At 62.2% G+C, this 54840-nt stretch carries 50 protein-coding genes and 1 pseudogene; 20 read left to right on the top strand and 31 right to left on the bottom strand.

Annotation, left to right across the window (positions count from 1 at the left end; all coding sequences use genetic code 11):
- Positions 1-142: 142 nt before the first annotated feature.
- From Y708_RS0117925 to Y708_RS0117940, 4 genes are all read left to right on the top strand, one after another.
- A complete protein-coding gene (locus Y708_RS0117925; RefSeq protein WP_081746970.1) occupies positions 143-1084 on the top strand; it encodes an ABC transporter permease subunit in 942 nt (313 codons plus the stop codon).
- A 6-nt stretch (positions 1085-1090) separates the two neighbouring features.
- Positions 1091-2212, top strand: a complete 1122-nt coding sequence (locus tag Y708_RS26135; protein WP_051479143.1) for a glycoside hydrolase family 130 protein — start codon at positions 1091-1093, stop codon at positions 2210-2212.
- Complete coding sequence (locus tag Y708_RS0117935; RefSeq protein WP_253905871.1) at positions 2209-4329, top strand: hypothetical protein; 2121 nt, start codon at positions 2209-2211, stop codon at positions 4327-4329. The genes Y708_RS26135 and Y708_RS0117935 overlap by 4 nt, the downstream gene beginning before the upstream one ends.
- Before the next feature lie 221 nt (positions 4330-4550).
- Positions 4551-5462, top strand: coding sequence for a phosphodiesterase (locus tag Y708_RS0117940; protein ID WP_028280989.1), 912 nt, complete (start codon positions 4551-4553; stop codon positions 5460-5462).
- A 1-nt stretch (position 5463) separates the two neighbouring features.
- Here Y708_RS0117940 and Y708_RS0117945 read toward each other — a convergent pair whose 3' ends face one another.
- Complete coding sequence (locus Y708_RS0117945; RefSeq protein ID WP_343212992.1) at positions 5464-6879, bottom strand: stealth conserved region 3 domain-containing protein; 1416 nt, start codon at positions 6877-6879, stop codon at positions 5464-5466.
- Between the two features lie 319 nt (positions 6880-7198).
- On the opposite strand from Y708_RS0117945, the gene Y708_RS0117950 reads away from it, so the two are divergent.
- Together Y708_RS0117950 and Y708_RS0117955 are read left to right on the top strand one after the other, a co-directional pair.
- Positions 7199-7729 (top strand): ferritin, encoded by a 531-nt coding sequence (locus Y708_RS0117950; protein ID WP_028280991.1) that lies wholly within the window; start codon positions 7199-7201, stop codon positions 7727-7729.
- A gap of 1 nt (position 7730) precedes the next feature.
- Positions 7731-8423 (top strand): PIG-L deacetylase family protein, encoded by a 693-nt coding sequence (locus Y708_RS0117955; RefSeq protein ID WP_216699828.1) that lies wholly within the window; start codon positions 7731-7733, stop codon positions 8421-8423.
- A gap of 9 nt (positions 8424-8432) precedes the next feature.
- Here the strand turns inward: Y708_RS0117955 and Y708_RS30510 are convergent, their stop codons facing one another.
- The 8 genes from Y708_RS30510 to Y708_RS0117990 all read right to left on the bottom strand — a co-directional run bounded on the left by Y708_RS30510 (position 8433) and on the right by Y708_RS0117990 (position 16291).
- Entirely contained in the window at positions 8433-8609 is a 177-nt protein-coding gene (locus Y708_RS30510; protein WP_155853926.1) for a hypothetical protein, read from the bottom strand.
- 129 nt (positions 8610-8738) lie between these two features.
- A complete protein-coding gene (locus Y708_RS0117960; protein WP_028280993.1) occupies positions 8739-10184 on the bottom strand; it encodes a mannitol dehydrogenase family protein in 1446 nt (481 codons plus the stop codon).
- Positions 10174-11052 (bottom strand): sugar phosphate isomerase/epimerase family protein, encoded by an 879-nt coding sequence (locus Y708_RS0117965; RefSeq protein WP_028280994.1) that lies wholly within the window; start codon positions 11050-11052, stop codon positions 10174-10176. The genes Y708_RS0117960 and Y708_RS0117965 overlap by 11 nt, the downstream gene beginning before the upstream one ends.
- A complete protein-coding gene (locus Y708_RS0117970) occupies positions 11049-12218 on the bottom strand; it encodes a Gfo/Idh/MocA family protein (protein ID WP_035776768.1) in 1170 nt (389 codons plus the stop codon). Before Y708_RS0117970 ends, Y708_RS0117965 begins: the two co-directional genes overlap by 4 nt.
- Positions 12215-13051 (bottom strand): sugar phosphate isomerase/epimerase family protein, encoded by an 837-nt coding sequence (locus tag Y708_RS0117975; RefSeq protein ID WP_028280996.1) that lies wholly within the window; start codon positions 13049-13051, stop codon positions 12215-12217. Before Y708_RS0117975 ends, Y708_RS0117970 begins: the two co-directional genes overlap by 4 nt.
- Positions 13051-13983 carry a carbohydrate ABC transporter permease gene (locus Y708_RS0117980; protein ID WP_028280997.1) on the bottom strand — a complete coding sequence of 311 codons (933 nt, stop codon included), beginning with the start codon at positions 13981-13983 and terminating at the stop codon, positions 13051-13053. Before Y708_RS0117980 ends, Y708_RS0117975 begins: the two co-directional genes overlap by 1 nt.
- Positions 13980-14963: a carbohydrate ABC transporter permease gene (locus Y708_RS0117985; protein WP_028280998.1), complete on the bottom strand. Its 984-nt coding sequence runs from the start codon at positions 14961-14963 to the stop codon at positions 13980-13982. The genes Y708_RS0117980 and Y708_RS0117985 overlap by 4 nt, the downstream gene beginning before the upstream one ends.
- Positions 14964-14968: 5 nt before the next feature.
- Positions 14969-16291, bottom strand: a complete 1323-nt coding sequence (locus tag Y708_RS0117990; RefSeq protein WP_028280999.1) for an ABC transporter substrate-binding protein — start codon at positions 16289-16291, stop codon at positions 14969-14971.
- 243 nt (positions 16292-16534) lie between these two features.
- Between Y708_RS0117990 and Y708_RS0117995 the strand changes: the two genes are divergently transcribed.
- Genes Y708_RS0117995 through Y708_RS26140 form a run of 4 tightly spaced genes read left to right on the top strand, consistent with a single transcriptional unit; the run spans position 16535 to position 20825 of the window.
- Positions 16535-17572 (top strand): LacI family DNA-binding transcriptional regulator, encoded by a 1038-nt coding sequence (locus Y708_RS0117995; protein ID WP_028281000.1) that lies wholly within the window; start codon positions 16535-16537, stop codon positions 17570-17572.
- 3 nt (positions 17573-17575) lie between these two features.
- A complete protein-coding gene (uxaC, locus tag Y708_RS0118000; protein ID WP_028281001.1) occupies positions 17576-18988 on the top strand; it encodes a glucuronate isomerase in 1413 nt (470 codons plus the stop codon).
- 59 nt (positions 18989-19047) lie between these two features.
- Complete coding sequence (manD, locus tag Y708_RS0118005; protein WP_028281002.1) at positions 19048-20277, top strand: D-mannonate dehydratase ManD; 1230 nt, start codon at positions 19048-19050, stop codon at positions 20275-20277.
- Positions 20274-20825, top strand: a complete 552-nt coding sequence (locus tag Y708_RS26140; RefSeq protein ID WP_253905872.1) for a gluconokinase — start codon at positions 20274-20276, stop codon at positions 20823-20825. Before manD ends, Y708_RS26140 begins: the two co-directional genes overlap by 4 nt.
- Here the strand turns inward: Y708_RS26140 and Y708_RS0118015 are convergent.
- Entirely contained in the window at positions 20762-21919 is a 1158-nt protein-coding gene (locus Y708_RS0118015) for a glycosyltransferase family 4 protein (RefSeq protein WP_028281003.1), read from the bottom strand. The two genes, Y708_RS26140 and Y708_RS0118015, sit on opposite strands and share 64 nt — an antisense overlap.
- Positions 21920-22091: 172 nt before the next feature.
- Between Y708_RS0118015 and Y708_RS0118020 the strand changes: the two genes are divergently transcribed.
- Both Y708_RS0118020 and Y708_RS26145 read left to right on the top strand, forming a co-directional pair.
- Entirely contained in the window at positions 22092-22454 is a 363-nt protein-coding gene (locus Y708_RS0118020; protein ID WP_028281004.1) for a hypothetical protein, read from the top strand.
- Positions 22455-22788: 334 nt separating this feature from the next.
- Entirely contained in the window at positions 22789-23190 is a 402-nt protein-coding gene (locus Y708_RS26145; RefSeq protein WP_216699829.1) for a DinB family protein, read from the top strand.
- 6 nt (positions 23191-23196) lie between these two features.
- Here Y708_RS26145 and Y708_RS0118030 read toward each other — a convergent pair whose 3' ends face one another.
- A complete protein-coding gene (locus Y708_RS0118030) occupies positions 23197-23826 on the bottom strand; it encodes a DUF1684 domain-containing protein (RefSeq protein WP_028281005.1) in 630 nt (209 codons plus the stop codon).
- 40 nt (positions 23827-23866) lie between these two features.
- Between Y708_RS0118030 and Y708_RS0118035 the strand changes: the two genes are divergently transcribed.
- On the top strand, positions 23867-24619 hold the full coding sequence (locus Y708_RS0118035) for a sulfite exporter TauE/SafE family protein (RefSeq protein ID WP_028281006.1): 753 nt from the start codon (positions 23867-23869) through the stop codon (positions 24617-24619).
- A gap of 151 nt (positions 24620-24770) precedes the next feature.
- Positions 24771-26039 carry a cell division protein PerM gene (locus Y708_RS0118040; protein ID WP_028281007.1) on the top strand — a complete coding sequence of 423 codons (1269 nt, stop codon included), beginning with the start codon at positions 24771-24773 and terminating at the stop codon, positions 26037-26039.
- On the opposite strand, the gene Y708_RS0118045 is transcribed toward Y708_RS0118040, so the two are convergent.
- The 3 genes from Y708_RS0118045 to Y708_RS0118055 are packed head-to-tail and all read right to left on the bottom strand — an operon-like array spanning position 25990 to position 27548.
- Positions 25990-26637 carry a hypothetical protein gene (locus tag Y708_RS0118045; protein ID WP_051479146.1) on the bottom strand — a complete coding sequence of 216 codons (648 nt, stop codon included), beginning with the start codon at positions 26635-26637 and terminating at the stop codon, positions 25990-25992. The two genes, Y708_RS0118040 and Y708_RS0118045, sit on opposite strands and share 50 nt — an antisense overlap.
- Before the next feature lie 21 nt (positions 26638-26658).
- Positions 26659-27096 (bottom strand): SRPBCC family protein, encoded by a 438-nt coding sequence (locus Y708_RS0118050; RefSeq protein WP_028281009.1) that lies wholly within the window; start codon positions 27094-27096, stop codon positions 26659-26661.
- Between the two features lie 44 nt (positions 27097-27140).
- Complete coding sequence (locus Y708_RS0118055; RefSeq protein ID WP_035776769.1) at positions 27141-27548, bottom strand: hypothetical protein; 408 nt, start codon at positions 27546-27548, stop codon at positions 27141-27143.
- 39 nt (positions 27549-27587) lie between these two features.
- Between Y708_RS0118055 and purN the strand changes: the two genes are divergently transcribed.
- Positions 27588-28154 carry a phosphoribosylglycinamide formyltransferase gene (purN, locus tag Y708_RS0118060; RefSeq protein ID WP_028281011.1) on the top strand — a complete coding sequence of 189 codons (567 nt, stop codon included), beginning with the start codon at positions 27588-27590 and terminating at the stop codon, positions 28152-28154.
- Entirely contained in the window at positions 28151-29167 is a 1017-nt protein-coding gene (gene corA, locus Y708_RS0118065; protein ID WP_028281012.1) for a magnesium/cobalt transporter CorA, read from the top strand. Before purN ends, corA begins: the two co-directional genes overlap by 4 nt.
- Positions 29168-29176: 9 nt before the next feature.
- Here corA and Y708_RS0118070 read toward each other — a convergent pair whose 3' ends face one another.
- The 7 genes from Y708_RS0118070 to Y708_RS0118100 form a co-directional block, all read right to left on the bottom strand.
- Entirely contained in the window at positions 29177-31873 is a 2697-nt protein-coding gene (locus Y708_RS0118070; protein WP_035776770.1) for an alpha-amylase family glycosyl hydrolase, read from the bottom strand.
- 66 nt (positions 31874-31939) lie between these two features.
- Positions 31940-32923 carry an N-acetylmuramic acid 6-phosphate etherase gene (gene murQ / locus Y708_RS26150; RefSeq protein ID WP_051479147.1) on the bottom strand — a complete coding sequence of 328 codons (984 nt, stop codon included), beginning with the start codon at positions 32921-32923 and terminating at the stop codon, positions 31940-31942.
- A complete protein-coding gene (locus Y708_RS0118080; protein ID WP_216699830.1) occupies positions 32920-34155 on the bottom strand; it encodes an anhydro-N-acetylmuramic acid kinase in 1236 nt (411 codons plus the stop codon). The genes murQ and Y708_RS0118080 overlap by 4 nt, the downstream gene beginning before the upstream one ends.
- A gap of 13 nt (positions 34156-34168) precedes the next feature.
- A complete protein-coding gene (locus Y708_RS0118085) occupies positions 34169-35638 on the bottom strand; it encodes a glycoside hydrolase family 3 protein (RefSeq protein ID WP_253905873.1) in 1470 nt (489 codons plus the stop codon).
- 11 nt (positions 35639-35649) lie between these two features.
- Positions 35650-36543: a carbohydrate ABC transporter permease gene (locus Y708_RS0118090; RefSeq protein ID WP_081746974.1), complete on the bottom strand. Its 894-nt coding sequence runs from the start codon at positions 36541-36543 to the stop codon at positions 35650-35652.
- Entirely contained in the window at positions 36540-37421 is an 882-nt protein-coding gene (locus Y708_RS0118095) for a carbohydrate ABC transporter permease (RefSeq protein WP_035776794.1), read from the bottom strand. The genes Y708_RS0118090 and Y708_RS0118095 overlap by 4 nt, the downstream gene beginning before the upstream one ends.
- An 85-nt stretch (positions 37422-37506) precedes the next feature.
- Entirely contained in the window at positions 37507-38790 is a 1284-nt protein-coding gene (locus tag Y708_RS0118100; RefSeq protein ID WP_028281018.1) for a sugar ABC transporter substrate-binding protein, read from the bottom strand.
- A gap of 210 nt (positions 38791-39000) precedes the next feature.
- On the opposite strand from Y708_RS0118100, the gene purH reads away from it, so the two are divergent.
- Both purH and Y708_RS0118110 read left to right on the top strand, forming a co-directional pair.
- A complete protein-coding gene (gene purH, locus Y708_RS0118105) occupies positions 39001-40614 on the top strand; it encodes a bifunctional phosphoribosylaminoimidazolecarboxamide formyltransferase/IMP cyclohydrolase (RefSeq protein WP_028281019.1) in 1614 nt (537 codons plus the stop codon).
- A gap of 71 nt (positions 40615-40685) precedes the next feature.
- Entirely contained in the window at positions 40686-42905 is a 2220-nt protein-coding gene (locus Y708_RS0118110) for an NADP-dependent isocitrate dehydrogenase (RefSeq protein ID WP_028281020.1), read from the top strand.
- Positions 42906-42929: 24 nt separating this feature from the next.
- On the opposite strand, the gene Y708_RS0118115 is transcribed toward Y708_RS0118110, so the two are convergent.
- The 8 genes from Y708_RS0118115 to Y708_RS0118150 form a co-directional block, all read right to left on the bottom strand.
- Positions 42930-44003, bottom strand: coding sequence for a Gfo/Idh/MocA family protein (locus tag Y708_RS0118115; protein WP_051479148.1), 1074 nt, complete (start codon positions 44001-44003; stop codon positions 42930-42932).
- A 39-nt stretch (positions 44004-44042) separates the two neighbouring features.
- A complete protein-coding gene (locus Y708_RS26155) occupies positions 44043-45266 on the bottom strand; it encodes an MFS transporter (RefSeq protein ID WP_162150496.1) in 1224 nt (407 codons plus the stop codon).
- A 65-nt stretch (positions 45267-45331) separates the two neighbouring features.
- Positions 45332-45997: a winged helix-turn-helix domain-containing protein gene (locus Y708_RS26160; RefSeq protein ID WP_051479150.1), complete on the bottom strand. Its 666-nt coding sequence runs from the start codon at positions 45995-45997 to the stop codon at positions 45332-45334.
- A 100-nt stretch (positions 45998-46097) separates the two neighbouring features.
- Entirely contained in the window at positions 46098-47180 is a 1083-nt protein-coding gene (locus tag Y708_RS0118130; protein WP_028281022.1) for a substrate-binding domain-containing protein, read from the bottom strand.
- 41 nt (positions 47181-47221) lie between these two features.
- Positions 47222-48493 carry a multiple monosaccharide ABC transporter permease gene (mmsB, locus tag Y708_RS0118135; RefSeq protein WP_028281023.1) on the bottom strand — a complete coding sequence of 424 codons (1272 nt, stop codon included), beginning with the start codon at positions 48491-48493 and terminating at the stop codon, positions 47222-47224.
- A gap of 25 nt (positions 48494-48518) precedes the next feature.
- Complete coding sequence (gene mmsA, locus Y708_RS0118140) at positions 48519-50057, bottom strand: multiple monosaccharide ABC transporter ATP-binding protein (protein WP_028281024.1); 1539 nt, start codon at positions 50055-50057, stop codon at positions 48519-48521.
- A 128-nt stretch (positions 50058-50185) separates the two neighbouring features.
- On the bottom strand, positions 50186-51397 hold the full coding sequence (locus tag Y708_RS0118145; RefSeq protein WP_035776771.1) for an ROK family transcriptional regulator: 1212 nt from the start codon (positions 51395-51397) through the stop codon (positions 50186-50188).
- Positions 51398-51430: 33 nt separating this feature from the next.
- Entirely contained in the window at positions 51431-51952 is a 522-nt protein-coding gene (locus Y708_RS0118150; protein ID WP_028281026.1) for a gamma carbonic anhydrase family protein, read from the bottom strand.
- Between the two features lie 231 nt (positions 51953-52183).
- Between Y708_RS0118150 and Y708_RS0118155 the strand changes: the two genes are divergently transcribed.
- Positions 52184-53164, top strand: a complete 981-nt coding sequence (locus Y708_RS0118155; protein ID WP_051479151.1) for a hypothetical protein — start codon at positions 52184-52186, stop codon at positions 53162-53164.
- Positions 53165-53292: 128 nt separating this feature from the next.
- Here the strand turns inward: Y708_RS0118155 and Y708_RS28665 are convergent, their stop codons facing one another.
- On the bottom strand, positions 53293-53466 hold the full coding sequence (locus tag Y708_RS28665) for a DUF1737 domain-containing protein (RefSeq protein ID WP_081746982.1): 174 nt from the start codon (positions 53464-53466) through the stop codon (positions 53293-53295).
- Between the two features lie 33 nt (positions 53467-53499).
- Complete coding sequence (gene purU, locus Y708_RS0118165; protein ID WP_155853927.1) at positions 53500-54351, bottom strand: formyltetrahydrofolate deformylase; 852 nt, start codon at positions 54349-54351, stop codon at positions 53500-53502.
- A 276-nt stretch (positions 54352-54627) separates the two neighbouring features.
- Here purU and Y708_RS26165 point away from each other — a divergent pair.
- A pseudogene (locus tag Y708_RS26165) lies at positions 54628-54840 on the top strand (serine hydroxymethyltransferase); the annotation flags it as partial.

The raw sequence follows: 54840 nt of genomic DNA on the forward strand, positions 1-54840 counted from the left end.
TCACCCGTGTTCCTCATGTACCAGGAGGGCATTCTGCAGGGCAACCCGGATACGGCGGCCGCACTGGGCGTCATCCTGGTGCTGGGCGTCCTGGTGATCGCCCTGATTCAACGACGTCTCGTCGGCGGGAAAGAGGACTGACATGGCCAAGGACTTCCAGCCCACAGTCACCACAACAACCGGGACAACGACGACGACGACGCCACCGCCGCCCTCAAGCGGTCCGCCTCCGCGCAAGTCGGCGACGGCGCGCCAGCGCGCACTGCGCCCGGTCAGCTTTCTGCTGCTGGCGGTGGGTGCCTTCGTGTTCCTTTTCCCCTTCTACTACATGTTCATCGGCTCGCTCCAGATTAACCCGGACACGTCGATAACAGGCGCCTTCCCGAACTTCGGAAACATCACCGGGCAGAACTATGTGCTCATCAACGAGTCCATCAACCTGTTCCGCGGACTGCTCAACTCGGGCATCTTCACCGGCGGAGTAATCCTCTGCACGGTCATCTTCGGCCTACCCGTGGGGTATGCACTGGCACAGATGCACTTCCGTGGCCGCGGCTTTGTGTTTGCATTGATGCTGCTGGTGCAGATGATCCCGTTTCACCTGATGCTCATCCCGCTGTACGTGCTGATTGTGCGCGACTACGGGCTGGCAGACAGCTATCTGGGCATGATCCTTCCTTTTGCCATCAACTCCACCGCGGTGTTTGTCTTCCGGCAGTACTTCATGCAGCTCCCTGCCTCGCTCTTTGACGCCGCACGGATTGACGGGGCCAGCGAGCTGCGGATCCTGACCCAGATTGCAGTTCCGCTGGTGCGCCCGGCAATTGTCACAGCCATTCTGCTGACCTTCATTGGTCCGTGGAATGAGTTCCTCTGGCCGTTCCTGGTCACCAAGGACACCGCCTTCCAACCGTTGGCTGTTTCCCTGGCCAACTACATCTCCAACGTTGCGGCAACCGCCGCCAATCCATTCGGCGCAATTCTGGCAGGTGCCTGCGTGCTCGCAGCTCCCGCCGTCGCGCTGTTCATCTTCTTCCAACGCCAGTTCATCTCCACCAATATCGGTTCAAGCGCAAAGGGCTAATCTCCAATGACTTCGCAGACAACACTTCTTCCCACCGTGCCCTACACCCTGACCCGCGCCGGCGTCATCATGGCGCCGGAAGAGGGCAACGACTTAGAGGCCGAGGGCGTACTCAACCCGGCCAGCGGCCGGGGACCGGACGGCGAGCTGTACCTGCTGCCACGCCTCGTCGCCACCGGCAACGTCTCCCGCGTGGGCTTGGCAAAGGTGCTCATCGAGAACGGAGTTCCCACCGGCGTCGAACGCATGGGCGTGGTCCTGGGCCCCGATGAGGGCTGGGAACGCGGCAAAAACAACGCCGGCACCGAGGATCCGCGAACCACGTGGGTTCCGCCGCTGGGCAAGCATCTCATGACGTACGTGGCCTACGGTCCCATGGGGCCGCGGCTCGCCTTCGCCCACTCCGAGAACCTTCGCTCCTGGCAGCGGCTGGGCCCGTGCTTCTTCGAGTACAAGGCGTCCCTGTCCATGGACCTCAACCTGTTCCCCAACAAGGATGCTGTGTTCTTCCCGGAGCCGGTCAAGGATCCCGACGGCGTTCTCTCCTACGCCATGCTGCACCGGCCCATGTGGGATCTCGGGTGGATCCGCGAGGGCGAAGGTGAGCACCTGCCCGCAGGTGTGACGGACAACCGTCCCGGCATCTGGATCTCCTATGTGCCGGTTGAAGACGTTGAGCGCGACATCCGCAACCTGGTGCACATGGGTAAGCACACCCTAGTGGCGCTCAGCGAGTTTGATTTTGAGGAACTGAAGATCGGCGGCGGACCCGCGCCCATCCGTGTCCCCGAGGGCTGGCTGCTGATCCACCATGGCGTGGCCGGCGCGCTGGAGAAGTCCGCGTTCGATCACCAGCAGAAGGTGCACTACACAGCCGCGGCAATGATTCTTGACGCTGACGATCCGTCAAAGGTCATTGCCCGCAGCAGTTCACCGTTGCTTGCGCCCGAGACCGAGGACGAAAGGTCCGGCATTGTCCCGAATGTCGTCTTCCCGACGGCGATCGAGGAGATCGACGGGCAACTGTTCGTGTTCTACGGAATGGCGGACTCGAAAATCGGCGTCGCCCGCCTGAATCGAACAAACTCAGACCGGACGTCCTTCGAAGCGACAGGAGCCGCATCATGACCCCCCGCATCCACTCTCCCCAAAATGACGCTCTGAGGCCCAAAAACGTCCTGAAACGGTCCGTTTGGGGAGAGTCGATTGCTGTGGGGGCGGTTGCAGTCGCGTTGGCAACCACGTCGCTCGCGCCGGCAGCCGCTCAGCCCGTGGCGCCGGCCGCTCAACCCGCCGCCGTCGTCCCGGATGCCAGCGAGCCGCTCACCAATCTTGACCACCTGGACTTTCTCCTCGAAGAGGTTCCGGTGCCCGTGATCGACGGTCACAGCACCTACGGCGGCAAGGACCCGGCGCTGGCGCCTTGGACCTACGCGGACAGGAACGACGACGGCACGTACCGCCGGGTGGGCGGCGGCACCGAGGACCCGGCAACCGGTCACTGGAGCCAGGGCGCCTATAACGCCGATGACATTTCGCGGGCCGCCGTTGTCTACATCCGCCACTGGCAGCAGACGGGTGACGAGGGCAGTCGCGAGAACGCCTTCCAGACACTGCGTTCGCTGGCGTACTTGCAAACCACCGAGGGTCCCAACGCCGGCAACGTGGTGCTGTGGCAGCAGCCGGACGGCGAACTCAACCCGAGCGCCGAGCCGGTTGAACTGCCCGATCCCAGTGACTCGGCGGAGTCCTACTGGCTGGCGCGCACGGTGTGGGCGCTGGGCGAGGGGTACGCCGCGTTCCAGGAGGCCGATCCAACATTTGCTGGTTTCCTGCAGGACCGGCTCCATCTCTCGCTGGAGGCCATGAACCGGCAGTCGCTGGGCCGCTACGGCGAGTACGAGATTGCCGACGGCGTCCGCGTACCGGCGTGGCTGAACGCTTACGGTGCGGACTCCTCCGCCGAAGCGGTACTGGGACTCGCCGAATACGTTGAGGCCGAGCCGAAGGATGACGTGGCCCGGACAGCGCTCACGCAGCTCAGCGAGGGCATTGCCGAAATGTCGTCCGGCGACACGCAGGCCTGGCCCTTTGGCGCGATCCTGCCCTGGACCAAGTCCCAGACCTTCTGGCATGCGTGGGGTGGGATGGCGCCGGCAGCCGTCGCCGAAGCCTCGGTTGTGTTGGACCGTCCGGACCTTGCCGAAGCCGCCGTGAAGGACACCGCCCGGTTCACCCCGCAGCTGCTCGCCGCGGGCGGGCCGGACAACGCCTGGACACCCACACCGTCCGAGAAAGTGCAGATTGCGTACGGCGTGGACTCCCGGCTGCAAAGCCTTGTCGCGACGGCTGAGGCAACCGGCGCCGACGGGCTCCATGAGCTGGCCGCGGTGGTGGGCGGCTGGTACTTCGGCGCCAACCGCAGTGGCGAACCGACGTACAACCCGGCCACCGGCACCACCTTCGACGGTGTGCAGGCGGATGGAACGGTGAACCTTAATTCGGGTGCGGAATCGGCCATTCACGGGCTTCTCTCGATGCTCGTTCTGGACGCGAATCCTGATTTGAAGGAAGCGGCACTGGGCATCGATGAAACCGTGTCGACCACCGGCCTCGCCGTGGTCGAGGCGGAGACCGGAACCATCACCGGCAGCGGAACCGTTGTGACGCCGTCGTCCGCGTGGACAGGCGAGGCCAACTGGTCCGCCGGCGCCTACGTAAGGCTCGACGACGGCGCGCGGCTCCGCGTGCCTGTGCCGGCATCGGATCAGGAGCGCAATGTCTATCCGATCGTCAATCGGTCCATTGAGGAATCCGGGATGACGCAATGGTCCGCCAAGCGGAAACTCGGCGAGACCCCCAACGGCGGCGCAGGGGCGCAGGGCATTACCGAGGCACCGGGTCTGCTCCAGCCATTTACCCTCGATAAGACACTCAAGGCTAAGGACCGCTACGTGGAGGCGCGCGTAGACGGCGCCGCTTCCATCGACGCCCTGCTGGTGCAGCCGCTGATCTCCACGGTGACGGTTGATGGACCTGCGGGGGAGTCCACACTGTATGTCAGTGCGTCGGAGAAGAAGTCTGAATTCAAGGTCGATGTTCCGCGGGGCTACAAGCTGGTGCAGCAAGCCTTTGACGCCAACGGCCAAGAGGTAAGGGTGCCAGGCGGCAAGGGCTTTGCGCGCTCCGGCCAGGTCCACGTTACTCCAGGAGGATTCACGGAAGTTTCCTTCGAGCGCAGCTAACCGTCCCACCCACATCGACTCTCCTCAAACTGACGTTCTGGGACCCAAAAACGCCCTGAAAACGTCCATTTGGGGAGAGTCGATGGTGGTGGGGTGGTGACGTCGGTCGCCGAGTTCTGCGACTCGCCGTGTGACGTTCATCCCTTAGGTGGAATCGGTCTGCTTTGATGGACGTTAATTGGATTGATAGCGATTACCGGCAGCTACCAAGAAAGTCAACAATGGATTTCCGGACGGCCGAGCATCCACGGCCGCAACATTTCATCCTGCACATGAGCGACACCCACCTGTTGGGTGGACCGCAACAGCTATACGGCGCCGTGGACAGCGAGGCCCGGCTGCGGCAGATCTTCTCCGAACTTGAACACTCCGGTGCACGTCCGGAGGCGATCGTTTTCACCGGCGACCTTGCGGATAAAGGCGAAGCGCAGGCGTATACCAAACTCCGGGCCATCGTGGAACCGGCAGCAGCCAAGCTCGGGGCCCAAGTCATCTGGGCCATGGGCAACCACGATGACCGGGCAACCTTCCGCACCGAGTTGCTGGACCAGCCCGCAACCACTGCCCCGGTGGATCGTGCCTATGATGTCAACGGGCTTCGCATCATCACCCTCGATTCGACCGTGCCGGGCCACCATCACGGCGAGTTCTCCCACGAGCAGCTGGTCTGGCTCGCCAATGAACTGCTCACCCCGGCACCCGACGGAACCATCCTCGCCCTGCACCACCCGCCCATTCCCTGCATTCAGGATCTTTCGGTCCTGGTGGAGCTGCGCGGCCAAAGCCGGCTGGCCGACGTCGTTCGCGGTACCGACGTCCGCGCAATCATGGCGGGTCACCTGCATTACTCCACCACCGCTACTTTCGCGGGAATCCCGGTGTCGGTGGCCTCCGCCACCTGCTACACGCAAGACCTGGTGTACGACGGCGGTGGCACCCGCGGACGCGACGGAGCCCAGTCGTACAACCTGGTCCACGTCTACGAGGACACGATCGTGCATTCGGTGGTGCCGATGGGCTCGCATGCCTCGGTAGGGGAGACAGTCCCATTTGAAGAAACCAAGCGCCGCCTTGAAGCAGCAGGCGTGCTGATTGACAACGCCGCGGTCAGCCGGGCACTGACCCGCGTCTAGGCTATTTTTCCCAGGGAGCTTTCACGGGGAAGTACTTTTCCAGGAAGTCCGTGACCAGCCGGGCACGCTCCTCCGCGGGGACTTCAGGAAAGCTGCCGTCATTGAGGCAGAAGAGGTCTGCGTTTCTCTTATCCAGCAGCTTGTGCAGGCTTCGCAGCCCGGATTTCATGGTGGTGTCGATGTACTTGACCTTCGCGGACTCCTGCGTCACGGCGCGCCCGGTGAGCAGCGCGTAGTAGTGGTACAGGGAGTTGGTCACCGAAATATTGTCCTTGGCCCGGAATCTGGACGCGGCCGTCGCCTCAAACTCCCGAGCGAACTCCTCCTCCATTTCCAGCAGGACGCTCTTGCGTAGCGGCGCCGCGGTGTGTTCCAGATGCCGGGTGGTGATCCGGCCGAAACGCTCGTGCAGCAGTCGGCGGTTGACGCGTGCGGCGTTTTCGTAGCCGCTGCGTTCCGTGTCATTCTCGCCCAACCCAATGCGGGTATCAGCCTGAATGAATTTGGTGATCCCGCCGGGTGAGAAGAACAAGTCCGGCGAAACGGGGCGGCCAAAGAACATGTCGTCATTGGAGTACAGGAAGTACTCTGACAGGCCGGGGATGTGCTGGAGTTGGCTCTCCACCGCCTGCGAATTGTGTGTGGGAAGGACGGAAGGGTCCTTGAAATGCTCCTCGGACGGGACAAGGGTCACGGATGGGTGCTCCGCTAGCCAGTGCGGGCGGTCCGAGTCGGTCGCGATAAAGATCCGGCGGACCCAGGGAGCAAACATGTAGACGGACCGCAGGGCGTACTTCAGCTCGTCGATCTGACGGTAACGGGCTTCATGGTCGTCGCCTTCGCCCACCACGGCGCCTGCCATCCGGGCAGCCCGGGCGGCAACGTACTCGGGCGAGCTTCCGTCCACCCAGGAGAACACGAGGTCAATCTCAAAGTCGATGTCGGTGGCGTGGTCCGCGAACATGTTGTCAATGGTGGGCCACATCAGGCCGTGCCGCTTGACCGAGCCCCGCACCACCTCGGCCGAGGGAAGCGTGCGGCGGGTGAGTGAGTTCTCAACGGGCAGCTCGATGTGGTCGCCGTCAAGAGACCACAGCTCAATCTGGACGCCCGCGGAGGGGCCAAACGCAAGGCCGCCGATCGGCTCGATGCGGGGGCGGAAGAGTCGGAATATCCTCGCCTTGTCGCTGTGTGACAGGGAACCGTCGGTGACGAGCAGTGTGGTGCGCCGCTTGGTGTCCACGGTGCGCGAGTAGAAGGGCTCGTTCCTGCACGCGTCAACAAGCGCATGCCGCAGCTCTTCGCGGTATTTCAGCTCGATGGCCACAACGGGCCTCTCATCGTTGCCCCTGACGAGCAGGTACTCGATGCCTGCTCTTTCAAGCGCTTCCCTGATGAAAAGAAGGTCCTCCACCATTGCCTGATGGGGGGTGGTGTCATCATTGATCAGGGTAAACCGGCGTTTGACCGTGGTGATGTCGGAGCGGTCGTTGAATCTCGAGACCGCGGCGAGCGACGCCGACTCGAGGACCTCGGCCTCATTCTCGGGTTCTGGAGCGCCGAAGTAAACATCGTGTTGGGCAGCGATATCTGTAATTGGAACCTCCGTATGATTCGAGGGGATGCGCGGTTGTGCAGCCGTTGCTCCAATGATAAGCCTGCGAAGCGTTAAGGGACTCTGCGGCCCAATCGGACTACGCTCATCACAGACGCCCAATCACACCAGGAGGAACACCATGGCCCGCAGGACTTTCAATCAGCTGTTGACCACCCAGATTGGCAACGAGTTTGCTGCATCGCAGCAGTACATCGGGATCGCAGTCTGGTTTGATAATCAGGATTTGCCCCGACTGGCCGCACACTTCTACCGCCAGTCCCTGGAAGAGCGCAATCACGCCATGATGATGGTCCGGTACATGCTTGACCGCGATATGGACGTGGCCATCCCCGGTATTGAAGTTGTCCGCAGCCAGTTTTCAAGCGTTGTCGAGCCGATTGCGCTCGCGCTGGCCCAGGAGAAGCAAGTGACGGATGACATCAAGGCGCTGTTTGCGGCCGCGCGCGTGGAAGGCGACGCCCTGGGGGAGCAGTTCATGCTGTGGTTCCTCAAGGAGCAGGTGGAAGAGGTCGCATCGATGTCCACCCTGCTGAATATCGCTCAGCGCGCGGACAATCTGTTTGATATTGAGAACTTCCTTGCCCGGGAGACGGTGGGCGACTCCGGCAGAGATCCCAACATGCCGGAGGCCGCGGGGGGTGCGCTCTAGCATGCTGGAGCTCTTTCCCACCGAATGGGACCGTGCGCTGGTTCTGATGGCGCATCCGGACGACGCCGAGTACGGCGCGTCCGCGGCGGTGGCCGAGTGGATTTCGCAGGGGAAGGACATCCGCTATGTGCTGGCCACCAGGGGAGAGGCCGGAATCGCCGGCCTGCCGCCGGCGGAGAGCGGGCCCATCAGGGAGGCCGAACAACGGACTGCCTGCGACAGGGTGGGGGTAAGTAACCTGGAATTCCTGGATTACCTGGACGGCAGGTTGGTCGAATCGCTGGATCTTCGCAGGCACCTTGCGGGGATCATCCGGCACCACAGGCCCGACGGCGTGATCACCCTCAACCACCGTGACTCCTGGGGTCCGCGCACCTGGAATTCCGGGGATCACCGGGCGCTGGGACGCTCAGTGCTCAACGCGGTTGCGGATGCGGCCAACGAATGGATCTTCCCGGATCTTGAGGAGGCGCCGCACACAGTGTCCTGGACTGCGGTCATGTCGATGGAACCGTCGCACTACGTTCCGGTGAGCGCGGAGAGCGTCGAGAAGGCCATCCTCTCCCTGGCTGCGCACAAACAGTATTTACGGGCATTGGACAGTAGGCCGGTGGAGGAGCAGGCAGCGGACCAGGTGCGCATGGCCACAGGCGGTGGGGACCGGCGCGTCAGCTTTGAGGTCTTTGGGCTTTAGCGGCGGGCGTCACCGTTGGCGGTTCCGGTACGACGACGGCGCCGCCCCCGTCCATGCCTCCGCGGCGTAGTTGCTGTCTACCGAGGTCTGGGCCGGTTGCCGCAGCTGCTCCAGCGTGTGCGGGCTCGGCGGCAGTCCAGAAAAACTGGTGCGCTTGATCTGCTCCAGGTTGTAACCGCGTTGCACCAGGAAATGCAGACCCGGGTCGGCAGGGGGAAGCTCGCCAAATCCCGTCGGGGACTTGAGCCATGGTCCGCCTGCGCCAGTCCGGTGTTCAACACAAGCTGTGCACGGTTGTGAGTCGTGAACACTTGATCAGACGGATGTTGATGCGGTTGTAGCGCCGAGGCGTTGTGCTTCGCGGACGACAGCTGCAACCAGCTCCGCTGATCCGGCCAGGTCAGGGGCCAGATGAGCGACTACAGCAGCGGCATTGTCCCGCGAAAGCGCGGTTTGGTCTTCCGTTTCCGGAACAAGGGTGACGGCTCCCGGGTCTTGAAAGGTGATCTTCGGACTTCCAAGGCAAAGAAGCCAGGCGGCGATGAGTCCCACCTCGCCGCTGCCCGCATCCAGGCCTAGAGCCAGGCGCCTGCGGATGACTGGAATCGTGCGCATCCTGAGCTTGATACTGCCGTCCGCCGCTATCTGTGTGAGCTGATGCCTAATCCGCGGATTGCGGAACCGTGTCCGCAGGTCCTGCAGTGCTGTGTCGGTCTCCTCTTCAGAAAAAGGCAGGACGGCGCGTGCGTCGGACCACAACCGCTCCAGCAGGTCTACACACCAAGTGTCCTTCATGGTGTCTGCGATGGTTTCGTGGCCGCGAAGCAACCCGGAATAGGCAAGCAGGGAATGCCCGGCGTTGAGCAGCCACAGTTTGCGTTCCTCGAAGGGCGCTATATCGTCCACAAAGCGGGCACCGGCGAGTTCCCAATCCGGTCGGCCGGCGGGGAAATCACCGGCAATCACCCAGACAGTGAATGGCTCTGCGACCACAGGTGCTTGGTCCCTGAGTCCGGTGAGATCGGAAGCAGACAACAGGTCCGATTCGGTGGAGGCGGGCGTGATGCGGTCCACCATGGTGGAGACGAAGGAGACATTGGCATCGATCCAGCCCGCAAGGTCAGTTTCCACAGCCATCGCCAGCTGCAGCACCACCGTGCGGGTGACCTCCCCGTTATGGCTCAGGTTGTCACAACTGACGACGGCGAGGGCTCCGGATCCTGCGTTCCGGCGGGCACGCAGTCCATCCACGAGCCGCCCAGGAGCAGTGCGCGCGGTCTCCATTGCGGAAGACGACCGCAGGAAGCGAATGTCACCGTCTATGTCGACGTTTCCGTAGTCGAGCCCCATGGTGGCGTGATGGTGATAGCCGGCCTCAGTAACGGTCAGTGTGATGACGGCGGTTTCCGATGCTGACACCAGCTGGCGCCACCGGGGTCCGTCGTCGCCGTCCACGGCTTCGACAATCGACGTGATGATCCGTGCCTTATCGCTGTCCTTATCGCGGACCAGCAGCGTGTAAAGACCATCCTGTTCCGCCAGTACCTCGGCGGCGCGAGGGCTGCGGCCGGTAAACGCGGCAATTCCCCACTGGCCGCCGTCCGGAATCGTGCCGGGAGCCGCAGTGAGTTCGTTGGCCCGGTGTGTGTACCATGCCTGATGTGCCCGGTGAAAGGCTCCGAGTCCCAGATGGACCATGCGGATGGGAGGTCTTTCACCGGGCACAGAGCTGTTGCTCAGCCTCTCCATGTCAACCGGCATTCGCCGAGGATGACACCGGAGAGAGGCTGGCCAGCACTGTCTTCACATAAGCAAGGTTCTCCCGTGTCCGTCGTTCCAGCGGGACGTCCGTCGAGAAGTCCTCGACCGTGACCCAGCCGTCATACCCATGATTCAGGAGAGCGCCAAAGTACTCCCTCACATCCCCCTGCCCCCCGGCCAGAGAAGCCCATTCATGGCTCCAGATGGTCGACCCGTTGCTGTCTTGGTTTGCGGAAGGCTTCCAGACAGCGTTCTTCACATGAATGTGCGCAAGATACGGACCCAGCATCTGAAAGGCCGAAAGGTGATCCTCATGACCCTCGATCAACAGATTTCCCAGGTCATGGATTACCCCGACATACCGCGGATCGAGTCCCTCAAGGAGTCGGACGGCAGAGGAAGCGGACGCCGTCACCGTTCGGTGATGCAGTTCGACAAGGGCCTTCACTCCATGGTGTGAGGCGCGGTCCGCCACCCATTTGAAGTCTTCCCGACAGGCGCGGAACAGCTCGGCGTAATTGCCGTCGCCGAGCGGAAGAGTCGTGACACGCACCTGATCCGCTCCTAGAGCCGCGGTGGCAGCCAACATGCGTTCGACGTCGTCGTGGTTGTCGCAGCGTGCGTAACCACCTATTCCCGAGAACTCAAGCCCCGCTTCCGCCGTGAGCCGGGCAATATCCCCGAGATTGGCTTCCAACCCGGTGAGCGGCCACGTGGAACGGTTCCCGGCCCAAAAGCCGGGCGGATCAGCAGGAGCCTGGTCGGTAATGCGCCACTCGACGCCGTCCCAACCCTGTTCGGCAAGGTGGGCTGCCGCCTCCTGAGGCGTCCACTCAGGCGTCGATGCGGTAAATACTGAAAATTTCACGATGTGCCTCCCATAGCGACAAGTTGGTGGTCGTGGTTTCCGGCGAGAACGTCGTCAAATTTCACTGGTGCTCCCAGCGCCGCCGAAATGTAAAGAGCGCGCACCGTGGCCAGCGCCATGACGGCGTCCCCGACAGTCACGCCCGGCTGGCGTCCTTCGGCGATGGCTTCGAGGATGTCCTTGTACTGGCGGGTGTGGCCGTTGGAATCAACCGTGGGGTCCTGTGCGGGGAAGTTGGCTCCCGCATCACCGAGTTCTGCCTGTGCCTGGTTGCCGCGCAGATTCAATCCCATGTCGGAGCGTTCCCTGCTGGCGTCCAACGCATGGAAGTATGTCAACTCATCATTGTCGATGACCGCTGAACCTTCCGAGCCATGGACTTGGACACGGACCGTGAGCCCCGGATAGGCGGCGGTCGTGGCATGGACCACGCCCAGCGCACCGGATGCGAAACGGATGGTCGCCACTGCGGTGTCTTCGACCTCCATCCGCTCATGGGCCAGCAGGGCGGTGTGGGCATGAATCTCGACAGGTCTGCCCAGGAACCAGATGAGGAGATCGACCGTGTGCACTCCCTGGTTCATCACGGCACCGCCGCCATCCAGGTCCCAGGTTCCGCGCCATTCGCCGGAGTCGTAGTAGCGCTGGCTGCGCCACCAGGCCACCGAAGCAACGCCGCTGGTGAGCCGGCCAAAACGTCCATCCTGTACCGCTCTGGCCACTGCAAGGCTGGAGGGGTCAAACCGGTGCTGGCTGATGACCGAGACCACGAGCCCCGCGTCCTTGGCCCGGTCTGCAGCGGCGGCGATGGTGCGCGCACGCGCGAGGTCAACGTCGAGTGGCTTTTCGATCACCACGTGCTTGCCGGCGGCGATTGCCTCCTCCGCAACGGGGGCGTGGAGACCGCTCGGTGTGCACACAGCCACTAGATCGGCGTCCTGCGCAGCCAAAGCCTCTTTGAGTGTGGTGAAGACGGCCGGCCGCGGCCGGTTCCACTCCCGTTCCAGTTTGTCTGCGATTGCAACGGCGGCACCGTGCACAGCGTCCACCACAGCCACTACCTCCGCGCCCCGCAGCGATGCCAGGACTTCCGCGTGCTGGCGCCCAATGACGCCGCAACCCACTATGACGGCCCGCTGTATCGTGTTGGCTTCAGCAGTGCTCATGCCGTGGTGACTCCTGCCTTGTCGGTTACACGTGCAAAGGCGCGCGCCGCCACGCCAAACGCGGCAGGACCTGAGAAACCACCCAGTCCAAAGGCCCCGGTCAGGTGGGGTTCAAGTGATGCGAAGCCCACGTAGCCGTCGTCGCGCAATGCCTCAACGGTCAGTTGGAGATCGCCGTCGCCTTCCCCGGCCGGGGTGACCGCAGAGGTGGCCGCCAGGGCGTCCTTCACCTGGAGATACTCGAGGTGCGGCCGGAGCTTGGCATAGCCTTCCTCGAAAGGTTTGACGCCTACCTGGACAAAGTTGGCGGAGTCCCAGGCTACTTTCAATGCGGGTGATCCGACCGATTCAATGATGTCCAACACCCGATCGGGGGTATCCCCGTAGATGTCTTTCTCGTTTTCGTGGAGGAGCACCACCCCCTCGCGTTCCGCGACATCTGCCAAGGCACGCATCCTGGTGATCACTGCATCACGCACCGACTCCGGTGGGGCCTCACCGTAGTAAAAGGAGAAGATCCGAATGTAGGTGGAATTCAGAGCGCGGGCCGCGTGGACCGCCCGCGCGAGGCGCTCCACTTCATGTTCCACGGGCAGGCCGACATCCACCTTGCCGATGGGGGAGGCGATCGCCGAAACTCTGATTTCCTTATCGGCGAACAGAGCAGCCAGCCGCGCCAGTTGGGTGTCATCCATCTCGACGATGTTGACTCCCCAGGCGCTCCGAACCTCGATATGGTTTGCGCCAAGTGCCTGCAGCACTGCCACTTGAACGGCCGGATCGTCATCGATTTCGTCGCCGAAGCCGGATAGTTTCCAGGTGGTTTGCGTCATTATTTAACTCCTCCTGCGGTAAGGCCACCAACAAGGTAGCGCTGGAAAATCAGGTAAAGAATCACCACGGGTGCGGCGCAGACCAGGGCGGCCGCCATCATCTGCCCATAGGGAGGTACTGCGCCGCCTTCGGTGGCCGCACCGAAGATTTGCAGTGCGACGGCGGCGGTCTGGGTATCCGGGCGGGTGATTACCGAGGCGAACAAAACGTCATTCCATCCCAACAGGAACGCGAAGATGCCGGAGACCACGATGCCCGGCCAACTCAGCGGAATGATGATCCTGAACAGGATTCCCATACTTGAGGCTCCGTCAATTCGCGCGGCCTCTTCGAGTTCCTTGGGCAGCCCGCGAAGATACGTCACCATGACCCAGGTCGAGAAGGGCAGGGCAAAGGTCAGGTAGGTGAGGAACAACCCCCAATGGGTGCCGATAATCGTTACGCCGAGATATGTTGCCGCTGAAGAAAAGAGCACAAATACGGGGAGAACCATGAGGGTCCCGGGGATGCTCTGCATTGCGAGCAGTCCCCGGAGGATGCCGAGTCGCCCCTTGAACGTGAATCGCACCAGCACATAGGCAGTGGAGACGGACAGCGTGGCGCAGACAACCGCCGTCGTTCCGGCCACCAGCAGGCTGTTGGCAAGGCCATTGCCCAGCCGGACAGTGGTCCAGATCTTTGAGTAGTTCTCAGCGGTGAAAGTGCTGGGTATCAGCTCGCCGTTGGCAACGCCGACGTCCGTGTTCAGTGATGCGAGGACGATATACAGCATCGGAATGAGGACAATGGCACATAGGAATGCAGTCACAGAAATCAGCAGCGACCGGGGCAACAACCGAGTCACCTCGGTGTTCCTGCTGTTACCGTTCCGCCGCGGCCTGATAACACTGTCTTTGCTGGCCGCTGGGGTCAGGTCAAGGGGGGCGCTCATTTCTTTCCTCCCGGGTCATCGGTGGTGTCGAGCTTCACTGCCCGCAAATAGATGAACAGCGGTATGGCCACGAGCACCAGGGAGACGAAGGCCATCGCCGCGCTCAACCCAAATCGGAAGCTCTGGAAGCTGGTCACATAGGTCAGGAACGGCAACACGGCAACATCGGCTGGTGCCGGAACACCAAACAGCACGAACGGCAGCGTGAAGTTGTTGATGTGGTGCAGGATCGACAACAGGAATGCCAAGGACAGCGGACCCTTCAAATAGGGGAAGATGACGTAGCGGAGTTTGTTCCACCACAGTGCCCCGTCAATCGCCGATGCCTCATGGACCTCGTGGTCAACCGCCTGCAGCCCGGATAGTGCCAACAGGTAGATGAACGGCCAGGACGCCCAGATTTGCACCAGCACCAGCGTCGCGTAGCTCTGTGGGCCATTCAGCCAGAGCCCGCCGTCGATACCCACTTGGGCCAGGGTCGTGTTGATGACACCGTCCGGCTGGAACATGGTCCGCCAGACCGACGCCACCACAAAGGAGGGGAGTACGTACGGGATCAGGAAAATGGACCGCACCAGACCGCGTCCGCGGAACTTGTTTTGAGTCACGACGGCGGCGGCCACTCCCAGCGGAATGGTCACGATCGTGGCGATCAGTGAGTAGGAGACGCTCAGCCACACCGAATACAGCAACGGAGATGCGGTAAGCGCTTCGATGTAGTTGTCGAGACCGATGAATGGTGCCGAAAGCCAGTCCCGAAGCGTGTATTGGTCAAGGTCGATCAGGGAGATGAAGATCCCGATGAGTGCCGGAAGGACAATGACCAGCACCATGAGCAGCCCACCAGGTGTGAGCAGCCACAGCGGCCGGTTGCGCTCCGTTACTCCCTTGCGCCGTCGTTCACGGCCCCGGTCCGTTCCCGGGGCCGCCCTGGGGGCCTTATTGTCGGCCGTCCGGGACTTGTGGGGTGTGAGTGTCATGGCAGCTAGTCCTTGACCCGGTCAAGTGATTCCTGGGCCGCGTTCTGGGCGTCCTGTATACGTGCTTCCAGTTCGTTCTTGGGCACGTTGCCCTCCGAGAGCCCTGGAACCGACTGGACCACTACGTTTGTGAGTGCAAGCTGGATGTCGCTCCAGGCACCAGTAAATGGAGTGCCTACCGACTTGGACGCGGATTCTAGGATGGGTGCGAGCTCGGGGTATTTGGCTTCAAGTTCGGCGCTCGCTTCAGCATTCGTAGGGAGCTGCCCGAAAAGTTCGTAATATTCGATCTGGGTGTCCTTGTCGGTCAACAGTTTGACGAATTCAAAGGCAAGGGGTTTTTGCTGCGAGTAATCCGCAACCACCAGATTGTCTCCGGAGAGGATGCTGGCGGCCTCAACGCCGTCTGCTGGCCGTTCCGTTGCGCCCGGCGGGATGGTAGGCATGAGCGCATACTCATACTTGCCGGCCACCGCCGAGTCCTCCAGAGTGGGCAGCGACGAGGAGGTGGTCATAAGCATGTATGCGGAGTTACCCGCGGCGAACTCCGCGAGTGCCTGTGGGTTGGTCCATCCCACTGCTGCCGGATCAACCACTTTGTCCTCTGTTAGCCAGCCGAAGTAGGTCTGGTATGCCTCAAGCACCGAGGGATCGTCAAGAGTGGCTGTCTTCTCCTCCACCAGCGGGTTGCCCGCCTGCGCCGACATTCCCCAGACGTACTTCCACGGGTCGTAGTTGTCACCATAGGCGACGCTGAGTCCATAAACGCCGTCTCCGGTCAGCTGCTTTGCCTGCTCGCGGAGTTCATCCCAGCTGGTCGCCGGTTCCTCGATGCCAGCGGCGGCCAACAGCTCTGTGTTGTACGCAAGGACAAAGGGACGGCTGACAAATGGAATGCCCACCTGGTTCTCGTCATCGGGGCCGGATATACCCAGGGATGACGGAACAAAACGGTCCTTTCCTCCCACCGAAGCCCACTCCTCTTCCTGGAGCGGGACAAATGCCTGGGTTGCGTACGCTGTAGGGGTGAACGTGGTGCCAAGGCTGTAAACGTCGGGGCCCTGCCCGGAGACCACCGAGGTCTGGATCTTCGTCAGCTCCTCATTGGCACTGGCGTAGGTTTCCCACTCGATGTCCGCGCCCGTTTGCTCTTTGAACTTTGCTGCGATGTCCGTTTGCCACTGTTGGCGTTCCTCCGGGTATTGGTTGTCCACACCCATCAGGACGTTCAGGGTTTTGCCCTCCCCGTCGACGGGTCCTCCCGCTTCTCCGCCGGTTCCGCCGCACGCGGCCAGCGCCAGTGCTGTAGCCGTTATACCTACGATCACGCTAAGTTTCCGGGATGTGCTCCGAGACTTTTCAGTGCGCATTGGTTGTCCTCCTGCTTTCGGCCGCATCCTTGCGGCGGGTGATGATCATCACTTTCGAATGGTGGATAAGACCGACACTAGAACTGATGGAGACTGAATGCAACCGTTTGCCAAAAATTGCCAAGCATGTTTATCTAGGCATCTAAGAGCCCAATCGCCGGGCCGGTCAACAGCCGAAGCAAATGGAAGCAGCGTGGACATATGCCAAAATCGTCACAGCTCCGGCCAGACCGCCCTGCGACTATCAACGACGTCGCTGAACGCTCCGGTGTGGCGGCCTCCACAGTGTCACGCGCTCTTTCAAACCCGGGGCGGGTTAGTCAGCACACGAGGCTGCGCATCGAGCAAGCCGCGGCGGAACTCAACTATGTACCAAGTTCCCAGGCCCGTGCACTCAGTTCAGGTAAGACCGGCGCGGTGGCGTTGCTGGTGCCGGACATTACCAACCCCTTCTACTTTGGCATCATTCGCGGGACACAACTCCAGCTCAAGGCCGCTGGGTACACCCAACTTCTGGTGGATACCGAGGAGTCGGAAGACGTGGAAGCCAGCGCTCTCGAATCGCTCCGGCGGACCGCGGATGGCGTGATCCTGGCCGCCGCCCGTCTTGATGATGAGGCCTTGGTTCAGGCTGCTCGACACACTCCGCTGGTGACTATAAACCGCAGTGTCCCAGGCATTCCCACAGTGCACATCGATACTCCTGGAGCTATTGGCCAGGCACTGAACCATCTGGTGTCCCTGGGACACACCACCGTCGCTTATGTCAGTGGGCCCGCAACGTCCTGGTCCAATGCGCGGAGGTGGACCGCATTCAACGACGACGCAAAGGGGCTCGGCATCAAGGTCATCCGAATTGGTCCGTTTGCCCCGAAAACAACGTCGGGAGCCGCTGCTGCTGATGCGACCGTGCACAGCGGGGCAACCGCCTGCGTGGTCTTCAATGACCTGATCGCGATTGGCATGTTGCAGCGGCTCAGGGAGAGGGGCATTCGGGTGCCGGATGAACTGAGCATCGTGGGGTGCGATGACATCTTCGGCGCCGACTTCTGCAACCCGCCGCTCACCACCTTGACGTCCCCGATTGAACAGGCTGGACGCGTTGCAACAACTATGTTGCTCGAGCGCATTAAGGCCCCGCTCAGCGCGTCATTCCGAAAGCTGGCGAGCCTGCCAACTCATTTGACGATCCGAAACTCAACCGGCACTGCGCCGACACCTGCGAAGACAAAGGACTGACTTATGCCGCCGCTCGCACCACACCCAGACCGACTCCTCCCGGCTGACCCCACGATCCGCGAAATTGCCCGGTCTCTCTATAAGGCCGTGGCCGAAGCTCCGATCTACTCGCCTCATGGCCACGTGGACGCGGGGCTGCTGCTCCGGAATGCTCATTTCAGTGATCCGTCCGAACTGCTCATCACCCCGGACCATTACGTGCTCCGTCTGCTTCATGCGTCCGGGGTTCGGCTTGAGGAGCTTGGGGTAAGCCGCCGCGGTCTCCCTTCCGACGCCGTCGGAAGGGAAGTCTTCCGGGCCTTCTGTGCAAACTGGCACGTCTTCCTAGGTACGCCTGTGAGCTACTGGTTCGAATCCGAGTTCGCGGAGGTATTCGGCGTTACCGAGCACCCTTCAGCCGCTACCTCCGACGCAATTTATAACCAGATTTGCGAGGTTCTGACCACTGAGGCGTTCAGGCCGAGGGCACTCTTTGAACGGTTCAATATTGCCGTCCTCGCAACCACAGATGATCCGGCCGATGACCTCGGTGCGCACGCGGCGCTCAGGAAGGACGACTCATTTGCCGGTCGAGTGTTGCCCACGTTCCGAGCCGACATCTATATGACGCCGGACCACCCGTCGTGGATTTCAAAGCTGGGAGGGCTTGCCGCCGGAAGTGGAATCGACACTGGTACTTACTCCGGGCTGCTCGCCGCCCTGCGCAACCGGAGGGCATATTTCAAGGATCACGGCTGCACCTCTACGGACGCCGGCACCGCGGACGCCTGGGCAATACCGCTGGACGACGCCGATGCGCAGCGGCTTCACGCCGCGGGCATGGCTGGAACAATTTCGACCGACGAAGCGGTCGCGTACCGCCGCAACATGCTCTACCAGTTTGCGAAAATGTCAATGGAAGACGGCCTGGTAATGCAACTGCATTCGGGCGTCATCCGCAGTCACCATAAGCCGACTCTCGAAGAATACGGCCCTGATACTGGTCACGATTTGCCTGATGCTGCGGCTTACACGAGGCCACTTCAGCGGGTGCTGAACGATTTCGGCACCGATCCGGCGTTTCGTCTCGTGCTCTTCACCGTGGACGAGACCGTTTTCTCTCGTGAAATTGCACCTCTCGCTGGCTTCTACCCGTCGGTCTACGTCGGTGCTCCCTGGTGGTTCATTGATTCCCCTGCTGCGATCGACAGGTTCCGTGCCGCAGCGACGGACAGCGCCGGCTTTTACAAGACCTCAGGCTTCATCGACGACACGCGTGCATTCTGTTCCATCCCGGCACGTCACGACATGTCCAGGCGTGTGGACGCGGGTTATCTGGCTCGATTGGTGGCGACGCACCAGCTGAGCGAAGAGCATGCGCACACGGTTGCGCAGGACCTTGTGGCGAAAATCCCCAAGGAGACCTTCAGGCTCTAGCGCGCGAGCGTCGAGGTCAGCAGTGTTGGTACACCACTGAGAGAAACAGGACAATGACTATGAAAATTATCGCCGCGGACGTGATCGTCACCAGTCCAAGCCGTAACTTCGTGACACTGAAGATCACTACCGACGAGGGGATCACCGGCCTGGGTGACGCAACCCTGAACGGGCGGGAGCTCCCGGTTGCCGCCTACCTGACGGAACACGTTACCCAGCTGCTGATCAATAAGGATCCACACCGCATTGAGGACACGTGGCAGTTCCTTTACCGCAGTTCCTACTGGCGCCGGGGTCCGGTCACGATGGCTGCGATTGCTGCCGTGGATATGGCGTTGTGGGATATCAAGGGCAAGGCCGCGGGCATGCCGGTGTATCAATTGCTGGGCGGTGCCTCAAGGACTGCGTTGCGTACCTATGGTCATGCCTCCGGCCGTGACATGCCTGAACTGTTCGACTCGATCCGGCGGCACCTGGAGGAAGGGTACAAGTCCATCCGCGTGCAGACCTCCGTGCCCGGCATCAAGGCCCTCTATGGAGTGGCTGCGCAGGCACAGGCCACCGGTGAACGCTACGACTTTGAGCCGGCAGGCCGGGGCGCCCAGCCCACCGAGGAGGATTGGGACACCCGGGCGTACCTGCGTCACATTCCCACGGTCTTTGAAGCTGTCCGGAATGAGTTTGGGCCCGAGTTGCCGCTGCTCCATGATGGGCATCACCGGATGACACCGATCCAGGCGGCGAAACTCGGCAAGTCTCTTGAGCCTTATGACCTGTTCTGGCTGGAGGATGTGACACCCGCCGAGAATCAGGAAGCCTTCCGGCTGATCCGCCAGCACACCACCACGCCACTTGCGGTGGGTGAAATTTTCAACACTGTCTTCGACTTCCAGACGCTCATCAGGGAACAGCTGATTGACTACGTGCGGGCTGCATCCACTCACTTCGGTGGGATCTCGCCGCTGAAGAAGGTCATGGACTACGCGGCGCAGTATCAGATCAAATCGGGTTTCCACGGACCCACCGATGTCTCGCCTGTTGGACTTGCTGCGCAGACCCATGTGGGCCTGGCCATCCACAACTTCGGCATTCAGGAGTACATGGAGCACAGTGCCAAGACGAACACCGTCTTCGAGCAGTCCATGACCTTCACCGACGGTTTCCTCCACCCGGGAGACAAGCCGGGACTTGGCGTCGAACTCAACGAGGAAGCTGCCGCTTCCTTCCCTTATCAGCAGGCGTACCTGCCCTATAACCGCCTTTCCGACGGAACGGTCCACGACTGGTGAGCACGAACGGCGGCGGGGATGTTTCGGTATTGCCGGGACGACACTCCCCGCACATTGTGGTGATGGGCGTTGCCGGTTGCGGTAAAAGCACGGTCGGTGAACTCCTCGCCGGGGGCCTCCGTGCACCGTTCCTGGATGGCGACTCGCTGCACCCTCAGGCAAATATCGAGAAGATGAGGGCTGGAACGCCGCTGAACGATGAGGACAGGGTGCCCTGGCTGGAGGAGATCCGCCGGAGATTCGCGGCGGCCGTGGACGCGCCACCGGTCATTGCCTGCAGTGCGCTCAAACGCCGCCACCGGGACACCATCCGTTCCGCCGCGAAAGACGTGGTGTTTGTGCACCTGGACGGTCCGGTGGACTTGTTGGCGGAACGCATGAATGCCCGTCCCGGCCACTTCATGCCGGCGTCCCTGCTGCAGTCCCAGCTGGAATTTCTTGAGCCGCTTGAAGCTGACGAAGCAGGAGTCGTGGTGAGCATCGCTCAGTCCACGGAAGCCCGCGCAGCGGACCCCCGCCTGGCCTGCACGGCGATCGCTTTGTCGTAGTACTGCACCAGCTGCTCACACAGCACCGGCCAGGTGCGGCCCTGCACGCTCTTGTAGGCTGCACGGCCAAACGCCCGGCGTTTCACATCGTCGCCGAGCAGGTCCAGCGCAGCCGAGTGGAGCTGATCCAGCGAGCCTGGTTCATAAACCCATCCGGTGCGCGAAGAATCCACCAGATCCAACGGCCCGCCGCGGCCAACGGCCACCACTGGCACCCCGGATGCCATCGCCTCCTGAATGGTCTGGCAAAACGTCTCCGATTCCCCGGGGTGCACAAACAGGTCGAAGGACGCCACCATGCGTGCAAGGTCATCTCCTGACTGGAAACCAGCGAAGTACGCGCCCGGGAGCTTCGAGCGCAGCGACTCCTTCAGCGGTCCGGAACCAATAATGACCAGCCTTGTGCCCGGGATCGAGTTCAGCACAGCCAGATCCTCCACCTGCTTTTCGATTGCCAGGCGGCCCACGTAGCCAATGATTTTCGATCCCAGCGGAGCCACAGACCGCCGCCAGCCGCCGTCGCGCTTTGCTGGCGTGAATCTCTCTGTATCCACGCCGCGCCGCCACAGATGAAGGCGCTGGATGCCGCGGGCCTGCAGTTGATTGAACGCGAACGACGACGGCACCAGGTTCAGTGTCGACGCGTCATGGATGTTCTCCACCCGCTGCCACAACAGATTCTCAGCCCACGGCACGCCGTAGCGGGCGGCGTAGGCCGGGACCTCGGTCTGGTAGATCGATACCGACGGGATACCCAGCTGGTTCGCGGCCTGCACGGCCCGCCAACCGAGCACAAAGGGGGAGGCCAGGTGGACGACGTCGGGCGCGAAGTCCGCCAGCACCCTGCGGATCCGGCCAACGGTTCCGGCGGCAAGCCGAACGTTGGGATAGCCGCTGAGCGGGAAGGACGGCAGCCGGTGGACCGGATAGCCTTCCACTGTTGGCGGCGCCTCGTCGTCGAGCCAGGACGACGACGGCGCGATCACCAGTACGTCGTCTCCGCGGCTTCGGAGGTGTGCAAGTACCTTGAGCAGCGAGTGGGTGACGCCATTCATGTGTGGCAGGAACGATTCAGCGACCAGTGCAACCTTCACAAAATTCATGTTGGCAGCCGATGCTGCCGCTCCGGTGAGTTCTGGATGAAGCGACGATGAACAACCCGACAATTTGACCACTCGTCTTACCTTTGGTGGGCGTTGCTCATCGCCAATGACCCGGTCGGTGGACATAAACGAAAACGGGGGTCCCGCCTTATAGACTCCCTGAATGCTCACGACCGCCATCGAATCCGCATCTCAAGCGCCGGTGCTTGCGGCGACAATCGCCGCGATTGCGGCCGTTTTAGTGGGTATTGTCAGTATCATCGTCACCGTAAAGCAGGGCCGGGCGACGCGTGAGGCGACGAAGCTCTTGGCAGACCGTGAACAGTGGTGGGATCGGTTCACCTGGGCCGCAGGAGAGTTGTTCGCAGCTGACGAGCCTCGCGCGCTCGTTGCGGTGTCTGTCTTGAATTCACTCGCAGCGGTAGAGTGGATTCACCAAGATGATCAGAATATGATCCTTGCCCTGTTCGATCAGTTGAACAATGAGATTTACCATCAGGACACGGAGGATGCTGGCAATGGCTGAGATCAGCAAGGTTAACATCGCGGCTGCCCGGGCGCAACGCAGCATTTTGGTCCGCAGCGGGAAGACAGTTCCAGCGAATGTCGACAAGCTCGCGTCCATGCCATTGAGTAGGTCGATCGGTCAAACCGCCGACCAGAACCATCGCGGTCGATCTGCCTCGCGTTCGAGGCATGGGGCCTCCAGATCTGCAACATCGGGTCGCTTCGCAGGTTCAGCGGTGTCGTCGAAGCGGACAGCGCGCATCACTTCAGAGAAGGCCCAATAGGGCAATCTGCCGGTAACGGACGCCTGGTCGGTGCGTCGACGTTCGGCGGGACCCGCGCCCGGAGCGAGTTTGCTGGCGGGCGCAGTAGAGTGGGGGCGCGACGGCGGCCGGCCCCACCCGTGGCCGCCTCCGGTCACCACCATCGCCTGGCGCCTCAACCACCTCACCGGGCAGCTGTCAATGCGGGCGGATTACACCACCGGAAGCCGCTCCCTGCAGAGCGATGAGGTGCAGGCATTCGGCACCGCCGCTGAGGCCGTCGCCGCCTTCGATCAAGCCGCCGAAGCCTGGCACGGAACTCTCGCCGGCGCGGACAACGCCGCCCTGGATACCGCGGGCTACAGCACCTACCCAGACGGCAGCGATCCGGAAGACGTGTTCATCGACACCGTCTGGTGGGTGAATCAGGAGCTGCTGCACCACGGCGCGGAAATTGCCCTGCTGCGGGATCTGTACCGGGCGCGGACCTAAGCCACGCTAATACTGCGCGTACATCTCCCCGACAGGCAGTGCGGCCTCCAGCCTGTTGTCCGGCCCGGGCAGGGGACAGGCCCACTGTTCGTCATAGGCACAGGACGGATTGTATGCAAAGTTGAAGTCGATGATCAGACGGCTATCCCGGGTCCCAAGATCGGAACCCTTTACGGTGTCCAGCAGGTAGCGCCCGCCGCCATAGGTTCCTTCCGGGGCGCCGGCCAATGAGTCGCGGACGGGGAGGAACAGCCCGCCGCCGTAGGACATCAACCGCCACAGCGCCAGCCTGCCCACGCCGTCGAGCTCCACCGTGCCCAGACGCTCAAACGGCACCACACCGTCCGTCCCGGTGGGAACGTCCATGGTCTGCCCGGCGCCGCCGTCGTTAATGTCCACCTCAAACCTGAAGTCAGGCTGGTAACCCGCCACGGTGAGTCCGCTGAACTGCGCCTTTGCGTTCGCATCGAGGGGCGATGCCGGGTGTCCCTTGAACAGGCGGTCGCGTTCAGTGCGCCAATGCGCGTGCGCCAACGACGGCGAACCGGACTCCGTGATCTCCCTCACCTGCCGGTACAACTCGAACACCCGCCTGCGCCAATCCGCGATGTTCAGGGCCGTTGCTGGGTTCGACATTGTTCCAGCCTAACTGTTGCCCCGGCGTACTGTATCAAGGGTGGCGATTGGTCTCTTCTTCCTTGTTCTCACCCTCATCCTGCTGGGTGCTGTTGCGCAGCGCATTGCCGGGTTGGGGTTTGCGCTGCTCATTTCCCCGTTCCTGGTGCTGATCCTCGGCCCGCATGAGGGCGTGATCCTGGTGAACATCTGTGGCGTGGTGTCTTCGGCTCTGATCGTGCCGCGGGTGTGGAAGGACATTGACTGGAGCATGTTCCGCTGGCTGGTGATCCCCTCGGTCTTCGGGTCGATTCCCGGGTCCATCGCTGCCGTCTACCTGCCCTCGGCGCCGCTCGCGGTGACAGTCGGCGCCGTCGTTCTGGCTGCCCTGACCGCCTCACTGGTGCTGCAGCGCTCAGCGGTGGTGGTGCAGGGGAATCCGCCCAAGGTTGTTGCCGGCATTGCCGCAGGGCTGACCAACTCGATGGCAGGGGTGGGAGGCCCGGCGGTCAGCGCCTATGCACTGCTTGCCAGGTGGCCCCAGCGTCCGTTTGCCGCAACCCTGCAGCCGTTCTTCATGGTCATGGGGTTGGTGACGGTTACGGTCAAGCTCCTGGTTGACCCGTCCCGGATGCCGCCGTTGGACGGATGGATGTGGGTTGTCATCCTGCCCGCGATCATCGGCGGCATCTTCGCGGGGGAGAAGCTATCCCGCTTCATCCGCGATGACCACGCACGGATTGCCGTAGTGGTCATCGCCTTCCTCGGAGCGGCGACGGCGCTGACCAGCGGGCTGCTGGACCTGTTCGGGTAGGGCTGACGCCTTTTTCGTACGCGATCCGGAGATCCGTTAGCAGTATCCCGCTCACGGATCTCCGGTTTGCTGACGCGGATCCGGAACGCTCACGCAGGCTGCGCCGAGTCGCTCAGCCACCGGGGCTGCACCCAATGGCACCATTGAAGGGATGAAACTTCCCACTCGCGTACCCGGCCAACGCGCTCTGTCCATGCCCCTGTGGCTGCAGGGTGTTTTCGAGTTGGGGCAGGCTGCCGTCATTTCCGCACTGCTGGTAATCGTCCCGGTTGCCGCCGTGTGGTTGTCCGGCGGGTTTGCGGGCCGGGACGCGCTCGATTCCGCGCGGCTGGCTGCACAGGGCTGGTTGGTGATGCACGGCGTGCCGATTCAGTTCAACCTGCCGGACGGTGCCACCGGCGTGCTGAGCGCCGTACCGCTGGGCCTCGCGCTGATCCCTTTCCTGCTCGCCTGGCGTGCCGGGCGTCGGCTTGCCCGGGCCTCGTACACGGATCAGCTGTGGCAGGCGATGCTGGGTGCATTGGGTATCTACGCGCTATGCGGCCTGGGCGCTGCATACCTAAGTGACGACGGACAGGCATCGGCGTCGCTGGTGGCTGGCGCGCTGATCCCGCTGATCGCCGCGGGGCTGGGTGCTGTGACCGGAGCGTACCGTGAGGCCGGCGCGTGGAGCCGGCTCATTGGCGTAGACCTGGCCTCCTGGATTGCAAGGACCAGCCAGCACTCGCGGTGGACCGGGTCCTATATGTGGTCTGTTGTCCGGGCAGGCTTGCTGGGGATCACGGCAACGCTGGGGTTCTCCGCGCTGCTCCTTGCCGTCACCCTTGGGCTTCATTGGGCCAGCGTCGTGGCAATCTACGAGAGGCTCGACGCCGGAATGGTCGGCGGAAGCGTGCTCACCCTGGCACAGCTGGGCTTCCTGCCGAACCTTGTTGTCTGGGCCGCCAGCTGGTCCTCGGGCGCCGGATTTGCGCTGGGAACGGGCAGCTCCATCAGTCCGCTGGCAACATCAGCCGGCCCGCTGCCTGCGGTTCCTATCCTGGGCGCCATCCCGGCCGGTGCGCTGGAGTACGGCTTCGCCGCGCTGGCAATCCCGGTGGTTGCCGGGTTATTGGCGGGCTGGTGGTTTTTCCGGGAGGGCGAGAACCACTTCGATGAATGGCTGGAGATCAAGGTCGATGCCCGATGGTTCACCGCCTCCCTCTCCACCGTGTGCCTGGGGCTGCAGGTGGGCATTGTCTCCGGGATCGCGGCAGGCCTGCTCGCCTGGGTCTCCCGGGCTTCACTGGGGATCGGACGGCTGGTGGATCTGGGACCGGACCCGTTGTGGACGGCATTGTGGGTGGCAGCGGAGGTGGCTGTCGGCGTCGTTATCGGCTATGCCGCGGGGCCGCTGTTGGAGCGGGAACCGCGCCGCTGACCCGTTCACGCAGGCCTGCAAACAAGCCCAGCAGCGTCAGCAGATCGAACAGGCCGGCGGCCGTGCCCACCAGCACCGGCATCCGACGCGACAGGTGGTTGGCCCGCAGCCGTGCATGCAGCCTGCAGCGGCCTGGTTCAGCGTCCTCCAGCTGCAGGGTCCAACTCGCGGTGACCGAGCCGCGTCGGGTAACAAAAACCAGCGATCCCGGTGGATCCAGCGAGATCACTTCCAGCTCGGGATTGCCGCGTCCCCAATCCGGAACGCGGTCCCCGGGCGCCAAATCCTGCAGCGCGGGATCGATGTGTCGTGCGGCCCGCCGGTCCACCGGGATGAGCGCTCTGTCCACCCAGAGGGGCAGGTACCAGCCGGCGCGACCCTTGCCCAGCTGCACCAGCCACGGGTAGGCCTGCGCAGTGGTGCACTCCAGGGTGCATGCGCGGTCCATCACAATTCCGGCAGAAGGGATGAGCTCATCGCCCGGGAGTGTCCGCTGTACCTCCGCATCGGTCACACCCCACCGCACGCTGGCACGCTTGGCAGCGGTCAGGACAATGACGACGACGGCGGCCTGGGTCAGGCGGGAACGCAGCGGCATCTTCCCACTGTAAGCCCGGTGTTAGCTGGATTCGAGGATCCGTTTGAGATTCTTCAGGTCTTTGGTGTTGGCGGCGCGCATAGTGACGCCGACCAGCGGAGCCAGCAGTTTTGAGAAGCCACTCGGCTTTCCGTCATTCCGCAGAGTCATCCGGGTGGTATTGGGGTCCACGGAACTCCAGGTGTAGGTGGTCTGCATGGGAAACGGTCCCTGCGCGGTGCGCATGACGAGCTTTTGGCCAGGAACCAGTTCCACTACCTCATACACATAGGAAAGGTTTCGGCCAAGGAACGCTGCAGAGAAGGCAATGCGGGCGCCCACGGCCAAGCCTGCCCCGGTCTGCCATCCCGCCGAGGAGATGTTGACATACCACTGGGGTGCGTTGGCAGGATCACCCGAGAATGCGGCAACAGCTTCACGTGGACGATCGATCAGGATTTCGGTCTGTATATCGACCATGGCGGGCATTCCTTTCAAGGATGTGAGCGGCCCCCTCCCCAGATTCAGTTGGAGAGCAGACCGTCCAGATTGCGGAGGTTGTCTTCGCAGGTGCCCTGGGCCTTTGAGGTCAGCGCCGTGGCTGAGCATTCCTCGTACTGCTGGACCACCGGCCAGAGAATTATTTGAGCCCCGGTGCCCAGGGTGAAGAAGAGCGACGCCACCAAGCCGGCGATCGTGGCTATGCGCATCAGACGGGGCAACCTATGCCGGATGGTTCCAACCAGCGCGATGATGCCTACTGTCAGCGCCGCGAGGGCAAACATGAGGCCGAGCACCTTCCAGGGCAACGGGAAACTTGCGGCCAGCATGGTGGCAACGAGGAGCAGTATGAAGACAGTCAACTGCGTCCGGGTTCCCGCAGTTTCCTTGGCGGACGTCTCGGGAGGGCTTTGCGGCCCGTGCGTGCTCATGGATTAACCCTAGGTGAGAGTCCGGCCTAAGGTTGACGCATGCGCATAGTTGTCCTGGTTTCCGGTACCGGCTCCAACCTCCAGGCCGTGATCGATGCCGTGCAGTCGGGCGAACTGGGCGTGGAGGTCGCCGCCGTGGGGGCGGACCGGCCCGGAACCTTTGGTGTTGAACGGTCCGCCGCGGCAGGTATTGAAACATTCGTGGTTGATTTCAAGTCCTTCGAACACCGAGAGGACTGGAATGCCGAGTTGACCAGCAAAACCGCCGCGTATGCGCCGGACTATGTGGTTTCCTCCGGCTTCATGCGCATTGTCGATCAGACCTTCCTGGACCGTTTTCCGGGCCGCTACCTCAACACGCATCCCGCATTGCTGCCTAGCTTTCCCGGCGCCCATGGGGTCAGGGACGCGCTCGCGTACGGGGTCAAGGTCACCGGGTGCACGGTGATGATTGCCGACGCCGGAGTGGACACCGGTCCCATCCTCGCGCAGACCGCAGTTCCCGTCCTGGCGGATGACACCGAAGAATCCCTTCACGAGCGCATCAAGGTGCAGGAGCGCAAACTGCTGATTGACACCCTCAGAAGTCTGGACACCCCAACATGACGCTGGTGGATAACGCAGTATATGTGGACGGCAAGCGCCGCACGGATCCGAAAAGCCTGGACGAAACCTTCGAACTGATGCGCGAGTCCAACGGGATGGCCTGGATTGGCCTGTACCGTCCCGATGACAATGAAATTCAGTCGGTGGCCAGCGAATTTGGTCTTCATCATCTGGCGGTGGAAGACGCCATGAAGGGCCACCAGCGGGCAAAGCTGGAGCGCTACGAGGAAACCCTTTTCGCGGTTCTCCGACCCGCCCGCTATCTCGACGACGAGGAGAAAGTAGAATTCGGCGAACTCCACGTCTTTGTGGGCAGGGACTTCGTGGTGACAGTCCGGCATGCAGAGTCACCCAATCTAGGCATTGTGCGGCGGCGGCTTGAGGCCAGCCCCGAGCTACTTGCCATGGGTCCCCAGGCGGTGCTGTACGCCATCCTGGACGAGGTGGTGGACGAATACGAGCCTGTGGTCAACGGTCTGGAGAATGATATTGACGAAATTGAGGATGAGCTCTTTGGCGGCGACCCGGATGTCTCCCGCCGCATCTACGAACTCCACCGGGAAGTGATCGAGTTCCAGCGGGCCACCCAGCCGCTGCAGATCATGATGGAGTCGCTGCTGCGCGGCTCGGACAAGTACAACGTGGAGGAGGAGCTTGGCCGCCGGCTGCGCGATGTCCACGACCATGTGATCCGCCTGGTTGAGCAGGTCAATACGTTCCGGACGCTCCTGCAGAACGCGTTGACGGTCCATTCAACCCTGGTGGCGCAGCGCCAGAACGAGGAAATGACGCGCATGACCGAGACGTCGCTCGCCCAGAATGAGGAGGTCAAGAGGATTTCCTCCTGGGCGGCAATCCTCTTTGCCCCGACGCTTGTTGCCTCCGTGTACGGGATGAACTTTGACGTCATGCCGGAGTTGCACTGGACGCTGGGCTACCCCTTCGCGCTCGTCCTGATGTTTGCCCTCGGCGCCGCGTTGTACTGGGCTTTCAAGCGCAACAAGTGGCTCTAAGACCCGGCACTACTCCGCGCTGATGATGTGTGACCCGTGGTCGTACGTGAAGGTGACCGGGCCGCCGTCGTGCACCAATGAAATATTGGTGCCGCCTCCACCCACTCCGTAACTCTCATCCCAGCTGCGGTTGATCGCGGCCTTGAACTCGTAGTTCCCTGCAGGCAGGTCAACGGTCAGCCGCCACATGCCGTCCGCTTCGAGAGTGAGCTGAGCCTGATCGCAGTCCGGCAGCCAATCGCCCGCACAGCCGATCTCCGAATTCAAGCTGCCGGGAACTGAGACCGCCCCGGGCTGCACCACCTCGCCCGCGCCCACAGTCACTGTCCGCACCTCGCTCACCGCCCCGTTAAGGAGTGCGCGATAGCGGACCTGAGCGCCTTCGGCGAGGGTGGCGACGTCGTCGAACACGGTGTAGGCGGGGGAGGAGTCATCGGAGCCGAGGCCGGTCCACTCGCCACCGTCCACGCTCCGCTCAAACGAGACCACATGCGAGGCCCGCTCCGGATCCGCGATGGCGCTGACCTCGACCGCGCCGTCGACGCTGCTGGCCTCCCCAGGCGATTGCAGGGTCAGCACCGGTGCAGGAACCACCGCGCCAGCCACCGGACTCACGGAGGCGTGTCCGGCGTTGTCCAGCACCGCTGCCCGGTACTCGATGGGTGTTTCCGGCGACAGTTCGGTGACGTCGTGGAACACGCGGTACGGTGCGTTATCGTCTGTGCCAATCGGCTCCCATGACCCACCAGCCGTGCGCGCTTCGAAGGTGACCTGGTAGAAGGAACTGCCATCGACGTCGGCCGTTACCTCCATCCGCCCGTTGTCCTCGGCAGCGGGTGCGGGAGTTCCGAGGACGACGGCAGGTGCCTCCTTGGAGCGCGGAATGCGGCCCGACGCCTCATAAACGACGGCGGACAGGGGCGGAACGGTGACGGTGACAGTTCCATCCCGGTCCGAGCTCAGCCTGCGATTGCCGTCCCCGTAGACCTTGGTGAAGTTCTTCTTCGCCATGAAGGTGGGAATGTCCGCCGTCTGCTCCTGCTCGCTGTTGTTGACGGCAACAACGTACTCGCGTTGCTTCTTCACATCGATGCGGGAGAAGGCGTAGATGCCCGGCCCTTCGGCTGCGTAGCGGTGCTGGTGCGCGCCGTTGCGCAGCGCGGGGTGTTCCCCGGTCACCTGCGCCAGGTCGCTGATCTTCCGGTACAGCGGATGCCCTTCGTCGAAGTTATCCGTGGCATGGGTTGCGTCGGTGCCGAGTAGGTCGTCGTCGAGATAATCCGGCACTTGGCTGGCGAACAGGGTCTGCCGCGCATCCTGGTCCCCGCCGGGGCCGGTGAATCCCTGCTCGTCGCCGTAGTAGATCACGGGGTTGCCGCGCGAGAAGTACATCAGTTCGTGGGCGAGGCCGTCCCTGGCCATCAACTCGGCTTCCGGCGCGCCCGGATTATCCGCCGCGATGAACCCGCCGATGCGCCCCATGTCGTGATTGCCCAGGAACGTGGGCAGGCTGTAGGCGTTGGAATCGGCGTCCGTATACCAGTCGTCGCCAACAAAGAATTCCTCCAACTGGCTGGCAGCCGAGCCGCGCGAGGCGAAGCTGCGGGCCGCCTCCTGGAACGGGAAGTCCAGCACAGACTGCATCTGGTTCCGGGTGGTGAACTGCGAGGTGAAGTCCTTGGTGGTGTCGAACACCTCGCCGAACATGAAGAACTCGTCCTTGCCCTGCTCCCGGGCGAAGGACAGCACCTCCGGTCCAAAGTCCTGCCAGAACTCGTCATTGACGTGCTTCATGGTGTCGATGCGGAAGCCGTCCACGCCAAAATCAGCGATCCAGGTCTGATAGATGTCCTTCATTCCCTCCACCACGGTGGGGTGTTCGGTGAACAGGTCATCGAGGCCAAAGAAATCGCCGTAGTACGCGTCTTCTCCGGCAAAGGTGGTGTCCCCCCGGTTGTGGTAAAGCGTGGGATCGTTCAGCCAGGACGGAACTTTGAGGTTTTCCTCTCCCGGCTCCAGCTCAGGGGTGTACGGGAAGGAAGTGGACGCGTCGAGAGCAGGGAATTCACCGGTTCCGGCGAAGTCACGGTCGTCGAACTCCTCGCCGTCGGCGGTCCGGTAGGCCTCCGCATCCTTGGACACATACGGCATGCGGGCGCCTTCCCCGTACCCGATCACGTCCGCGGTGTGGTTGGTGATGATGTCGAAGTAGACCTTCATGCCGCGGCTGTGCGCCTCATCGATCAACGCCTTGAGATCCTCGTTGCTGCCCAGGTGCGGATCGATCTGGGTGAAGTCCGTAATCCAGTAGCCGTGGTAGCCGGCTGAATTGTCTTCGGGTTGAACGGCTTTGTTCTTGAAGCTCGGCGTCAGCCAGATCGACGTGGTGCCCAGTCCCTCGATGTAGTCGATTCGCTCCAGAAGGCCCTTGAGATCGCCGCCGTTATAGAAGCCCTTGCGGGTGGGATCGAAACCGGATACTGACGGATCGGTTCCCAGCCCGCCGTCGTCGTTTGCGGTGTCCCCGTTCTCAAACCGGTCAGCCATCACAAAGTAGAATTTCTCATCTGTGACCGGAGCGCGCAGCGATTGGAGCGCTTGGGGTGCATCGCCCGGCGGCTTCGGTTTCGCCTGGGCGGGGAGTGCTGCCCCTGTTGCGGCGAGCAGGACGGCGAGCACGACGGCGGTGGCGTGGTGGGCGAACATGGGAGACCTCCAGGAATCGGGACCTTAAATAGCGTGTCGTGAGTCACACGCAGTGTCAATGGTGCGTCAGGCGGACAGGCCCTCCTGCGGCGTGTCGCTGCGTTCTGCAGTCTGGGTCACCGCAGCCCGCAGATGGCCTCCGTTCTGGTCAAGCGCCGCCCGGGCGGCATCGGGTGCCAGCCCGGTGAGCAGGCAGGCGATGGCCACTTTCACCGAACCGCCTGCGGCAGCGAGGGCTGAGGCAGCATCCGCAGCCGGGACTCCAGTGACCTGCATAACGGTCCGCTCGGATCGTGCCCGCAGCTTGTTGTTGGTGGCCATCAGGTCCACCATGTGGCTCCCGTACACCTTGCCCAACCGGATCATGACAATGGTACTGAGCATGTTCAGGACCATTTTCTGGGCCGTCCCCGATTTCAACCGGGTTGAACCGGACAACAATTCCGGTCCCACCTGAACGTCGATCGCTATGTCCGCTGCCTGTCCAACGGCCGAGCCGGCATTGCAGGCAAGGCCAATGGTGAGCGCTCCCGCACCGCGTGCTGCGGCGAGGGCGCCGAGAACATACGGAGTGCGTCCGGAGGCGGAGATGCCCACCACCACATCATCGGCGCGGACACCGGTCCGGGCGACGTCCTGCGCACCCCCCTCCGGCTTATCTTCGGCGTTCTCAACGGCAGTGAACATTGCGCCGGGTCCTCCCGCGATCACTCCGACCACCCGGGAAGGATCCACGCCGAAGGTGGGAGGGCATTCGCTCGCGTCCAGGATTCCAAGCCGACCTGCTGTTCCGGCGCCCATGTAGATGAGGCGTCCGCCCCGCGCAAGCCGTTCTGCGGCGGCGTCCACCGCCTGCGCTATTGCCTGTGCCACCGAGGCCACCGCTGCGTGAACCGTGGCGTCTTCCCTGTTCATGGCTGTGACCAGGTCAAGGCTGCTGCGCACATCCAGATCAGCAGCATGGGCATTGGACTGCTCGGTGGCCAGCCCTGCCAGTTCATCACGGAGGGCCGCGTGGGTGTCTGTGGTGATGCTGGATGCTGGATTCACGGGATGGCCGTTCCTTCGAGGGATGGGATGGACGGGTGGTGCAGCAGGTCCGGCAGAGCCACCGTCAGGTGGTTGACGGCGCGGACGGGCGCGGGAAGGGACAGCGGGCTGTGCCCTGGAACGAATTGGCCGAGGACCCGCGCCGACCGTGCGCCGGTGAGGGCCGGCAGGGTTGCGGGCAGGCCGTGCCAGCTCAGATAGCCCAGCAGGGCAAACAGGTAGGACTCTTTTGCGTCCGGCGCGACCCCGTGTGATGCGCTGGTGCTCAGGAGGGTTCCGGCCGGTTCCAACAGCCGGCTGATTGCCCTGAGCATGGCCTGGTTGTGCACTCCACCGCCCGATGCGATGAGTTCCTGCGTGCCCTGGGGAACCGAGTCTGCAATGGTCACGGCGGTGAGTTTGGTCAGGGTTGCCGCCAGGTCCTGAACCGGGAGGCGGAGCCCCAATTTGTCCACGGCAGAGTCAACCCAGCCCAGGGTGAAAGTTTCACGTCCGGTGGATTTGGGCGGAGCGGCGTGGAAATGCGGGTGCGCGGTCAGTTCCGCGAGGAGGCCGTTGTGAATTGAACCGGCGAGGGCCAGCTGCCCGCCGTCGTCGTACGTTTGTGCTCCATCGGTGGCGCGCTGAACCAGCGGGTCGAGCAGGCAGCTGGCTGGACCCGTGTCCCAACATCCAACGGTCCCATCCGGGTGAACCGCGGTGAGGTTGGCAATCCCACCGAGGTTGACGGCAGCCAGTGAATGGCCGGACTGTGCTGCCCGGGAGCTCAGCCACAGCCGGTCGAACATGCCCATGAGCGGAGCGCCATGGCCGCCGGCGGCTATGTCGGCGCTGCGGAGGTTGGCGAGCACGGGGATGCCAGTGGCCTCGGCGATCCATGACGGTTCACCCAACTGCAGCGTCCCCTGCGCCACCCCGCCCTCAACCCAGTGGTGCACGGTTTGGCCGTGTGAGACGACCAGCTCCACCGCATCCGACCCATGATCCAAGGTGGCGGAGGTTTCCAGGGCGGCCGACGCGAATTCCCGGCCCAGGAGGGCATGCAGCTGGGTGAGCTCGCCCGTGGTGGTGGGTGTATCGGAGCAGACGTCCAGGATTCGGGTGCGCAGCGCCTCGGGCCAGGGCCGGGTGCGGAACGCCACCGGTTGCAACGAGAGTGCGTCGCCATCCCGCGTAATATCCACAACGCAGACGTCAATCCCATCGGCGGAGGTCCCGGACTGCAGCGACATGATCCGCATACGGTCAGCGCCTGCCGAGCAAACGGTCAGCGAGGGCCGCGGCGGTGGCGCGGGAGGCGCCATGGGTGTGGATCACACGCAGCCCCGAATCAGCGGGGGCCACCCCGGCATTGACGACGACGGCGTCCGGCACCAAGCGGAGCGTCTCGCGGGCGGCGGTCAGCTGGGTTCCACCGGTTGACAGGTTGTCCGTCAGTACCAGAACGGCCGTGTCCGCAGTGATGGTGAGCTCCGCGACAGCCGTTGCTACGGACTCGGGGCTGCCTACGTGCAATTGGTGGACATCGATGTGTGCGGCGAAGGCGGCGGCGAACACATCGGTCTGTGGTCCGGCGGCCATGTTGCGCTGGGCGCGCGCATCAAGGACATGCACCTGCCGGAGATTTACCGCATTGTCGAGGGGCTCCGTGTTGATCGCCTTCCCGGCGAGCCGCGTCCAGTCCGTGCCGCCTTCAAACGGTTCCGCATCGGTGCGGGTCCAGGCCGCACACTGTTTAATGCGTGCTGCGGATTCTTCCAGCCGGGCGGTGTTCAAGGCGCCCGAAGCGAGTGCGTTCAACAGAGCGTTCCGGACTTCCAGGTAATCGTCTTCGTCAACCGAGGTTCCACCCTTGGGGCCAAGGTTGGACGGGTTGCCCACGCACAACAGGTCGGCTCCTGCCTGCAGCGCCATCACGGCACCCGGCCCCGATCCGACGGTGGACCTCACCGCCGCCATGTCCAGCGCGTCGGTGATGATGAGGGATCCAAAGCCGGAGTTCCTGAGCAGGTTCAGCGCGGTCCGGTTCAAGGTGGCTGGCTCTTCGCCAAGATCCGGCACCACAATGTGGGCGCTCATCACCGCCATCACGCCGGCTTCCACCGCTGCGCGGAAAGGTGGAAGGTGATCCCGTTCCATCTCTGCGAGGCTCAGTTCCACCCTGGGGAGGGAGACGTGGGAGTCGCTGCTCGTATCGCCGTGTCCGGGGAAATGCTTCACGCACGCGGCCACCCGCTGGGACTGGATGCCGCGGACCATCGCCGCAACATGCCGCGATACCAGGGCCGTGTCAGATCCAAAGGAGCGCACACCAATGACCGGGTTGTCCGGGTTGGTGTTGACATCCGCCACGGGGGAGATGACCACGTTGATCCCGGCGGCCCGTGCCAGGTGGGCGAGTGCCCGTCCCACCTCTGCAGTGGATCCGGTGTCATCGACGACGCCGAGTGCTGCGGCGCCCGGGAAATCGGATCCGCGGACGGACTGGAGGCGCGTGACGTTCCCGCCCTCTTCGTCAGAGCCGATGAGGGCGTGCGGGTTGAGTGCGCGGATGTTCGCCGACAGCCGGCGAATCTGCCCGGGATCGTCGTCGTCAATATTTTGAGAGAAGTACACCACCCCGGCGAGGTTCTCCTGGAGGGCGGCCTCCAGCCATGGCGGTAGCGAGGTTCCGTTGAACCCCGGCCAGATCACACTGTTGACAAGCCGTATCAAGCCGGGGTCGTTCATCCTTTGACCGCCCCGGCAACCAAGCCGCTGCTGAGGCGGCGCTGTACAAGAATGAAAAAGATCATAACGGGAAGTGTAATCAGGGTGGATCCGGCCATGACGTAGCCCCACTGGTTGGAGTTTTCACCGAAGAACTGTTGAAGGCCAACGGCAACCGTGTAGTTGTCCGCGTTGTCCATAAACGTGAGCGCGAAGATGAACTCGTTCCAGGCGGTGATAAAGGAGAAAACGCTCGTGGCCACCAGTCCGGGTGCCACCAGGGGCAGCAGTACGGACCAGAACATCCGGCCCCAGCTGGCGCCGTCTATGTAGGCCGCTTCCTCAAGCTCCTCCGGCACTGCGGCAACGAAGCCCCGCAGCATCCAGATACCGAAGGGCAGCGAGAACGCCACGTAGACAATCACCAGTCCCAGCAAGCTGTTCAGGAGCTGCAAATCCCGTACCTGGACGAACAGTGGGATGACAAGGGCCTCAAGCGGGACCATTTGGATAATCAGGATCATCATCAGGATTGCGGTGCGGAACTTGAATTTGAAGCGGGCCACTGCCACCGATGCGAGGAGCGCGAGGATTCCCGAGGCCAGAACTGTCAGCAGGGCCACAATGACCGAGTTCTTCAGGAAGGTTCCAAAGCCGCCCTCGTCGAGGACATAGCGGAAGTTCTCCCAGGTGGGCTCGCTTGGAAGCAGCGATTGTGCCCCGCTTGAGGCGCGGGCATCGAAGGCGCCGGACACCATCCAGTAGGTGGGGAACAGAGTGAACACCAGCAGTGCTGCGACGGCCAGGGCTTTCGCGGCAAGGATCCAGCGTGCCCGCGGGCTGCGTGGGCGTCGCTGCGGGATCACTTCAGGGGTGCTGGCCCGGCTGCGGGTCGGAGCGGGCGCGCTCATTTTTCCTCCTTGAAGAGTGTCCGGACATAGAGAACGCTGACCACAAGGAGCAGCAGGGTCAGCAGGACAGCGATCGCCGACCCGAGTCCGTAACGGTTCTGCGCAAATGACTCAACGTAGGACCAGACACCCAGGTTCAGGACGGATCGATTGGATCCGGAGCCGCCGGGCATCAGGTAAATCTGTGCAAACACCTTGAAGTCCCAGATGGTGGAAAGGATGATGACGACGGCGAATACGGGCCTGAGGGTGGGAAAGATGATCTGGAAGAAGCGGCGGAACGCGCCTGCGCCGTCAACGGTGGCGGCTTCGATCATCTCTTTTGACACGCCCAGCAGACCCGCCAGGACGGTGATCGCAACAAAGGGGAATCCGTGGTGGACGATGTTGAGCACCACAATCGCGTAGAAGGACCAACGGTCGGTGAACCAGTTCTGGGGGTCGTCGATGATGCCGGTCCCCAGGAGGATCCCGTTGATCAGCCCACGGTCGGCGTCGAACAGCCAGATCCATACGTACGTTCCGGTGACGGCGGGCATGGCCCAGGCCACCATGATGCAACTGCTGACCACTGTCCGCCAGCCACGGGAGAGTGATGCGAGCAGCAGTGCTACAAGGGTGCCAAAAACCACGGTTCCGCCCACAGCCACAATGGCGAAGCCAACGGTATTGGGCAGCACAACCTGCCACAGCATGGGGTCGGCGAAGATCTCGGCATAGTTGTCGAAGCCGATGTAGTTCGAACGCCCGCTGACTATTTCACGCAGGCCGTAGTCCTGCAGCGAGAACAGCACTACTCGGAGCAGGGGCCAGAGCAGGAGTACGGCGAGCACCAGCAGTGCGGGCGCGAGCAGCAGCCAGGGCCGCGCAGTGGACATGGTCAGCTTGCGTTTGGTGCGGGGGCTGACCCCGCCCCGCGTGTTGCGGGGAGGGGCCAGATCCGTTGGTGGAGCAGACAAGAAATCAGTTTCCGTTCAGCAGTTCTTCGATTTCCGCCGCGGCGTCCTCGGTTGCCTGGTCGACGGTTTTCTGCTCGGACAGGATCGACTGGATCATGGCGGGCAGGGTCTTCTGCGCTTCTACTGCACCCCACTGCGGGGTGACCGGGACAGAGGTGCCGCCTTCCACAAACTGGGTGGCGAATGGCTTCACCAACGGATCGTCGGAGGCCACAGCGTCCTCCAGCAGGGACGTCTGGCCCGGGAAGTAGTTGGTCTGTTCCGCCCACTTGTCCGCGAGCTCGCCGGTGGCCATCATTTCAACGAAGGCCCACGCCAGATCCTTGTTTTCGGAGCTTTCGAAGACACTGAGGTGCGATCCTCCGAGGAACGAAGGGCTGATGTTGCCGTCCGGACCCGGAATGGGGAATGCGCCGATTTTGCCTTCAAGATCCGGGTTCTGTTCAAGGATTGCCGGTGGTTCCCAGGAGCCCATGACTGCCATGGGCAGGTTGCCCTGCACAAAGTTGTCGAGGATGTCCTTTGCGTTCCACGTGGTGGCGCCGGCGGAGGAGAGGCCGTGCTCGGTGGCAAGGCCGGTGTAGAACTCAAGGCCTTCGCGGGCCTCCGGGGATGTGAGCCCTGACGTCCAGGTGTCCCCTTCCTTGGTTGCAAGGTTGGCGCCGTTGCCCCAGATGAAGGGGTAGGCAGCATAGCCATTGTCCCCGGGGATGGCGAAGGGTGTCATTTCCGGCTTGGCTTCCTTGAGGGCAAGCCCAACGTCAACAAGTTCGTCCCAGGTAGTGGGTACTTCCAGGCCAAGTTCCTCGAAGATGTCGGTGCGGTAGATGACCGATCGAACGCCTGCATACCAGGGCATACCATAGAGGCTTTCGTCAAGGGTCCCGGACTCCACCAGGCCTTCGACAAGGTCGCCGTCGAGGTTTGCCGCAGTGACGTATTCGTCCAGGGGGGCAAGGGCTCCCGCGTCGGCAAATTCACCAGTCCAGGTGTTGCCGGTCTCAGCAACATCAGGGGTGGTGCCGCCGGCAATGGAAGTCACAAACCGGTCATGCGCCTCTGCCCACTGGATGAACTGGACATCCAGGGTTGCCCCGGTTTCCTCGGTGAATTTGGTCTTCACCTCGTCGAAGTAGGCTTCGGCGTCCGGGTTGGTGCCCTGCATAATCCACACGCTGAGGGTCTCGCCTTCTGCGTTGGTGGATGCGCCGCCGTCACCTCCGCCGCAGGCCGTCAGCGTCAGGGTGGCTGCCGCCGCCATAGCGAGCGGAATCCTCAGCTTCTTCATAGTGCTTGCTCCTCATTGAGACCGGGGCGAAGTAGCCCCGCGAGTGATGGGTGATTGGTTGCGGGTGAACGCGTCACACCCCAGTGTATGAAATTAGTGTTCAGTTGCAAACAAGTCAATGTAACTAAACTACAACCCTTCGGCAGGGTACTCCTGCCGTCAATTAGACTTGGACAGATCCCCACTGGCCTTACCGTTCTGGAGACCTGCGTGACTGCAATCAAGCTTGACCGTGTTCCCATCCGCCGGGCGCTCATCTCGGTATACGACAAGTCGGGGTTGGAGGAGCTGGCACAGGGCCTTCACCGCGCAGGCGTGAGTATTGTTTCGACAGGCTCCACCGCGCAGCGGATTGCCGCGTCAGGCGTGCCGGTGCTGGAAGTCTCGGAGCTCACCGGTTTCGCGGAATGCCTGGATGGCCGGGTCAAAACACTTCACCCTCGCGTACACGCAGGAATCCTCGCTGACCGCCGCCGCCAGGACCATGTGGACCAGCTCGCCGACATGGACGTCGAGCCCTTTGACCTGGTGGTGGTGAACCTTTACCCGTTTGTGGACACGGTGAAGTCTGGGGCAGGGGAGGACGACGTCGTCGAGCAGATCGATATCGGCGGCCCGGCCATGGTGCGCTCCGCCGCCAAGAACCACCCGTCGGTTGCCGTGGTGGTTGACCCAGCGCGCTATGGCGATGTGGTCACCGCCGCGGCGACGGGCGGCTTTGACCTCAGTGCACGACGACGGCTGGCCGCCTTGGCTTTTTCACACACCGCCTCCTACGACAACGCGGTGGCATCGTGGACGGCCGCGCAGTTTGGCGACGGGACCGAGGCGGGCAACGATTGGCCCGCCTACACCGGACTGGCGCTCGAACGCTCGGAAGTCCTCCGCTACGGCGAGAACCCGCACCAGGCGGCGGCACTCTACGTGGAGAAGGGCGCCACCCCGGGTATTGCCCAGGCGGATCAGCTGCACGGCAAGGCCATGAGTTACAACAACTTCGTGGACGCCGACGCCGCGCTCCGGGCCGCATTCGATTTCGCCGAGCCGGCGGTCGCCATTATCAAGCACGCCAATCCGTGTGGAATCGCGGTGGCCTCACCGGATGCCGCCGATCCCATAGCGGACGCCCACTCCAGAGCCCACGCCTGTGACCCCGTCTCCGCCTACGGGGGAGTCATCGCGGCCAACCGCACCGTCACCGCCAGCATGGCGCGCACAGTGAAGGACATTTTCACCGAAGTGGTCATCGCGCCGTCCTTCGAGCCTGAAGCCGTGGAAATTCTGTCCGCCAAGAAGAACATCCGACTGCTCACGCTGCCGGAGGGGTACGGCCGCAACCCTGCCGAGATCAGGCAGGTATCCGGCGGACTATTGGTGCAGCTGGTGGACACACTGGAGGCCGACGGCGACAACCCTGACGCCTGGACGCTTGCCGCAGGTGACCCAGCGGATGAGCAAACACTTGCGGACCTCACCTTTGCCTGGAGGGCCTGCCGCGCCGCTAAATCGAACGCAATTCTCCTCGCCCAGGGCGGTGCCGCAGTGGGTGTGGGCATGGGGCAGGTTAACAGGCTCGATTCCTGCAGGCTGGCGGTGGAGCGTGCCAACACCCTTGGCAGTGAAGGTGCCCAGCGTGCCCGCGGTGCCGTGGCGGCGTCGGACGCGTTCTTCCCGTTTGCCGACGGCCTGCAGATCTTGATTGATGCCGGAGTCCGCGCAGTGGTGCAGCCGGGCGGCTCGGTGCGCGACCAGGAAGTCATCGATGCGGCCAAAGCTGCCGGCGTCACCATGTACTTCACCGGCGCACGCCACTTCTTCCACTAACCCGGTACGTTAGAGAAGTTGAATCACCATAAAATTTCAGCACACGAAGACCCCCAGGGAGACGCCCAATAATGGCCAAGATCATCTATACCCACACTGACGAAGCGCCCATGCTGGCCACCTATTCGTTCCTGCCGATCATCGAGGCGTTTGCTTCAACGGCAGGTGTGGAAGTGGAGACCCGCGACATTTCGCTGGCAGGGCGCATCATCGCCGCCTTCGGGGACTACCTCACCGAGGAGCAGCGGATCAATGACGCATTGGCCGAGCTGGGTGAACTGGCAACCAAGCCGGAAGCCAACATCATCAAGCTGCCTAATATCAGCGCCTCGCTTCCCCAGTTGAAGGCGGCCATCGCCGAACTGCAGGGCCAAGGCTATGCATTGCCTGATCATCCTGACAATCCGTCAACGGATGAGGAGCGCAACGTTCGTGCACGGTACGACAAAATCAAGGGCTCAGCCGTCAACCCTGTTCTTCGGGAAGGCAACTCTGACCGCCGGGCACCACTATCAGTGAAGAATTACGCGCGGAAGTACCCCCACTCTATGGGGGCATGGAGCTCGGATTCACAGACCAATGTGGCCACCATGAGTGATGGAGACTTCCGGTCAAACGAGAAGTCGGTTGTTCTGAAGGCTGAGGACACCCTGACCATCCAGCACGTCTCCCAGGACGGCACGGTCAGCGTGCTCAAGGAGGCTTTCCCCGTGCTGGCTGGCGAGGTCATCGACGGAACCGTGATGCGTGCGGCAGCACTCGATGAATTCCTCAGCGCACAGGTAGCGCGGGCCAAGGAAGAAGGTGTGCTGTTCTCTGCGCACCTGAAAGCGACGATGATGAAGGTCTCGGATCCCATCATCTTCGGTCACATTGTCCGCGCGTTTCTGCCCGAGGTGTTTGCCGCCTACGGCGATCAGCTTGCAACTGCCGGGCTGAACCCCAACAACGGTCTCGGCGCCATCCTGTCCGGGTTGGACAAGTTGCCTGCGGAGGTGCGCAACGACGTCGAGGCAGCTATCCGTCAGGGCCTTTCGGACGGCCCGTCACTGGCCATGGTGGACTCCGACAAGGGAATCACCAACCTGCACGTTCCCAGCGACGTTATTGTTGACGCGTCGATGCCGGCCATGATCCGAACCTCAGGGCACATGTGGGGTCCGGACGGCCAGGAAGCCGACACGCTTGCGGTATTGCCGGACAGCTCCTACGCGGGGATCTACCAGGTGGTCATCGATGATTGCCGGGCCAACGGCGCCTATGACCCCACCACCATGGGAACCGTACCGAACGTCGGGCTGATGGCTCAGGCGGCAGAGGAGTATGGCAGCCATAACAAGACATTTGAGATCCAGGATGCAGGCACGGTGCAGATCGTGGACCGCTCCGGTTCTGTCCTGATTGAACATGCAGTGGAGCCGGGTGATATCTGGCGCGCCTGCCAGACCAAGGACGCGCCGATCCGTGACTGGGTGAAGCTGGCGGTCACCCGCGCCCGTGCGTCCGGAACACCTGCCGTTTTCTGGCTGGACGAGCATCGCGCCCACGACGCCAACCTGATCACCAAGGTCGGTGAATATCTCCAGGAACACGACACCGATGGTCTCCAGCTGGAGATCAAGTCCCCCGTGGATGCGACGGCGTTTACGTTAGACCGCATCAGGAGGGGCGAGGATACTATTTCCGTCACAGGCAACGTGTTGCGTGATTACCTCACTGACCTGTTCCCCATCCTGGAGCTCGGAACCAGTGCAAAGATGCTTTCGGTGGTTCCGCTGATCAACGGTGGCGGACTGTTCGAAACCGGCGCCGGAGGGTCGGCACCCAAGCACGTCCAGCAGTTGGTTAAGGAAAACCATCTCCGGTGGGACAGCCTGGGCGAGTTCCTTGCCCTTGCAGTTAGCTTCGAGCACCTGGCCACGTCCACGGGCAACGCGCGGGCACAAATCCTGGCCGACACCTTGGACAAGGCAACCGCAACGTTCCTGTTGGAGAACAAGTCGCCCAGCCGCCGGGCCGGTGAGATCGACATCCGTGGGAGTCACTTCTTCCTGGCGCAGTTCTGGGCCACGGAACTGGCTGTGCAGACCGACGACACCGACCTTGCGGCAGCTTTTTCCACAGTGGCCAACGAGTTGACCTCACACGAAGACGTCATCCTGTCGGAACTGCTCGCTGTACAGGGATCGCCTGTGGACATCGGCGGCTACTATCGTCCGGAAATCACCAAAGTGGTCTCAGTTATGCGTCCTTCCGCGAAGCTGAATGACGTGCTGTCGTCCCTCGGCTAGCTTGGTGGCTTCTGCTGTTAAGTCCTATCCATTGTCATTCGCGTAGCGCAGACCCAACTGCGCACGCACGCCGTCGAACAATCTCATGGTGTTCAAGCTATCTGCCCAGGACATTGTGGGGCTCTCCACAAGACCTTCCTGGATGCATCTGGTGGTCTCGCGGAGCTCATAGGCAAAGTTGAAGGAACGGTCAAAGGTTTCTATTCTCGCCTCCCCGCCAACAGGTTGGATCAGGAGCTCCGTCGGATGATGAAGGGAGGCGGAGGCCCGCAACCAACCCTTGCTGCCCGAAATTGTGGCAACGCCGGGTCCGGCGGCAAGCAACGACGACGTCAGCTGAGCCTGCGCACCAGTCGCATAGTTCAGTATCAACGCGTTCTGGGTGTCGACGCCGTCGTCGTTCAGTGATCCTGACGCGGTGACCGACGACGGGAAACCCAACGCACCCAAAGCCCAGGTCAGGGGATAAACCGTCAGGTCCAGGAGCGCCCCGCCACCAGCCGCGGGGTCCCAGAGCCGAGCAGTCGGGTTGTACTCTGCAGGGAAACCGATGTCCGCCTGTACCCACTGAATGTCACCCAGCTCGCCGGAATCGATGATCTCCCAGGCACGGTTGACGCTCGGCACAAAGCGGGTCCAGGTGGCTTCCATCAGGAAGAGTCCACGGGACCGGGCGAGTTCGATCAGTTCCTCCGCTTCTCGGGCATTAACCGTGAACGCTTTCTCGCAGAGCACATGCTTACCCGCAGAGAGCGCAGCACGTGCCACTTCATAATGCTGAGCATGTGGTGTGGCGACATACACAACGTCCACCAGCGGGTCGTTGACCATGTGCTGGTAGCCGGTGGCGTCGTCGTCGTCGTAATAGGCGGATTCGAAGCCGTGAGTGGCAGCGAATGCCCGGGCCTTCTCCTCGCTTCTGGAGCTCACGGCCTGCAGCACTGCGTCCTCAAGCTGCGCAATCTCCTTGGTGACGGTCCCCGCGATCCCGCCCGTCGCCGCTACGCCCCAGCACAGCGGAGAGCCCGTGGCAGCGAGCGGACTGGGTGCATCAGGGCGGGCGCATGGGGGCAGGGGGAGTCTTGTGAAGGGAGTCATACCCTCATCCTTCCCTGTGGCAGCGATGCCGTCCACAGGTTACGCCGCTGCGTGTGCGCGAACAGCCCGCCCCAGCAGCAGCGGCAGGATGCCCATCACGCAGACACCACACATCGCGACAATCAGGATCCGGTAGTCAACCACGCCGATCAGCGCGGCCGCGATCATGGACGCACCAACCTGCGGAACGTTGATCATCATGTTGGTGGCGGCTGATGTACGGCCCTGCATCCGGGCCGGCGTTTCCTGCTGCCGCAGTGTCACAAATGCGATGATCGCCCACGGAACACCGATACCCAGCAGCACTGTAGCGGCCAGAACCACGGGGAGGGACGGCACACCGGATGCCAGTACGGCCGCGGCAAGCAGTGAGACGCCCAGGATCATGGTCCTCCGGATTGCCAGACGTCGGATCACCATGCTGGCGGTGAGGCCGCCCACCACGGACATGACGCCCTGGCAGCTGATCAGCACGCTGAGAAACTCCGGCGGCATTCCCAGACCCTGCTCGTTGGTGGCGAAGATCGTGACGTTCAGTACCCCGGTGGCGCCCACCGCGATCACCAGCGTCAGGAGTGCCGGCCGCAGCATCGCGTGCGCTGCGAGGAACCGGAATCCCGCTGTGGTGCTGGACCAGAATGACTCGTCGGCATCCAGTTCATGCATCGACTCCCGTATTTTCAATGTGGCCAGGACTCCGCCCGCCACAGCGAAACAGGCGAAGGTCAGCAGCACCACCGAGTTCATCCCCCAGAGCGCCAGCATTCCGGCCCCAATCAGCGGCGAAATGATGCGCAGTCCCTGGTCGATGCTGCTGAGCATGCCGTTGGCCGGCGCAAGAAGCCGGTCGGCGAGCATATCCCGCAGAAGCCCCGACTGCGCTGCCGCCGTCACATAAGCCGTATTTGCATAGACAAAGATCACGAGATAGATCAGCCACAACTGATCGGTGGACTGGACCGCCAAGAGCGCCAGAACGACGACGGCGGCGGCCAGGTTGTTGATGATGACCACCGGCTTGCGGCGGAACCGATCCGCCAGTTGTCCGGTCAGCGGCGCGAAGAGGGCGGGGAGGCCCAGGGCCGCGAAGACCAGCCCGGCCAGGGCGTCGCTTCCCGTGAGCTGTTTGACCCAAATCGCAGCGGTCAGGTAGAGGGCTGAGTCGCCGAAGTTGCTGAAGATCCACGCCAGGGTGAGGCGCCGAAAGGCGGGTATAGCCAGTACATCGCGGTTGGTTCCCACATCCGCGGGGCTCTTCGGCACGGATGTGGCCTCGGGCTCAGCTGTGACAAGAACGGGGGAGTGGTGACTGGTTGATTCGTCCGGAGTCAGGACCCGCCTCCGTTCTGCCGGGGGCAGGTGGCAGCGTGCGGGTCGCGGTCGGGATCAATATTCATCACCGCGAACAGCTGAACCGGCATGGAGCCATTGGGCCGCTGATCCGGATTCTGCCAACGACCGTCGAAGCGGCGTCCGAGCTCCATCAAGTCATCCCTGAACTGACGGATCTCTTCATGAGTGGCGTAAAAGCTGGAACCCATGATCGTTGACACGTCGATGTCATCGATGGGCAACTGCGGAGCGCGGGCGAGCCAGGATTGAATGCGGTCTGCCTGCCGATGAACGTGGATACCAGCCATGGCGGTCACCGCATGCACGGATCCCGGGGCGTTGCGGTCAACCACCTGGGAGCGGCTGTGGGACACCACTTTCCATGGTTTTTCCCGTCCGGCCTGATCTGCCTGCTCGATGTAGCCGTGTTTGGCGAGCATGCGCAGGTGGTAGGAACAGCTCGCCACCGACTCATCGATGGCCGCCGCACATTCGGTGGCTGTCGCCTGGCCCGCGTCATCGAGGAAATCCAGTAGTTCAAGCCGCACCGGGTGCGCCAGCGCCCGGATGCGCACCGGGTCGCTGACCACTTGTTCGTCTTCCGGCCCGCGGTAGGTGACGCCCTCGGCGAAAGGTGAGGTGCCGCCGTCGTTCATTGTCATGCACATCAGTATGCATTCTAAAGAAGTCTTTAGCAAGACTTCTTTAGAATCGAATCAAAAGAAGTCCCCGACCGCTGGCGGCCGGGGACCTCCGTAGGTCTTACTTGGTCAGTTCGGACAGGGTGGGGTCATTTGCGTAGGCTTCCGCAGCGTTTTCCTTAGTGACAATCTGTGGCTCCAGCAGGTAGGCAGGTACCACCTTGACACCATTGTCGTAAGAATCGGGATCGGTGATCTCCAGTTCCTCGCCAGCCGCGAGACCCTCAACCATCTCAATGGCATGATCCACCAGGGCGCGGGTGTCTTTGTTGATCGTGGAGTACTGCTCGTCCGCCATGATCGACTTGACTGATTCAACCTCGGAATCCTGCCCGGTAACCACCGGCAGGTCCTTGCCGGCTGCTTTCACGGACGTGAGGATGGCCCGGCCCAGTGTGTCGTTCGGGGACAGCACGCCGTGCAGCTCCTCCGAGGTGTAGTTGCCCGTCAACAGTGTGTCCATGCGGGTCTGGGCATTGCCGGCTTCCCAGCCCTGGGTCACTGCCTGGTTGAATTCCACCTGGCCGGACACCACGTTGAGGTTGCCGGCGTCGATCTCCGGCTGCAGGATGCTCATGGCGCCGTCAAAGAACACCTGGGCGTTTGCATCATCGGGGGAGCCGGCAAACAGTTCAATGTTGTACGGTCCCTCTCCGCGTTCGGCCATGCCGTCAAGCAGCGCCTGGCCTTGCAATTCGCCGACCTGGAAGTTGTCGTAGGCCACGTAGTAGTCCACGTTTTCCGTGTTGGTGAGCAGGCGATCGTAGGCGATGATCGTGATGCCGGCGTCCTTGGCCTGCTGCAGCTGGGTACCCAACTGTGCGCCGTCGATTGCACCGACAACAAGAACCTCAACGCCGTTGGTGATCATGGAGCTGATCTGGTTCTGCTGCTCCGAGACGCCGCCGTTGGCAAACTGAACATCCGGATCGTATCCGGCCTCCGTCAGGCCGTCGTTGAACAGACCCTCCGCCAGTACCCAGTTCTCAGAGGTTTTTTGGGGAAGGGCAACTCCAATCGCGGAGCCTTCTTCGAATCCCGCAGGCACTTCTGCACCGGGAGTTTCCTCAGCCCGGCCGCAGGAGGTCAGCGCCAACGCTGAAATCGTCGCAACCGCCGCAAGGGATGTGGTTAACTTACGCATTCCATTCTCTTTCTGTTATTAATCCGGGATTTGTGGGGTTCTTAGGACACTGAAGCGTCATGCGAAATGACCTTCTTCGTGTCGGTCGGTATCTCGGGTTTGCCTTGGTTGCCAAAGTTCTTCATGATGAGCCCGGTAATTGAGCGTTTGCCCTGACTCTTGTTGTAGACATCGAACGCCACCGCGACCAGCAGCACCAATCCCTTAATGATCTGGGTCATATCCGCGCCGACGCCCAGGAGCTGGAGGCCATTGTTCAGGACGGCCATGACCAGTCCGCCTATTACTGAGCCGACAACGGTTCCTACGCCGCCTGTCACGGCCGCACCGCCAATGAAGACGGCGGCGATGGCGTCGAGTTCCCAGCCCACGCCGTCAAACGGGCCGGACGCGGTGGACCGCCCCACAAAGATCATGCCCGCCAGCGCTGCCAGGATGGACATGTTCATGATCACCAGGAAGTCCACCCGCTTGCTCCGTACACCTGTCAGATCAGCTGCGTGCCTGTTGCCACCCACCGCGTAGACGTGGCGTCCAATGATGGTCTTGGTGGAAATGAAGCCGTAGATGATGACCAGCACGCCGAGGATCAAGCCCGGAACGGGGAAGGATGTTCCGCGGTTTCCGGTCGCAAAGAGGTAGGTGGCGTAGAGGATGACCGCGCTGAGGAGGACCATTCGGGTAACTGATACCCACAGGGGAGCCGGCTGGGCTCCAACCTTCTCGAACCGCTTCCGCTTCCTGAGCTCGCCGTAGATGACTACGCCGCAGAGTCCGAGGCCCAGGAGCACCGTCAGATTGTTATAGCCCGTGACCGGGCCAATTTCGGGAAGGTAACCCGCGCCGATAAACCGGAACTCCTGCGGCACCGGAACCGTATTGGACTGTCCTACAAACTGGTTGGCGCCCCTGAATAAAAGCATTCCGGCGAGGGTGACAATGAACGCCGGTATGCCGAAGATGGCTACCCACATCCCCTGCCAGGCCCCAATGAGCGCTCCGAGCAGCAGTCCGACCAGGATGCCCAGGTACCACGGGAAATTCCAGTCCCGCATCACCATCGCCACCACAATGCCCGCAAACGCTGCCGTGGAGCCCACTGACAGATCGATGTGTCCGGCGATGATGACCAAGACCATTCCGATCGCGAGGATCAGGATGTAGGAGTTTCCGTTGAAGAGGTTGATCATGTTGCCCGGCGTCAGCGTGTTGCCGCCTGTCATGATCTGGAAGAAGATCACCAGGGCAATGAGCGCGAAGATCATCCCGAATTGTCGCGTATCGCCGCCGAATAGTTGCTTGAGTGAAGTCATGGTGTGGAGTCCTTGAGTACTTGGTTTAGGCGGATTTCTTGCCGGCGGTCATGAGTTTCATGAGGGATTCCTGGTCTGCTTCCCCGCGGCGCAGCTCACCGGTGATGGCGCCCTCGAAGATGGTATAGATGCGGTCGGAGATTCCCAGGAGCTCTGGAAGTTCGGAGGAAATGACAATGACGCCCTTGCCCTGGTTGGCCAGGCGCTGGATGATGCCGTAAATCTCAAACTTCGCGCCAACATCGATTCCACGGGTTGGCTCGTCAAGGATCAAAAGGTCGGGGTCAGTGAACATCCACTTGGCCAGCACCACCTTCTGCTGGTTGCCGCCGGACAGCTTGGCCACTCCCTCATTGACCGAGGGAGCCTTGGTGCGCAGCGACCTGCGGTACTCTTCGGCAACCGTGAACTCTTCATCTTCATCAACCACCAGACCGTTGGTGATCTTTTTCAGGTTGGCAGCGACGGTGGTGGACTTGATGTCGTCCAGCAGGTTCAACCCTAGCGATTTGCGGTCCTCGGTGACATAGGCCAGGCCGTGGCGGATTGCCTGCGGCACCGACTTGAGTGTGATCTCCTTGCCGTCTTTGAACAGTTGGCCCGACTTGAAATTGCCGTAGGATCGCCCGAAGATGGACCGGGCCAGCTCGGTGCGGCCGGCGCCCATCAGGCCGGCAAAGCCGACAATCTCGCCGCGCTTCACCTTGAAGTTGGAGTTCTTGCACACTAGTCGGTCTGCCGCGCTGGGATGTCCAACAGTCCAGTTCCGCACCTCAAAGAACGTCTCGCCGATGTTTGGGGTGTGGTCGGGGAATCGCGATTCCAGCGAGCGGCCAACCATGCCGCGGATGATCCGATCTTCATCGACGCCGTCGTTCTTGACATGGAGGGTCTCAATGGCCTTGCCATCGCGGATGATGGTGATCGAGTCTGCGATTTGTTCAATTTCGTTCAGCTTGTGGGAAATCATGATGCAGGAGATCCCCTTGGACCGCAGCCCGGACATCAGATCAAGCAGATGCTGCGAGTCGGATTCATTCAAAGCGGCGGTTGGCTCATCGAGGATGAGCAGTTTGACGGATTTGCTGAGTGCCTTGGCGATTTCCACCAGTTGCTGCTTACCAACGCCAATGTCTTTGATCTTGGTGATTGGCTCCTCGCTCAGCCCAACCCGGGCAAGTAGCTCAAGAGTGCTCGCATTGACCTTGTCCCAGTCGATGACGCCCATTCGCGTGGGTTCATTTCCCAGAAAGATGTTCTCCGCAATGGAGAGTTCCGGAATGAGGGCCAGCTCCTGATGGATGATCACAATCCCGGCCGCTTCACTCGATCGGATGTCCTTGAACTGAACCTCCTGGCCCTGGTAGTGGATCTCCCCTGAATAGGTGCCATGCGGGTACAGACCGGACAGCACTTTCATGAGGGTTGATTTACCCGCACCATTTTCGCCGCAGATAGCGTGGATTTCGCCGGCGGTCACTGTCAGTGAAACATTGTCGAGCGCCTTAACGCCCGGAAACTCCTTGGTGATCGAGCGCATCTCAAGGATCGTGTGATGGTCCATTCGCAGCCTCCCGCAGTGACGGCATTGTCTTGATGGGCCAGAAGGCCTGGAAAAGAAGTTAACTCTAGAAGAGTGCTTGTAGTCAAGTCTTTAACGCAAAGTCGAACTGGATTGTGTCGTAAATGAAATCATGGGGTCAATTGAAGGCTGGGTTGCGACAGCACGACGGCGGCGCCTCCCAGCGCTTCCGCCCGGTCACCGAGGGAGGACATCAGAACGGTTGTAGAGTCGCCCACCATGGGGACCGCATGACGCAGAAGCCCCCGTCGAATGGGCTCCAACAGGATGTCGCCGAGCCCCGTGAGTGAGCCGCCCATAACAATGAGCTCGGGATTGATCAGGTTGGCCACGTGGGCGACGGCGCGGCCCACGGCCAGGCCTGCGTCGTCGATCACCCGAAGAGTGGCTGTGTCTCCGCGCCGGGCAAGGGAAACGATGTCATGGGCGTCCAGCTGCCCGGTGCCGCCACGGCTGAGCAGCGCGATCATCGTTGAGGTTGATGCCACGGTCTCAAGGCATCCGCGGTTCCCGCAACGGCAGACAAGACCGTGCTCGTTGATTGTGGTGTGGCCTATCTCGCCGGTGATTCCGACGTTTCCGTAATACAGCGAACCATTGAGGATCAAGCCCGCCCCAATGCCGGATCCGATCTTGAGGAATACGAGATTCTCCACGGAGCTGTGCGGCCCCCACGTGACCTGCGCAAGGGCTCCGAGATTGGCGTCGTTGTCGATGAAAACCGGGATTCCGAGTCGTTCACCAAAGGTGCGGAGCATATTGATGCCGACCCATTCGGGGAGGATTGCGCCCTGCACCACGGTCCCGGTGCGGCGGTCGATTGGGCCTGGTATTCCCACGCCTGCACCAAGCACTGAACCGCGCGGGATTCCGCCCTGCTCCAGGAGGCTGTCCATGAGGTCGGAGGCGGCGTTGAGGCCTTCCTCGGCGCTGTGTCCCAGCGGCAGGCTGACCGCCTCTTCCAGTAGGACGCGGTAGTCGAGTCCTGCCAGTACCACCCGGACGTGCCGGCGGCCAATGTCGATTCCGGCAGCAACCGAGCCATTGTCGTTGAGCATCACTAGAAGCGCGCGCCGGCCGGAACTGGTGGTGGGCTCCGTGGCGACCTGTCCGGCGTCGGACATCACCTTGACGATATTCGATACCGTCGCGGTGGACAGGCCCGTCTGCCGGGCAAGCTCTGCCTGGGTCTGCGGCCCCCCTGTCATCAGCGCCTGGATGATTCGTTGCTGATTCTGCTGGCGCAACGCGGATTGTGACCCCGGCTGGGGAAGGGACCCGTTGGAGGCGGACCTCGGCAGTGAGGCAGGTTCTACGGGCATGTAGTACAGGGTGCTATAGAACAGCCATTGCAGTCAAGAAGTTAACGCACGGCGGTGTTCAGCGGCCAACTCACGGTACTGGGCAGCATTGCGTTTGATGCTCTCCACTTCTTCGTCCGAGAGTTCCCTGCGGACTTTGGCGGGCACCCCGGCCACCAGCGAACGGGGTGGCACCACGGTGCCTTCAAGAACGACGGCGCCGGCGGCCACCAGCGTTTCCTTGCCGATGCTTGCACCGTTCATGATGGTGGCGCTCATTCCGATCAGGCAGTCGTTGCCGATGGTGCAGCCGTGCACCACTGCGCTGTGGCCAACGCTCACGCGGTCACCGACGGTCGTCGGGAATCCCGGGTCCGCGTGGAGCACTGCGTTGTCCTGGAGATTGGTGCCCGCGCCTACACGAATCCTCTCCGTGTCTGCGCGGACGCTCACACCATAGAAGGCGCTTGAGCCGTCGCCCAGAGTGGCATCGCCAATGATGGATGCGGTCGGGGCAACAAAGGCGTTCTCGGCGATGGAGGGGGTTTTTCCGTCAAAGATGATGATGTGAGCCATGCGCCCAGCCTAACGCCGGGTGCGGGGTGTGGCGGCAGCGGGCGTGAATGCGTGAATGTAGAGCAACCTGGACTGGGTATGGAGCAGACCAGTCCAGGGTGAGCGGAAAACTGCTCACCCCAGACTGGTCTGCTCCATGGGTACGGGAGAGGCCCGCTCGCGCGTCCGAAGGTTATCCACATACGGACGGTTGTCTTAGCTGCGGGCCGGGATTTGAGTTTGGCTGGAGTGATGACTCAATTCTCGATCCCTATGAGGACCAGCGCGGAAAAGCCCGACGACGAGGCGTGGCCGCGCGAGCTTTCCCGCCGGTCCAAGAGCGGCGAGCTCCTCCGAATTCGGCAGGGGTGCTACGTGGATGCGCTGGGTTGGGGGCAGTTGGAGGATGAGGAGCGCTACCGTGGGATGCTTGCGGCCATGACCCTTACCTCTCGTAAGGTTCCACTATTTGGCGCCGAATCCGCCGGGTTGCTCTGGGGCCTGCCGCGCCCAACTCTTCCAGCTGATGTGCAAGTGATTGTGCCGGCCCAGAGCGGACGCAAGAGCAGCAACGGGGTTCGCCGCCTCACGCGGGATCCGGCCGCTGTCACCACTGCCGAAGTAGATGGGGTTCTGGTCACGGGCAAGGTCCAAACTGCGGTGGATCTTGCGATTTTGTACGACTTTCCATGGGCTGTGGCCGTGATGGACCGACTGCTGAATACCAAGCCCCTCCCAGGCGAAATCCACTCCAAGCCGGTGACGAAGGCCGAAGTCGAGACCCGGATCGACCTCTTGGTGTCCGGCGCCAAACGGCGGAGGGCGCGGCGCGTCCTGGAGTTCGCCTCGGGGCTGGCAATGTATCCGGGGGAGTCATTGAGTCGCGTCCACATGGCGCAGTTGGGCTTCCCTGCTCCCGTGTTGCAGCACCAAATCATCGATGCCCGCGGTCACGTCGCCACAGTGGACTTTTACTGGGAGGATTACCAACTGGTCGGGGAGTTTGATGGTCGAGGGAAGTACATGAAGCCGGAGTATCTGATGGGTAGAACTCCGGCCCAGGTAGTCATTGACGAGAAGAACAGGGAGAACCGTATCCGCGCCACTGGAGTGGGAGTGGTGCGATGGGAGTGGCCTACCGCTCAGTCCCCCGAGGCGCTTGCCCGTGAGTTGACGTCTGCAGGTCTCCCGCAAAGAGGGAAGTATCCAGCAAGTGGTCCGTCATGGGCATGATGGTGAGCAAGGTGGATCGTTGCTGGAGCAACCTGGACAAGTTTTAGAGCGCTCCAGACCAGATGGACGGAATTACTGCCCACATTTGTCTGGATTGCTCTATCCCTGCCCAAACAAGCCGCAGAAAGTCAGTCCGCCAGCACAACCGCCTGCGCCACCACCACGCGGTCGCCGTTGTAGGTGAGGCTTGGGGAGCCGTACAGCACATAGCCGTTGTCCAGCGCCTCGCTGACCCGTGCGCAGAACGCTTTGTCATCCTGCCCGGTCAGTACGCGGTACCTCAGAGGCTGTTCGTCGTTCATCATGACTCCAATTGGTCGGTTGCAGACAGTCTGTCAGTTGAAAACCACGGTTCGGGTGCCGTCCAGCAACACCCTGTGCTCGGCATGCCATTTGACGGCCTGCGCCAGCGTCCGTCCTTCGACATCGCTGCCTATCGCCGCCAGCTCAGTGGCCGTCCGGGCGTGATTCACACGGATGACCTCCTGCTCAATGATGGGGCCCTCGTCCAGCGCTGGCGTCACGTAGTGAGCAGTCGCCCCGATCAGCTTGACGCCGCGCGCATGCGCCTGGTGGTAAGGCCGCGCACCCTTAAATGACGGGAGGAAAGAGTGGTGAATGTTGATCGCCTTCCCCACCAGATCGGAGCAGAGCGTGTCGCTAAGCACCTGCATGTAGCGGGCCAGCACCACAAGCTCAATATCGTGCTTCAGGAGAAGGTCCCGGAGCGCGCCCTCAGCCTGGTCCTTGCCATCGGCGAGGACCGGAATGTGATGAAAAGGAATCCCGTAGAAATCCGCGAGCCCTGCAAGCTCCCGGTGGTTGGACACGATCACCGGCACCTCGATCGGCAGCGTTCCCGAACGTTGCTGGAACAGCAGGTCGTTGAGGCAATGTGCGGACTTCGAAGCCATGATGAGCGTCCGTGCGGGAACGCCTTCGCTGTGCAGCTCCCACGACATGCCAAACAACTCCGCGACAGGCGCCAGTTGAGCCCGGACCTCGGCGTGCGTTGCCGTCGTCGTCATGGCGACCCGCATGAAAAAGGTGCCGGTTTCGGGATTTCCGTATTGCTGCGACTCAGTAATGTTGCAGCTTCCCGCGACCAGGGCTCCCGAGACGGCATGCACTATACCCGGCCGATCCGGGCAGGACAGCGCCAGGACAAAGGCATTGGACGTATTCACGCCTCCCAGAGTACCTGCGTGCCGCCGCCCGATGAGCTAAGGTTACAACTGCCGCAACTGGCGTTAGGTGGGTCACCATCAGGAAGCGGCAAGCGCCTTCGTGCACTAATGTACGACGACGGCGCGCAGCGCCGACCACGGATCGCACGCCTGGGACGTAGGTCAAGTTAACATCCATCCGCATGAGCGCTGTCCGACTAGGGGCGCCGTCTGCTGAACGGGTAACCTGACCTGTAGAACCACACCCCAACATCCCAGGAGCTCAACGTGACCTCTTTGTCTGTGACCGCATCAGTAACCAACGCGCCGCTGTCCGAGATTGACCCGGAAATCGCCGCCGTTCTCAAGGACGAGTTGGCCCGCCAGCGCGACACCCTTGAAATGATTGCTTCCGAGAACTTCGCGCCGCGGGCCGTCCTGGAGGCCCAGGGCTCGGTACTGACCAACAAGTACGCCGAGGGCTACCCCGGCCGCCGCTACTACGGCGGC

This window comes from Arthrobacter sp. H5 (assembly GCF_000520595.1).
In the GTDB taxonomy this organism is placed as follows: Bacteria; Actinomycetota; Actinomycetes; order Actinomycetales; family Micrococcaceae; genus Arthrobacter_D.

What these genes read in the sequence shown, in the direction of transcription:
- Y708_RS0118090 (WP_081746974.1), bottom strand. Translation starts at nt 36,543, where the DNA reads ATGAGCGCGCCCGCTCCGACCCGCAGCCGGGCCAGCACCCCTGAAGTG.
- Y708_RS0118030 (WP_028281005.1), bottom strand. Translation starts at nt 23,826, where the DNA reads ATGTCGAACCCAGCAACGGCCCTGAACATCGCGGATTGGCGCAGGCGG.
- Y708_RS26135 (WP_051479143.1), top strand. Translation starts at nt 1,091, where the DNA reads ATGACTTCGCAGACAACACTTCTTCCCACCGTGCCCTACACCCTGACC.
- Y708_RS26160 (WP_051479150.1), bottom strand. Translation starts at nt 45,997, where the DNA reads ATGACAATGAACGACGGCGGCACCTCACCTTTCGCCGAGGGCGTCACC.
- Y708_RS0118095 (WP_035776794.1), bottom strand. Translation starts at nt 37,421, where the DNA reads ATGTCCACTGCGCGGCCCTGGCTGCTGCTCGCGCCCGCACTGCTGGTG.
- uxaC (WP_028281001.1), top strand. Translation starts at nt 17,576, where the DNA reads ATGCCGCCGCTCGCACCACACCCAGACCGACTCCTCCCGGCTGACCCC.
- Y708_RS0117950 (WP_028280991.1), top strand. Translation starts at nt 7,199, where the DNA reads ATGGCCCGCAGGACTTTCAATCAGCTGTTGACCACCCAGATTGGCAAC.
- mmsA (WP_028281024.1), bottom strand. Translation starts at nt 50,057, where the DNA reads ATGGACCATCACACGATCCTTGAGATGCGCTCGATCACCAAGGAGTTT.
- Y708_RS0118145 (WP_035776771.1), bottom strand. Translation starts at nt 51,397, where the DNA reads ATGCCCGTAGAACCTGCCTCACTGCCGAGGTCCGCCTCCAACGGGTCC.
- Y708_RS0117995 (WP_028281000.1), top strand. Translation starts at nt 16,535, where the DNA reads ATGCCAAAATCGTCACAGCTCCGGCCAGACCGCCCTGCGACTATCAAC.
- Y708_RS0118150 (WP_028281026.1), bottom strand. Translation starts at nt 51,952, where the DNA reads ATGGCTCACATCATCATCTTTGACGGAAAAACCCCCTCCATCGCCGAG.
- Y708_RS0117985 (WP_028280998.1), bottom strand. Translation starts at nt 14,963, where the DNA reads ATGACACTCACACCCCACAAGTCCCGGACGGCCGACAATAAGGCCCCC.
- manD (WP_028281002.1), top strand. Translation starts at nt 19,048, where the DNA reads ATGAAAATTATCGCCGCGGACGTGATCGTCACCAGTCCAAGCCGTAAC.
- Y708_RS0118110 (WP_028281020.1), top strand. Translation starts at nt 40,686, where the DNA reads ATGGCCAAGATCATCTATACCCACACTGACGAAGCGCCCATGCTGGCC.
- Y708_RS0118100 (WP_028281018.1), bottom strand. Translation starts at nt 38,790, where the DNA reads ATGAAGAAGCTGAGGATTCCGCTCGCTATGGCGGCGGCAGCCACCCTG.
- Y708_RS0117955 (WP_216699828.1), top strand. Translation starts at nt 7,731, where the DNA reads ATGCTGGAGCTCTTTCCCACCGAATGGGACCGTGCGCTGGTTCTGATG.
- Y708_RS0117945 (WP_343212992.1), bottom strand. Translation starts at nt 6,879, where the DNA reads ATGGTGGAGGACCTTCTTTTCATCAGGGAAGCGCTTGAAAGAGCAGGC.
- Y708_RS0118155 (WP_051479151.1), top strand. Translation starts at nt 52,184, where the DNA reads ATGACTCAATTCTCGATCCCTATGAGGACCAGCGCGGAAAAGCCCGAC.
- Y708_RS0118040 (WP_028281007.1), top strand. Translation starts at nt 24,771, where the DNA reads ATGAAACTTCCCACTCGCGTACCCGGCCAACGCGCTCTGTCCATGCCC.
- Y708_RS0117925 (WP_081746970.1), top strand. Translation starts at nt 143, where the DNA reads ATGGCCAAGGACTTCCAGCCCACAGTCACCACAACAACCGGGACAACG.
- Y708_RS0118050 (WP_028281009.1), bottom strand. Translation starts at nt 27,096, where the DNA reads ATGGTCGATATACAGACCGAAATCCTGATCGATCGTCCACGTGAAGCT.
- Y708_RS28665 (WP_081746982.1), bottom strand. Translation starts at nt 53,466, where the DNA reads ATGAACGACGAACAGCCTCTGAGGTACCGCGTACTGACCGGGCAGGAT.
- Y708_RS0118115 (WP_051479148.1), bottom strand. Translation starts at nt 44,003, where the DNA reads ATGACTCCCTTCACAAGACTCCCCCTGCCCCCATGCGCCCGCCCTGAT.
- Y708_RS0118080 (WP_216699830.1), bottom strand. Translation starts at nt 34,155, where the DNA reads ATGTCGCTGCAGTCCGGGACCTCCGCCGATGGGATTGACGTCTGCGTT.
- mmsB (WP_028281023.1), bottom strand. Translation starts at nt 48,493, where the DNA reads ATGACTTCACTCAAGCAACTATTCGGCGGCGATACGCGACAATTCGGG.
- Y708_RS0118055 (WP_035776769.1), bottom strand. Translation starts at nt 27,548, where the DNA reads ATGAGCACGCACGGGCCGCAAAGCCCTCCCGAGACGTCCGCCAAGGAA.
- Y708_RS0118130 (WP_028281022.1), bottom strand. Translation starts at nt 47,180, where the DNA reads ATGCGTAAGTTAACCACATCCCTTGCGGCGGTTGCGACGATTTCAGCG.
- Y708_RS0118070 (WP_035776770.1), bottom strand. Translation starts at nt 31,873, where the DNA reads ATGTTCGCCCACCACGCCACCGCCGTCGTGCTCGCCGTCCTGCTCGCC.
- purN (WP_028281011.1), top strand. Translation starts at nt 27,588, where the DNA reads ATGCGCATAGTTGTCCTGGTTTCCGGTACCGGCTCCAACCTCCAGGCC.
- Y708_RS0117970 (WP_035776768.1), bottom strand. Translation starts at nt 12,218, where the DNA reads ATGAGCACTGCTGAAGCCAACACGATACAGCGGGCCGTCATAGTGGGT.
- Y708_RS0117980 (WP_028280997.1), bottom strand. Translation starts at nt 13,983, where the DNA reads ATGAGCGCCCCCCTTGACCTGACCCCAGCGGCCAGCAAAGACAGTGTT.
- Y708_RS0118045 (WP_051479146.1), bottom strand. Translation starts at nt 26,637, where the DNA reads ATGCCGCTGCGTTCCCGCCTGACCCAGGCCGCCGTCGTCGTCATTGTC.
- Y708_RS0117940 (WP_028280989.1), top strand. Translation starts at nt 4,551, where the DNA reads ATGGATTTCCGGACGGCCGAGCATCCACGGCCGCAACATTTCATCCTG.
- Y708_RS0117960 (WP_028280993.1), bottom strand. Translation starts at nt 10,184, where the DNA reads ATGCCGGTTGACATGGAGAGGCTGAGCAACAGCTCTGTGCCCGGTGAA.
- Y708_RS0117935 (WP_253905871.1), top strand. Translation starts at nt 2,209, where the DNA reads ATGACCCCCCGCATCCACTCTCCCCAAAATGACGCTCTGAGGCCCAAA.
- corA (WP_028281012.1), top strand. Translation starts at nt 28,151, where the DNA reads ATGACGCTGGTGGATAACGCAGTATATGTGGACGGCAAGCGCCGCACG.
- Y708_RS0117975 (WP_028280996.1), bottom strand. Translation starts at nt 13,051, where the DNA reads ATGACGCAAACCACCTGGAAACTATCCGGCTTCGGCGACGAAATCGAT.
- Y708_RS0118020 (WP_028281004.1), top strand. Translation starts at nt 22,092, where the DNA reads ATGCTCACGACCGCCATCGAATCCGCATCTCAAGCGCCGGTGCTTGCG.